The organism is Arenibacter troitsensis, from assembly GCF_900177645.1.
GTDB classification, from domain to species: Bacteria; Bacteroidota; Bacteroidia; order Flavobacteriales; family Flavobacteriaceae; genus Arenibacter; species Arenibacter troitsensis.
Window position 1 is genome coordinate 115,343 of sequence record NZ_FXAO01000002.1, and the last position, 57,671, is coordinate 173,013.

The window sequence follows — 57,671 nt, forward strand, 5'->3', positions numbered from 1 at the left end:
TAAATCCCTCGTTGTGGCCCACTTTTCCCTTTAGCTTTCTTGGGCTCTTCCCAAACTCCCTTTTAAAGCATTTTGAAAAATATTTGGGATCGTTAAAACCTACCAAAAAAGCCGCCTCGGATACGGAGTAATTACAATCACTAATTAAAACCGCTGCCTTCTTTAGGCGCATAGTCCTAACAAAATCAACTATTTTTTTCCCTGTTAAGCCTTGAAATTTTCTATAAATAGCCGAATAGCTCATGTTTAGATCCTGAGCGAGATCTTCGGTCTTAAAATCTGGATTACTAATCTGATTTTCCACAAGATTCACCAGATTTTCCAGAAAAACTTCATCTTGGGACCTATTTCCTCCATTTTTTGGCGCCGTGATTAGGTCGTTCTTATATTTCATGATCAACCTATCACTACGGGTAATGATATTATTCACCTTTAAAACCAATTCATTGATATTAAAGGGTTTGTTTATAAATTCCACAGCCCCAGCCCGTAGGCCCAGAATTTTATTCTTTGCTGCCTTTTTAGCGGTAAGTAGAATAATTGGAATATGGGTAGTGAGCTCATTTCTTTGAAGCATTTTGCTCATTTCTATACCGTCCAATTTTGGCATCATAATATCACTTATTATTAGGTCTGGGTTATGCTCTAGGGCAAGGGCATAGCCTTCTTCCCCATTTTCTGCCAAGAGAACATTATAGTAATCGGAAAAAATATCTTTCAAGGATATTTGCAGTTCATAATTGTCCTCGACCACCAAAATGGTCTTGGCCAATTTTGCGGTAGCCAAACCTAAATTTTCCTCCTTCAATTCAAATTCATCATCCTCAACTTCCATAATAGCCTCTTCCAAGGTTACTTCTTTAGGTTCATTTTCATTCCTGTTTTTATCAATAGGAAAGCTTACACTAAAGCAGGTTCCCTTCACCGGATCCGATTTTACATCGATCTTTCCATGGTGCAGGTCCACCAGTTCCTTAGTTAGGGCCAAGCCTATCCCAGTCCCTATTTTTTGCTTTCCTGAATCTGCCTGATAAAACAATTGGAAAATATTTTCGAGCTCGTCATGGGGGATTCCCGGTCCTGAATCGGTAACGGATATTTTTACGTTCCTATCCCAATCTTCCACAATTACGTCTAAGCTAATAGATCCCCCTTTAGGCGTAAATTTGAAGGCATTGGATAGAAGATTAAAGAAAATATGTTCCATTTTATCTTTATCGTACCACATTTTCAAATCATCACTCGGGTAACTACATTTAAAATTGATACCCTTGAACACGGCCTGCTCCTCAAAGGATCTGGTTATTTCCGTTAGATCTTCAACTATATTGTGTTCTGCTGCCCTTAATACTAGTTTCTCCAATTCCTTGTCCCGTAAGGAGGTCAATTCAAACACAATTCGGGACAATCTATTGGCATTGTTGGAAATTAACTTGAGTCGTTGTTGCAGCAGTACATTACCACTTTTTACCGCTCGTTGCAACATATTTTCCAAGGGAATCAAAATCAAGGTCAAGGGGGTTTGTATTTCGTGGGACATCTTGGCGAAGAAATCCATTTTTAAAGCATATAGCTCCCTTTCATGTTTGTGTTCCAGTTCATCCGCAATTACCCTATTCCTTAGTCTTATCCAGATGACCATTCCATAGAGCAAGCCAATTATCAAGATAAAATAAATCAGTTGTGCTATTTGTGACCTCCAAAAAGGTCTTAAAATACTGATGGCAACCGATTTTTCTTTTATGTCCCATTCCCCATTACCAGTACTGGCCTTAACTTCAAAAACATAATTCCCTGGTGGAATGTTGGTATAGGTTGCCAAACGTTCCTTTTCTGAATCTATCCAGTTATCATTAAACCCTTTAAGTCTATATGCATAAGTATAGTTGGAAAACAGCACATTATCTATCGCCAAAAAACGAATCGAAAAGGAGGATTGGTCATGGTCCAGTTTCAACACCTCCAACTTCTCCACCCCCTGTTCCACTTGTTCGGGAATGACGTTGATAGCGGGTTGATTTAAGATATCGATATCTTCAATAAATAATTTAGCTACCGTTTCTTCTTTTTTAATTTGATTGGGTTTAAAGTAGCTTACCCCATTTAACCCTCCAAAGTATATATTTCCGTCCCGACCCATATGGGCACTTCGCTGCATAAAGGAGTCATCTTGAAGTCCATCTATTTTTTGAAACACCCTCGATATGGAATCCCTAACATTTAAATGCCAGATTCCATTAGTTGAACCCAACCATAAATTATCCGGATTCTCCAATATTACGGACCTAAAAATGGTGTTGTCATAGGTTCCGTTTATCCCTATATTGTCCACTTGATGCCCCTCGATATTAAATCTAATCAATTCCCCATTTACCAACACCAACCAAATGACATTCGCATTGCTGGCAGCCATGGACCAGATATCATAATTCCTATTGGTCATGAGCGTATCAGATAGGTGTTGATACTGGGTAAAATTGGATTTGGCAACATCACTCCCATCTTCGTTGAACTTAAATAAACCACCTCCATTGTACGATAGCCAGACCGTGCCGGAAGCGTCTTCCACAACAGACTGGGAAATGGACCCCACCAATCCGGCTGTGCCATTTTCGAAGCGTGCCAACAATTTGTTTCTGTCCGAAAATAAATAAACTCCCATGTCGGTCGTTACCCATAATCTACCCTTGGAGTCTTTAAAAATAAAACGAACGTCCAATACCATGTTATTTTTGGAATTGATCAAAGGCAGCTTGGAGAATGAATTTCTTTGGGCATTATAAACCCACAGTCCGTTTTTATAGGTCCCCATCCATATATTACCACTATTATCCTCATTTATGGAGTGGATATAAAACCCTTTTGTCTGTGCCGAATTGTTAAAAAATTGCTCTTCCTTTCCGTTGGTGGCAACCTTGGTAATTCCGTCCCCGTCCGTCCCTATCCAAAGTGTTCCATCCTTTGCCCTATAGGAAGACAACACTCTGGCAGGGCTTCCCTGCACCGAACCGGAATGATAATTTATCTGATTACTCTTATTGCGAAGTATGTTTAGATCCCCATAATTGGTAAGTACCCATAAATTATTCTTTAGGTCTTCATTTATTCCTATAACAGTATTGGTGCTCAGGGAAAACCCATTTAGATGGTTGTGTTTGTAAATTTTTAATTCCCCAGACTCGGTATCCAACCTATACAGGCCATTGCCATCCGTTCCCAACCAAATAAAACCATTTACATCGCAGTACATTGCCGTAAACAATTCATTTAACTGACCACGCCACTGCTGATCTATGATCTCATCTTGCACAAAAGATTCCTTGTCAAAATCATAAACCATTATTCCATGTCCCACATAGGAGGAACCTATCCATAGTCTATTTTTTTTATCCAGCAGTAGTAGATTGTTATCGGCCAAGGTATAGTCATAGGGCACCTCCAATTTCTCCAGACGTTTGGTTCCCAAATAATATATATAAATAGGACCCTTCAAGGTGCTTACTATAAGTTGATCGGATTTTCTAACGACCAAGGAATTAATTTCTTTAATTCCAGAGGCATTCATTGGAATAGTGGCAATACTATCCACAATTCCCTTACTGTGGTCATAGGCATATACGGAACCATTATCCGTAGCCAACCAAATTATTCCCCTATCCTCGTTGACAATATTGACCTTGTGCTTTTTCTGAAAACCCTTTACAGACTTCTCTATAGATGAGAAAGTTCCATTTTTTTCCAAGTAGGATAGTTGCCCATTCATGGACAAGACCCAAATTATCCCTTTCGAATCCCCAAATATTTGTTTTACTTCATCCGAAGCGGCATCCTCCTTAAAAATTGATCCTTTGGGCGTAAATTCAAAATTGTAACCATCGTATTTGGAAATTCCTTCCGAGTGGGCCAACCAAACAAAGCCCAAGCTGTCCTGAACGGTATGGGTAACCTTAATATTTTGATTGTCCAGTTTACTGGAAAGGTGGATAAAATTAGCTGAATGCTGCCCAGATAAATAAGAATAACAAAACAGCCCCAGCGCATATAGAGTGTACATTTTATTCCTATTCAATTTCTTTCTCAAGGCACTTAATTTATTATTAATCCTTCCTTTTTCTGTTCGAAACAAATGTACCCATAATTGGTGTCAACTTAAAGGAGGTGTTTTTTGCAAAAAGGTGGAAAAAAACTTCAAATATCGATATTATCCGAAATTTTACCCCTAGAACGCAAAAAAAGGACACCTAAATAATTAACACAATATTAATATTTGCGAAACATTAACAAGAAGTAGCCATTTAAGCAAAATATGAATCAGAGAAGAAATTTTATTAAAAAGACTACCATTACTGGAGCTGGTATAGCATTATTGCCCAATCTTAGTTTAGGACATAGTTTCATAAAGGACTCCCAAAAAATAAGAGTTGGGGTAATTGGTGTTGGACTAAGGGGAACCAATCACTTGGACAACCTACTAAAAAGAACAGATGTTTTGGTCACTGCTATATGTGACATAGATCAAAACAGAATAGATATTGCGCAGGATCATATACTAAAGGCAGGTCAAAAGAAGGCCAAAGTGTTTGGAAAAAATGAAGAGGATTATAAAAACCTTTTGTCACTGGCAGAAGTAGACGCTGTGGTCATTGCCACACCTTGGCTATGGCATACCAAAATGGCCGTAGATTCCATGAAAGCCGGTAAATATACCGGTCTTGAAGTATCGGCCGCCAATACCCTTGAGGAATGTTGGGACTTGGTCAACACCCATGAAGAAACCGGTTCCCATCTAATGATCTTGGAAAATGTTAATTATAGAAGGGATGTACTTGCCGTATTAAATATGGTAAAACAGAATGTCTTTGGAGAATTATTACACTTCAGATGTGGATATCAGCATGATCTACGCGGAGTAAAATTCAATGACGGAAAAACTGCCTACGGAAAAGGTGTCGAATTTGGCGACAAGGGTATCTCCGAATCAGCTTGGAGGACGCAACACTCATTATTGAGAAATGCGGACGTCTATCCAACCCACGGTCTTGGACCTATCGCTGTTATGGCAGATATAAATAGGGGCAACAGATTTTTATCATTGACCTCACATGCTACCAAAGGTGTTGGTCTGCACAAATACATTGTGGATACAGCTGGTGAAAATCATCCCAATGCCAAACTAAAATTTAAGCAGGGAGATATCATTACCTCTACTATAGAAACCTCCAATGGGGAGACCATTATCGTTACCCACAATGTTAATAATCCCCACCCCTACTCCTTAGGATTTAAAGTTCAAGGGGCACAAGGACTTACAGATTTTGACTACCACACACAACGTATCCATATTGAGGGTACCACAGAAGGACATGGATGGGAAAATATGGATTCGTGGTTCGAAAAATACGATCATCCCCTTTGGAAAAAATTCGGAAGCAGTGCTACCGAAGCTGGGCATGGAGGAATAGATTTTTATGTAATAAACGCCTTTATTGAGTCGGCCAAGGAAAATAGTGCTCCACCAATGGATGCCTATGACGCTGCGGCTTGGAGTGCGGTTACGCCACTCTCCGAACTATCCATAGAGAATAATGGGGAACCACAGGATTTTCCGGATTTCACAAGGGGGACTTGGATAAAAAGAAAACCCTATAACTGGATAAAGGACACCTATTAAGTTGTGAATATTGAATTACCTATTAAGTTGTTTGAGTTAGTTGTTTTTCAAAGCCCATTTCATGAAAATGGAATGGGTTTAAAAAAGTTGCCAACTCTAGATCAACACTAAAGCCAAAAAAATATGGATAGAAGCACTAAAAAAAAATTAGCTCGAAAAGAATTTTTCTAACATTAACATCAACCGATTAATAATTTAAACTAAATCAATGAAAAAACTAATTACAAAAGGATTCTTCCTACTCATGTTGTTCCTCAGTTGTGCTATACAAGCTCAGGAAATGGAAGTTAAAGGAATGGTGACAGATATGGCAGAAGTTCCCTTATCAGGGGCTTCAATTACGATAAAAGGTACTTCCAAGGGAGTCGTAGCGGATTTTGACGGTAACTACAGTATTAATACGTCCAAAGGGGATGTATTGATATTTTCCTATCTAGGGTACCTATCACAAGAAATCCAGGTAAATGACAATAGTACCATTAATGCTAAACTAGAAGAAGATGCCGCTTTATTGGAAGAAGTCGTCGTTGTAGGTTTTGGGATTCAAAAAAAGGCTAATGTAACTGGAGCCACAGGTTCCGTAGATATGGAGGATATTTTAGCGAACCGTCCTATAACAAACCCAATTGAGGCCATACAGGGAACTATTCCTGGATTACAGATAACCACTAATTCAGGACAACCTGGAGCCTCTGGTTTGGGCATCAATATTAGGGGAACAACTTCCATTAACGGAGGTAGTCCATTAATTCTTATGAACAATGTACCAGTATCCGTAGATGATATCAACCCTCAGGATGTACAATCCATTACCGTCTTAAAAGATGCCTCAGCAACTTCTATTTATGGAGCTAGGGCCGCATTTGGTGTAATTTTAATTACTACTAAAACTCCGGCTACCGACCAGCCCATTAAATTCAATTATTCTTCTACCTTTAGTTTCTTATATCCAGAGGATATCCCTGACAAAGCCTCCACCTATTCATTTATAAATGCTATCAACGACTGGGGTACCAATCCATTTTGGACAGGTCAAGATATCCCTGCCTGGGTGGGCTTTTTGGATGAGTACCAGGAAAATCCATCTTCATATCCCCTTGGATATGCGGAATTTAATGGGTTGCGTTATCCGTTGGCGGATACCGATTTGATCGGGGAATGGATAAACGATCTTGGATTTACCCAAATACATAATTTTGATTTTAGCGGGGGAGGCGAAAAAACAAGCTATAGAATTTCTGCTGGTTTCAGTGACGAGGATGGCATTATTATAACAAGGAATGATAGCTTTAAAAAATATAATGTTAACGCTTCCTTAACAAGTAAACTAACCTCCAAATTAACGTCCACGACCAATATCATTTACAGGAATAGTACTAGGAAAACACCGCTGGGAAGCTACAGTAATTCAATAAGTTTCAACCCTTATACCCCTGCCAGGGGCAACCACATCTTCGAAGATGGCACAGAAGTACCATATGACACCCCGGCCAATCGAGAACTACTAAAAGTTGCTCCTAAAATTCTCAACGACAATATTAGGTTCTTCCAAAAACTGGATTTCAATTTGGCCAAAGGTCTTAACCTGATCGGAGAATATACTTTTGAGAAAAAAAACCTAACCAGAACAACTAGTGACAATCAAATCTTGACCGTTAATCCAGAAAGGTTTGTTTTAAACGCTGTAGATCCTGTGAACACTTTTTTCCGAAAAGAAAATACCCAGACCAATTACAATGCGTTAAATTTTTACGGTAAATATGATAAGAGTATAGGAAAGCACAACTTTGGTATCCTAGCCGGAGTAAACAGTGAAGAAAATAGCTTTGAATCATTTGATGCCCAAAGAAACAATCTTATCAATGTTGACCTCCCCTCCCTGTCAGGTGCAACAGGTGCTCAAACAACGGATGACTCCTATGGAGAATGGTCGGTATTGGGTTATTTCGGAAGGCTCAACTATAACTTCGCTGAGAAGTACTTTTTGGAAGTGAGCGGCAGATATGATGGCTCCTCCCGTTTTCCTGAGGGTAACAGATTTGGCTTCTTTCCTTCCTTTTCCGGAGGTTGGCACTTGGGCCGGGAATCTTTTATGAAGTCTATTGGATTTTTATCCAGCCTAAAACTGAGAGGCTCTTGGGGAGAAATAGGAAACCAAAACACCCCCTCACTATATCCTGCAGTTCCTGGGCTTGGTATAACCGACTATGGGGATACAGGGACAATAAACTGGCTGAACGAAGAAACGGGTACTCGTTATTCAACTTTACTACTTCCCAATTTGGTTAGTTCTACTTTTACTTGGGAAACGGTTCAAACTCTAAATCTTGGGTTCGATGCTGCATTTTTTATGAACAGACTTTCTACCTCCTTTGATTGGTTCAACAGAAAAACTTTGGATATGTTGGCTCCTGGCTCAGAACTTCCAGGAATTTTAGGAGCCGCGGCACCCTTGGAAAACGTGGCGGATCTGGAGTCCCAAGGATGGGAATTAGGTATTTCATGGAACGATAAAATAGGAGAGTTTAGCTATAATATAGGGGCTACTCTTTATGATTATAATTCCAAAATTACCAAATTTGACAATCCTGCGGGCCTTTTGAGCCAATATTATGTTGGCCAAGAGTTGGGTGAAATTTGGGGCTATACCACGGATGGTTACTACACCGTTGACGATTTTGAGCCTGGTACACTTAACGAAGACCCCAATAGTCCAAATTATTTGACCGGTGGCACCTTAAAAGCTGGAATCCCATATTGGGAAGGACGCACACAAAATCCCGGGGATATCAAATATATCGATCAAGATGGAGATGGAATAATCACTGATGGTAATAACACCCTAGAAGATTCAGGGGATAGAACCATTATTGGCAATTCTACCCGAAATTATCAATATGGGTTTTTTGGTAATTTTAAATATAAAAATTTCGACTTTTCGTTTCTGGCCAACGGCGTTGGAAAACGGGACGTTTATGTTAACAATAGGGTCCGCTTTCCTTATTTGGACGAATTTTCGGTGGTTTATAAATCTCAGTTGGACTATTGGACCCCGGACAATAGGGATGCATTTTTCCCTAGAAACTACCCCTTGGGTGGCGTTAATTACGGGATTAGTAGAAGTACACAGACCAAGTATATGATAAATGGCGCCTATTTAAGGATAAAGAATTTAACGTTTGGTTATTCCCTACCGACGGACATTTTGAAGAAAAATGGTATAGACAAACTAAGACTTTATATTGCGGGAGAGAACCTTTTTAGTTTTAATGATTACCCAGACGGAATTAATACGGAACTGGCCACACAGGGAAGTGGGGGAATCTATCCCTTCATCAAAAGCTATTCCATAGGTCTTAACTTAACTTTTTAATTTCAGAGAGATGAAAAAAATATATACAAGAGTAATAATTCTTTTAACCTTTATCGGAAGTTCCTGTTCAGATGAAATATTGGAAAAACTTCCAAAAGATCAATTAACTGTATCAACCACCTTTACAACCAATAGCAATTTCGAAACCTATGCCTGGTCCATGTATGCCAATTCCTTTCCTGGGTATTGGGACTTAACTCCAATCAATAGGGAAATGGGAAGTGACCTTTTGGTCAATAATGCGGGAACCCAAGGGGATGAACTTTTATGGCAAAGAAAGACCGTGCCCTCTTCCTCCAGTCTCTGGAGTAACTCTTATATTAATATACGGCGCGCTAACCTAATGTTAGACAACATAGACAATAGTGAATTAACGGACGGTGAAAAACAACACTGGAAAGGTGTCGGACTTTTTTTCCGAGCCTATGAATACGTGCAGTTGATCGCCAATTATGGTGAAGTGCCATGGGTAGACAAATCACTTACCGAAGTGGACGAAGATATCCTGTACGGTCCTAAAACCAGTAGAAATGAATTGTCCCAATTTGTATTGAATGATCTATTGGAGGCTGAAAACATAATTAATCCTGAAGGCAGTGGCCCCAATACTATAAATACGGATGTTGTTCGTGCCCTAATTTCAAGATTTGGTCTTTATGAAGGTACTTGGAGGAAATATCATGGTCTTGGTGATGAAACTCGATATCTACAAGCTAGCGTTGACGCCAGCACTCAACTAATTGCCGATCATCCCAATCTACATTCCAGTTATGACGAGGTATTTAATAGTGAGACCCTAAATGGGGTAGAAGGAATTTTGTTGTACAAAGCCTATGAGTTTGGAGTCCAGAACGGAAGATGGTCCCATTACAACAGAAGTTCCATAGGTCACCGGGACCTTACCAAAAAAGCCGTGGACCAATACCTGTGCTTGGACGGTGAGACGATCCATACAAGTGATTTATTTGATGGGGAACAAGATGCCTATGACGAATTTAGAAATCGTGACCACAGATTATACTTCAATACCCCTCCACCATTTAGGGTATACACTGGTGGTCAAAACCAATTAACCTGGGAATATGATTCCGACCCAAAGAGTAGGGAATATATTGATTTAATGGCCACACTGAGTGATGATACCCATAAAACACTACCAACAATAAATTGGCGGGGCCTTGTGGTAAGAACCTCGCCTCACTTTAGAAAATTTAATGAAGGACATGGGTATAATGTAACTTATACCGGATACGCCTTCTATAAATTCTCGAATAAAATAAGTAGGCTACAAAATAGGGATTCCCACGATGCCCCAATATTTAGAATGGGAGAGGTATTTTTAAATCATGCGGAGGCCATGTATGAATTAGGTCAATTTACCCAAGAAGTAGCGGATGCTACCATCAATAAATTAAGGACCAGAGGAGCCGTGGCACCCTTGAACTTGGCAAGTATCCCCAATGACCCTACCAGGGATGCAGACGTAGCGCCTGCGCTGTGGGAAATAAGGCGCGAACGAGGTATAGAATTCCTAGGAGAGGGCTTGGGAAGGGTATTCGATATTAAGCGTTGGAAAAAGCTCGTAGAATATGGTGCCGAGGAAAAGCTGGGAAGATGGGTTGTTAATTCCGATTATGGCAACAATTTACCTGTCCAAGGAGGAGCTGCAGAAGGTTATGTGTCTCCTTTTGGAATGCCGCCAGGGGTTCCGGAACATTATTATTTGGAACCCATACCTTCCGACCAAATAGTGTTAAATCCCCAGCTGGAACAGAACCCAGGATGGGAATAGGGATAACTATTTGAGTTACTATAATTAGTTTAAATTTGGGATGCCCTGTTGTAAAAACGGGCATCCCATTTTTAATTATACTGAATGTTTACTATTTAGTTTTGTCACTTAATCTTATAAATAGGTTCTATTTATGAAAACAGCTCATACGTGCCCAACTATTTTGACTTTAATATTAACTTCCAAATAAGCTATTCTCAATCCATGAAACCCAATTTCCATATTTTAATCTATCTATTCTCATTTGCATTATTCTCACAAAAAAGCCATGATAAGACCAACGCAACAGATGACAGGCCCAATTTTGTGTTTATTGTTGCCGATGACCTTGGCTATGGGGATTTAAGTTTTACCGGAAGTACACAGATAAAGACCCCTAACATAGATAAATTGGCCCAAACAGGGATATTTTGTACGCAGGGCTACGTTTCCTCTGCAGTTTGTAGCCCATCTAGAGCCGGTTTTTTAACTGGCATCAATCAAGTGGAATTTGGTTACGACAACAATCTAGCAAACACCCAACCTGGATTCGACCCCCAATTCCTTGGTTTGCCCATAGGACAAAAGACCATAGCCGATCATCTAAAGCCCTTAGGCTATGTAAGCGGTATTATCGGAAAATGGCATTTAGGTTATGAGAATCAATTCCACCCTTTAAAAAGAGGCTTCGACGAATTTTGGGGCTATCGCGGGGGCGGACATGATTACTTCAAATCCAACCCAGAAGGAAAGGGATACATGGCCCCCCTTGAATGCAATTATAAGACCCCACATCCCATCACCTATATTACTGACGACAAGGGTGATGAATGTGTCGATTTTATAAAAAGACATAAAAATGAGCCGTTCTTTCTGTTTGCCTCCTTTAATGCACCCCACACCCCTATGCAGGCTATCGAAGCTGATTTGGCATTATACGGACATATACAGGATAAAAAAAGACAGACGTACGCGGCAATGGTACATAGGCTAGACGTAAATGTGGGTAGGATTATAGATGCCATAGCGGAACATGATTTGGACAAGAACACCCTTGTCGTTTTTATAAGTGACAATGGTGGACCCATAGATAACGGTTCCATCAACTCCCCATACAACGGCAAAAAAGGCACCTTGTTGGAAGGAGGGGTACATGTACCCTTTATATTAAATTGGCCCAAAACCTTGCCCTCTGGAGAAACCTACTCCCATATGGTCTCATCACTGGACTTTGCCCCTACCTTCTTGTCTTTGGCAGGTGGAAATGTAAAAGAGCACCCTTTTAGCGGTACCGATTTAATGCCTCACCTTATGGAAGATAGCAACCAAATACCCCATGACAATCTCATGTGGCGCTTTACCATTAGTGCGGCCATAAGGGAAGGTGACTATAAATTGATCCGACTTCCAGATCGATTGCCCCTATTGTTCCATCTTCCTTCAGACATTGCTGAACAGCATAACATAGCCCTCGACAATTTGGAAATTACCAGAGACCTCTTGGAAAAATTAGGAAATTGGGATGTATCCCTCCCCCACCCCTTATTTTTGGAAGGGGCAGAATGGAAAAAACGACAGCTTTACCAATACGACGATAGTTATCCTTTAATACAACCATAGTATAAATCACGATAAATGAACAGAAGAAAATACATCAAGACTATAGCGCTCGGAACCCTATTGCCCAGCTTTTCCGCCTCGGCATTCCCTTTTGGATTAGTCGGCCACAATAAAATACTTGAAACAATACAATTTAAGAGCAATTGGCACAACTGGCCAGATATGAAATGGGTAGGTCCGGAATATTGGGGAAACCGATTGCAGGATTGGCGACTTAAAAATGGGACGGTCGTTTGCAGCATTAGTGCTGAAAATAGAAACCTTCAATTATTGACCGTTCAAAAAACAGATTACCTGTCACCATTAAAGGCAAGCGTGGAAATTAACGTACTAAATAATAATATATCACCTACCGATAAAGGTTGTTTGGGAATACGACTGGGATGTAAAGGTCCCTTTGAAGATTACCGATCCGCGGCAGTTTTTGGCAAAGGGCTCGATATAGGACTAAATCCTAGTGGTACCCTACAGGTAGGAGATGCAACCTTTGCTACCAAACTTTCACAAATTCCAGACAATTACAGCTTAGTGGTGGAGCTTTCCCCTTCCCAAAACCAATACCTTTTAAAGGTTTTGATACTGGATTCCATAACCGATCAACCAATCCATACACAAGAAAATATAGCGGTTGATAGCAGCAGTGTTATTGGCAATTTTGCCCTACTCGCCGATGTAAAAACGGCTAAGATCCACGCATCCCAACCTTCTGCCTCGTTTTCCCATTGGAACATATCTGCAGATAATCTTATTTCAAACAAAGACCAACTATACGGCCCCATTTGCTTTGCCCAATACACCCTTCATGACCAAAAGTTAAAACTAACAGCACAATTAGCTCCTATTGAAGAAATTGAAGGTCATACCATTATGCTACAATTCAAGGAGCAAGGAATTTGGAAAACCGCCAATTATACCAAGTTGGAACATATAGGAAGAGCAATGAACTTCGTTGTTGAAAACTGGACTTCCAACACGGATGTCCCATACCGTATTCTGGTAGAGATTCCTTTAAAAAATGAAACCCACCAGTACACCTATGACGGCACCATAGCCCAAGAACCAATGGATAAGGAATCGGTTTCCGCCGCTGTATTTAGCTGTAACTTCCACTATGGTTTTCCTGATAACGACGTTTATGAAAATGTGTCCAAATTAAATCCTGATATTGTTCTCTTCCTGGGTGATCAATTTTACGAGGGTACCGGTGGATATGGTGCAGAACGAAGTGGCGATCTGGACAATCTATGTCTGGATTACCTTAGAAAATGGATGATGTTCGGTTGGTCTTACCGAGAATTGTTTAGACACAAACCCTGCGCCATAATCCCAGATGATCATGATGTCTATCATGGCAATGTATGGGGCGAGGGCGGAAAAAAGGCCGATACCAGTGAAGGCTATGGAATGCTGGCACAGGATTCGGGCGGATATAAAATGCCTGCCGAATGGGTCAACATGGTACAATTTACCCAAACCAGTCATTTACCAGATCCCTACGACCCTACCCCCGTACAACAGAATATCGACGTATATTATACAACTTGGAACTATGCCGGACTTAGTTTTGCCATCTTGGAGGACCGAAAATTTAAATCGGCCCCCAAGCATGTTTTACCTCCCGAGGCCCAAGTAAGGAACGGATGGATACAGAACAAGGAATTTGATATAAAAAAACACAAGGATATTGATGCAGTGCTTTTGGGGCAGCGGCAACACGATTTCATTGATCATTGGACCCAAGACTGGAACAATGGAGTAGAGATGAAAGTAGTGTTATCCCAGACCAATTTTGCCACGGTGGCCACCTTACCAAAAACCGCACTTAACGATGATGTGGTACCCTCCTTACCTATTCCTAAAAAGGGAGAATACGTACTTGGGGATGTCCCTACCGTAGATATGGATTCCAACGGTTGGCCGGCAAATAAAAGGGATAAGGCCGTAGCGTCCATTCGAAAATGTTTTGCCTTTCACATAGCCGGTGATCAACATTTGGGTAGTTTTATCCAATATGGTACGGATGAACATGGAGACAGTGGTTATGCTTTTGCCGGACCAGCCTTGAACAATATTTGGCCCAGAAGATTCTGGCCAGAAGTAAACAGTGATTCCCATACCTTTGAAAACCCAGCCTATGTTGGAGACCATGAAGACGGATTCGGAAATAAAATATCCGTGCATGCAGTGGGCAATCCGTTCAACACCGGGATTGAGCCTGCCATTATACATAATAGAGCAACGGGTTTTGGATTGGTGACCTTCAACAAGAAAGAAAGAACCATAACCACGGCCTGTTGGCCCAGATATGCCGACCCTGGTAGTACAAAAAATGAACAATTTCCCGGGTGGCCCATCACTATTAAACAAGAGGACAATTTTGGTAAAAAGGCTGTAGCCTGGTTGCCCACCATAAAGGTTATGGATGCAAGAAAACCGGTTATTTCAATTTATGACAACAAGGATCAGCTAGTATATTCCATTCGTATGGCAACGAACACCTTTGCTCCCAAAGTATTCGATCACGAGAAATATACCGTAAAAGTCCTAGATGTGGAAAACAATCGGAAAAAGACACTTAAGAATATCAGGGCCAAAACAGTTAATAAAAAAGTATTGGAGATTAGCTTCATTTAAATTAGATCGTTTCTTCAATTAAAGCCAAAGAAACCAATAAAAAATCCCAAACTTTCTTAGTTTATAGAAAGTTTGGGATTAATTATTACTGAATTTAGATCTTAAATCACAACCGTCTTTCCTGGAATAGGAATATTATAGGTACCATCGGCATTAGGCTGTACCGGTGCTGGTGAATCCCAAGTTAAATTGTCCGGAGCCAAGTCAATGTTGGAAGTCATTGCTTCTTCCCATTTAATTACCTTACCTGAATAAGTTGCCATCCTACCAATAATGGCACTCATTGTACTCATAGCACCATTTTCCGCATCCGTTATAACTCCCTTATTTCTTATAGATTCGAAAAGCTTAATATGCTCTACTTGGTAAGGGTTTGGATCGTCCTTTCCACGATGGGTAAAAATTTCTCCCCCGTCATAATCCTTTATAAAGGTATTATCCCCATAGGTTTCAATGGTGCCCTTGGTTCCTTGGAATGATTCCGCTACCCTACTCATGGTTTCCGGCATATGGCGACACTGACTGGCGATTACCGCACCACTTGGATAGGTATATTCTACAAAGTGATGATCAAAAATTTCACCGTGGTCCTTTCCTGTCCTTACTTGTCTTCCTCCAAAGCCTTGTGCCGATACTGGGTATTCCCCAATAAACCAGTTAGCAACGTCTATATTGTGGATGTGCTGTTCCAAAATATGATCTCCACATAACCAGTTAAAATAATACCAATTACGCATTTGGTATTCCAGCTCGGACTGTCCGGGCTGTCTTTCCCTTACCCATACACCACCACTGTTCCAATACACCTGCCCGGAAACAATCTTTCCTATCTTATTATCCTTTATATGCTTTATTCCCGCCAAATAGTTGTCCTGATAATGCCTTTGAAGACCAACCACTACATTTAATTTCTTTTCCTTTGCCACTTGCGCTGCAGCCAAAACCTTTCTTACACCCGGTACGTCTGTAGCCACTGGCTTTTCCATAAATACATGCTTTCCTTCATTAACGGCATATTCAAAATGCTGTGGTCTAAACCCTGGAGGAGTTGCCAAAATTACTACATCGGCCATGTTTATGGCCTTTTCAGCACCATCAAAGCCAACAAACTGATTGGCCTTGGGAACATTTACCTTCTTGGTATCCTTAAACTCCTTCTGCAAATTCATTAGACTTCCCTGCAACCTATCCTCGAAAGCATCGGCCATAGCCACCAATTCAACATTGGGATCCGCTTTTAAGGCCTGTTGTGCCGCACCTGTACCACGACCACCACAACCAATTAAGGCTATCTTCAACTTCTTGTCGTTAGCTACATTTACCATAGCATCCATTTGCATGGTAGGCAAAATCATTGCTCCTGTTACCAGGGCACTGCTCTTAACAAAATCCCTTCTACTGTTTTTAATATTGGTCATGGTGTTACTTGTTTGTTTAGTTATTTTTGATTTAATTTTAAATTGATTGTCAATTGCCTCCTAACAAAAATTTAAAGGGCAAATTGGTTGGTCAAGATATAGATTTATTTGGAAACGTACAATGTACATTTTTGTGCCATAGCACAAATTATGTTAAAAATTCAGTAATTTCCCCTATCGCGTAAGCTCTACCTTATTTATGATATTTCTGCAAAAGTTTTATCTGCATCTATTTTATTCAATTCCTCAAATATCCATTAACTGCCTCAAATTTTGGTCATTCATATAAGAGAATAAATTTTCATACGATGACAACTTCATGGACTCCTTATGACTATCCAAATCCATGACTTTTGGCAAGATCTTGTATTTGTTGAGAGTATAGCCAATTCCTATAACATTTCCTGCCACATCATATTTCTTATTGACCTTACAGTTCATTGTGGCTATGGCCACATAAACACTGTCCTTATTTTTTTCTCCAAATCTAACTTGGTTTTAAGGTGGCCATCCTGAATATGGGATACAGCTAGAAACAAATCTTACAGGAAGTTTAACGCCATTTTTTTTGATCATTAGCCTCAAAAAAAATGCCATCCAAGTTATCATTTAAACTATAGACGGGATAAATATGTGTTAAACATATCCTATCTTTAATTATAGAATTCAAAGGTGCCGGATGCAAACGACGCTAATCAACCGCATGACCTTTTTTTGATATTACAGAATGACTAAAGAAAGAACAGCTCAAGAACAAAAACGATTGGACGATTCCCGATCGAAAACGAAGGATTGGCATAAATGGGGTCCCTATTTGAGTGAGCGGCAATGGGGTACGGTTAGGGAAGATTACAGTCCGGATGGAGATGCGTGGAACTACTTTTCCCATGAAGATTCCCGTAGTAGGGCCTACAGATGGGGAGAAGATGGAATTGCGGGTATATCCGACCGATATTGCAATATATGCTTTGGAATAGCCTTATGGAACGGCAAGGACCCTATTCTGAAGGAGCGACTTTTTGGCCTTACAGGGCCACAAGGGAATCATGGGGAAGATGTTAAGGAGCTTTATTATTATTTGGAGAATACCCCTACGCATTCCTATATGAAGCATCTGTACAAATATCCTCAGAATGAATTTCCCTATGTACAATTAGTAGAAGAAAACAGGAGGCGGGGAAAACACGAATATGAATATGAGCTTTTGGATACCGGTATTCTAGATAACAATGAATATTTTGATGTCATAACGGAATATGCCAAGGCGGATAATGAAGATATTCTCATAAAGGTTTCCATTGTCAACAGAAGTTCAAAGTCTGCCCCCCTACATCTTCTACCTACCCTTTGGACCAGAAATTTGTGGAGTTTCGTAGGCATGCCAGAAAAACCCATCATAAAAAAACAGACCCAAAAAGACCAGACCTTTGTCTCCATAGACCATATTTATGTTGGCAAATACAACCTATATTTTGAAGCGCCAAGCCGACTGCTGTTTACTGAGAACGAAACCAATATGGAAAAGGTCTACGCACAGCCCAACGACCATCCCAATAAGAAAGATCTCTTTCACAAATCTGTGGTGAACAACGATTATTCCATAATTTCCAAAAATACCCAGGGCACCAAATTCGCACCTTTATATGAGATGCACCTTAAGGGAGGGGAAACAAAAACCATTAAATTGAGATTGACCGCCTCGTCCTTGGAATCCCCCTTCGATAAGCGTTACGAAACTGCTTTTACTAACAGAATCCAAGAATCCCAGGATTTTCTGGATACCACGTTTAAATCGGCTTCTATAGAAGCCAAAGAAATACAGAAACAGGCTATTGCAGGTCTATTATGGTCCAAGCAATATTACAATTACGAAGTGGAAAGGTGGCTGAAAGGCGATCATAACGAGATGCCCCCGCCAAAGAGTAGATTTAACGGCAGAAACAAGCAATGGAAAACACTGAGGAACCACGATATCCTTGCCATGCCCGACAAATGGGAATATCCCTGGTTCGCAGCCTGGGATACCGCATTCCATTGTGTTAGTTTGGCTTTGGTAGATTCCAGTTTCGCCAAGGATCAACTGTTGTTGTTTACCAAAGAATGGTATATGGCACCAAACGGGCAGATACCGGCATATGAGTGGAATTTCAGCGATGTTAATCCACCTGTGCAGGCCTGGGCCTCCCTACAGGTTTATCAAATAGAGAAAAATAAGACCGGTAAAGGGGACCTTGTATTTTTAAAACGGATGTTCAATAAACTGGCCCTTAATTTTACCTGGTGGGTAAACAGGGAAGATAGCCTTGAAAACAACGTTTTTGAAGGCGGGTTTTTAGGCCTGGACAATATTGGGGTCTTTGATCGTAGTCGGGATATTCCGGGAGGCGGTGTCTTGGAACAAGTGGACGGTACCTCATGGATGGCATTGTATTGCCTAAACATGTTGGAAATGGCTTTGGAAATAGCCCTTGATGACCAATCTTTTGAGGATATGTGCATGAAATATTTTGGACATTTTGTTTTTATTGCAGAAGCTTTGAACAATATAAGTCAGGATTATAATGGTTCTTGGGATGAGAATGACGGGTTTTTCTATGACAAGTTGGTATTTCCGAATGGCGATTCCACGCCTATCAAAGTGCGGTCCATTTCAGGATTGTTATCCCTTACAGCTGTATTAAACATCAAAAAAGAATACTTGGACAAACTTCCGCGGTTTAGAAAAAGTATGGAATGGTTTCGTAGACACCGCATAGAGAACGCAAAATATCAGGTCATGGAGGAGTATTTTGAAGATCAGGATGTGTTATTATCATTGGTGCCAAAAGATCGCTTGCAAAAGTTGATAGGAAGCATTTTAGATGAAAAGGAGTTTCTCTCCCAATATGGCATAAGATCCCTGTCCAAGGTTCACATAAACCCTTACACCATTCAGATAGATGGAAAATCCTATGGGATAAATTATGAACCAGCGGAGTCCACCACTGGACTTTTTGGAGGAAACTCCAACTGGAGAGGCCCTATTTGGATGCCCATGAACTATTTGTTCATCAATTCCTTAAGGGAATACCATAGCTACTACGGCAATAAGTTGAAATTTTCCTATCCAACAGCTAATGGCAATATGATGAATTTAAAGGACATTAGTGATGAGATTGGGAAAAGACTGATTCAACTTTTTGAAAGGGATACGAACGGCAACAGACCCGTTCACCAATTACACAAAGAAAAATACCAAGACCCTCATTTTAAGGACCTGATCCTATTTTATGAGTATTTTCACGGGGACAGTGGTAGAGGTGTAGGAGCTTCACATCAAACCGGATGGACTGCTTTGGTCGTAAATTTAATGGAAGAAATATAATTGTAATTTGAAAAATTTATTTAAAAAAGAATGGTTGGCTACTAACGGATTGGGAGGTTATGCCTCAGGTGCTGTCAACGGTTGCAATACAAGACAGTACCACGGTCTATTAGTCGCTGCCCTTGAGCCACCTACAGATCGTACCGTGGTCGTGGCAAAGATTGAAGAACGCGTTCTAATAGATGGCCATTATCATAATCTTTCCACTAATCAATATCCCAAAGTGATATTTCCGGAAGGAGGAAAATATATAAAGAATTTTGATGTTGACCCCTCTCCTACTTGGAGATTTGCCGATAGTGATTGGGAATTGCGCAAAAACGTACAAATGATAACCGGATCCAACACCTCTGTACTAACCTATACCAACACTGGAAAAAAACCACTGGTCCTAGAATTGCATCCTCTGTATGCCTACAACGATTTTCATACCACTTTTCACGAGGCTGCATGCTATGATTTTTTTACCGAGTTCAATAATGACCACTTAAGAACCTACCCGAAATATGGGAGTAATCCAGTTTTTACCGGGTGGACAGCCGGACATTATTTTGAGGCACGATGCTGGTTCAAGAATATCATCCTTGCCAAGGGTAAAGCCCGCGGCCTAGGTTCGGTCTGCGATTATTACAGAATAGGATATCTAGTACATGAACTGCCGCCAGGGGAAGATATTATGCTATATTTTACCATAGAGGAGGAAATGGTAGGGAAAGGAATTAAAGAAATCCTATCCTTAGAAGGTAAAAAAAATGACTTTGACAAAGAAAAACTCCCATCTGGATTCTTTAAGGATCTTATGATATCTGGTGATCAATTTATGGTCCAAAGAAATTCTACCAATAGCTTGTCCATCATTGCCGGCTATCATTGGTTTACGGATTGGGGAAGGGATACGATGATCGCAATGCGCGGACTAACCATAGCCACAGGCAAAAAAGAGCTATCCAAATCCATTTTGAATACTTTTTTTAAAAGTGTGGATCAGGGGATGATCCCGGACCGATTTCCGGATAACGCCAAAGACCCTGTTCATTACAATACTATGGACGCCACGCTCTGGCTTTTTGTGGCCAGCTATGACTACCAAAAAAAGTTCAAGGATATTGCATTCCTAAAAGATCATATTGAAATATTAAAGAATATATTGGACCAGCATATTACGGGCGCCCGCTACAATATTCACATTACGCAAGAAGGATTTATCTACGGTGGGGAATGCAAGGTACAGCTTACTTGGATGGACGCCATTGTAGGTGGTAAAGTTATTACCCCAAGAATAGGCTGCCCTGTGGAGGTCAATGCGCTTTGGTATAATGCTCTAAAGATTTACGAAAATTTCTGTGAAATTCTTGATATTGAAATAGAATCCCGTTACCTCGAATTAATTGCCAAATTTGAATCCAATTTCACCAAGTTTTTCACCAATCCACAAGGAACCTTATTCGATGTGATCATCCCCGGGGTATCACAGGACAATGCCCTGCGACCCAATCAAATATACTGTCTTAGTCTGCCTTTTGGGGTTTTGGACAACGACCAGCAGAAGACCATTTTTGAGGCCGTGGAGAATAAACTTTATACCCCCTTTGGACTGCGTACTTTGGATCCGGATAGTCCTGACTATAAACCGAACTATGAAGGTAATCAATGGTCACGGGACCATGCCTACCATCAAGGAACGGTATGGCCTTTTCTTCTTTATGAATATTATCAGGCCTATTTCAAAATCTATGGTCCTTCCCCAGAAAATAAGAAAAAAGTAATGCTGGAATTGGAGCCTTTACGCGAACATTTTTATCAAGATAATGGCATTCATTGCATTTCCGAGATTTTTAACGGCAGTGATCCCCAGGAGGGAAAAGGTTGTATTCATCAAGCCTGGTCGGTAGCGGCAATTATAAAATTATATATAGATTTTGGGCTGGACAAAATTGAACAGCTAACAGTGCCCATCAAGAAACATACCCATATAAAACTATAACTGGAATTACGGACATCACAATAGATCACAATTCAAAATTTTATACAGAATTATCGTTTAGAATTGGAGTTATTTCGTATTTTTTGAAAACCAAAAAACCAAAATCGACCATGGATACCAAGATTTTCAACATCAACAGAAGACATTTTTTAAAAGGAGCTGCGGCATCTCTGGCACTCTCCTCTTTTGGATCCTATGGTATGGAACTTATTTATAGGGATAAACCGCTTCGTGTTGGACTAATTGGTACGGGTTGGTATGGAAAAAGCGATCTTTTTCGGCTTATGCAGGTCACCAAAGTGGATGTGGTATCGATCTGTGACGTGGACGACAATTTACTAAAAGAAGCAGCGAACCTCATCAGTCTTAGGCAGCCGTCAGGAAAAACCCCTAGAACTTATAGAGACTACAGAAAAATGCTTGCAGAAAAGGATTTGGATATTGTGCTTATTGGTACCCCAGATCATTGGCATGCCCTACAGGCCATAGAAGCCTTAAAATCCGGTGCCCATGTTTATGTACAGAAGCCAATCAGTGTTGATGTCATTGAAGGCGAGGCCATGGTAGCTGCCGCCAGAAAATATAACAGGGTAGTTCAGGTTGGAACCCAGCGTAAGAGTACTCCGCATCTAATAGATGCAAAAAAAAATATTGTTGACGCCGGCTTATTGGGAAAAATTTCCCATGTGGAAATGTGTTGCTATTACCATATGAGGGCCAATGGCAATCCTCCCATAGAAAAGGTTCCCGATTTTTTGGATTATGAAATGTGGACCGGACCCGCTCCCCTGCGTCCTTATGATGGAATCCCTCACAGACGATGGTGGCGAACCTTTATGGAATACGGCAATGGCATTATGGGCGATATGTGTGTGCACATGTTGGATACCGTAAGGTGGATGCTAGAGTTGGATTGGCCAAAAAGAATAAGTTCTACTGGGGGAATCTATGTACAAAAAGACGGGAAATCCAACATAGCGGATACCCAAACAGCTATCTTTGAATATGAGGAACTCAACTGCGTATGGCAGCATAGAAGTTGGGGAACCCCTGCAGACCCTGATTACCCATGGTCGTTTAAACTTTATGGGGAAAAAGGAACATTGTCTGGTAGCACTATGAGATACGACTTTGTGCCCCATGGAAATGGGGAAAACATCCATATGGACGTAATTTATGAAAAGGAGAAATATCCAGAGGACCTTACCGAAAAGGATATAGAACTAAATGCTGCCCCTGCGACCAGATTGCATATGTTGGACTTCCTCGCCGCCATTGATAATAACACATTGCCTATTGCCGATATCCGTGAAGGACATGTATCTACAGCCAGCTGCATTTTGGCCAATATGGCCATGGCTACTGGAAGACCGTTGATCTATGATCCCAAAAATATTGTAGTGGTAAATGATGCGGAGGCAACGGCGCTTTTGAAAAGGGATTATCGTGCCCCTTGGAAACATCCACATCCCAAGGATTTTGAATAGAGCTGTACTGGTGCAATACAAGCGTTAACGAGAAACAATTTAATCCAAAATACGTCCATCCTCCATCTGGATGATGCGATCGGTACGTTTGGCAAAGTCTTCGTCATGTGTCACTACCAAAAGGGAAAGACCTTCCTCCTCTTTAAGACGTTTAAAAATACTGAAGACATTTTCGGAATTGTGACTGTCCAAATTCCCTGTAGGTTCGTCCCCCATTAGAATCGAAGGATTATTTATCAAAGCCCTGGCGATGGCAACCCGTTGTTTTTCTCCACCGGATATCCGCGAGGCACGTTGGTGGGCCAACTTTTCTATGTCCAACATTCTTAATTTTTCCATGGCGTCGTGCTCTATTTCCGCAAGGGACTTCTCTGCCAATTTTTTGGCCGGGAGCATCACATTTTCCAGTACACTAAACTCTGACAGCAAATAATGAAACTGGAAAACGAATCCTATATTTTTATTTCGGATCCGGGACAGTTTATGATGATTTTGCCCTGTAATCAATTTGTTGTTCAAATATAGTTCACCGGTATAATCCGTATCCATGGTAGACAGAATATAAAGCAGCGTAGACTTCCCTGATCCCGATTTACCCATGATGGAGGCAAATTCGCCCTTTTTTATGCCGAAAGAAATATCCTTGAGCACATGAAATTCCACGGGCTTTTCAAAGTATTTATTGATGTTTTTAGTTTCTAAAACGAAGTCCATTTTTCCAGGTTAAGTTCCCCTAATAATCCGCACAGGGTCTATGCGCTTTGCCTTATTGGAAGGCAACCAACCGGCAACGAAGGTCGAAATAAGGGCAAAGGAAATGCCGATAATATAATACCAAATATTATAGTTTATGGGATAAGTGGTAATGGTTGGCAGCGCCTCGGTTTCAAAAGCCACATTATCTATTAGTTTGGAAAGAACAAACCCAACCAATAACCCAAGAATACCTCCTACTGCCCCAATGATCATGGCCTGACTCATAAAAATAAGTTGTACATCGGTACCCGAAAACCCTGTAGCCTTTAATATGGCAATATCCTTCATTTTTTCATAAATAAGCATGTTAAGGATATTGTAGATTCCAAAACCGGCAACGATCAATAAGGTAATGGACACGGCATAGGTAATCAGGTTACGGATATTGGATCCGGTCTCAAATTGGGCATTGGCCTCATTGATACTGGTTGCCTTTACTTGAAACTTTTTACCCAAACTACTTGCCATGGCCGTGGCTTTTTCAATATCGTACAATTTTACATTGATATCGGTGACGTAGTTCTGGGCCTCCCCCAAAATACGTTGTACCGTCTTTAGATTGGCATAACTTTGAATATTATCTATATCGGCAATACCACTTTGGTATATGCCCACAATTTTTAGTGGAAAAACATCTCCCTTTATGGTGCTGACCTGGACACGATCCCCTCTTCTTAGCGACATTTTTTTGGCAAGACCAGCTCCTAAAAGTATGCCATTTTCACTATTTTTTAATTCTTGGGCCGTTCCCTCTATTATATAATCACCAATATTGGAGAGTCTTGCCTCTTCCATAATATCCACTCCTACCAGGTTACCCCCTAATTCTATAGATCCCGAAAGGTAAAAGATCTGTGCCCTTAATTGGGGGGTGGCACCAAAAACCTTTTTGTCCATCTTTAGATAATTCAGGATAGGCAGACCATTATGAATTTTCTTCTGACTTTGTTTTGGCTTAACGGAATTCACCACATTAAAGGCATCTTCAAATTCCTGGTAAAGGGCAACAGGCTGTTTATCCGAGGGCTCTATCTCATTATAGATATGGATATGGGGCGTTTGGTTCAAAATAAGGCTATCCAGCATTTCATTGAGCCCAGTCATAAAACTTACCAAAGTAATATAAGCCCCGATACCAAAGGTAACCCCTAGGGAGGCGGTGACCGTAGATTTCATCTTGGTGAGCAGATGGGTTTTGGCGATGTTCAATATGACCTTCCAGTTGATCATTCTTCCGGTTTTAAAATTTCCGTGGTCTCATTGATGCCATTTATAATTTCTACGCGGTCCAAATTCTGCAGTCCGGGAATAACATCAACAAGTCCGTCCGGGGTCTTTACCTTGTTCCCCTCCAACAAATATTCCTTGGGAATGGTCAGGACACCTTCCTTTTCAGAAATAATTATATTTCCCTCCCCTGCCAAACCAGGGTAAAGGGCTTTGGGTAGATTGATAAAAATGGCCTCTGCCTTAAACGTCTGTGAGCGTTCATCCTTTTTGGGATATATTTTGCTCACTTTGGCATCAAAGACCTTATCCCCATAAGCATCCAAAGTAACAAGGGCCTTTTGGCCCACCTGAAGTTTTACGATATCCACTTCGTCTATCAACAATTCAATTATAAAATCCGTAGCACTGCCCACTGATGCCAATGGCTCCATTGTATTTACTATTTCCCCAGGATTTTTGTACAAGGCATATACCTTCCCGTTGATCTTACTACTAACGGTAAAATCTTTGGTGGAAATCTGTGAAGTATTATAATTGTTACGCGCTTGCTGCACTTGGGTAGAAAGTTCGTTCTTAGTCTGGACATACTTATTTTTAAGTTGCTTTAAATTATTTCCTGAAATTTCATAAGCCAACTTACGGTTCTCGAACTCCACTTTTGAACCAATATTTTGATCCCAGAGCCTCTTTTGCCTTAAATAATTCATGGAATCGTTTTTAAAGGACAAGGTTGCTGATTGGATCTCATCTTTCAACGAACCTAAAACCGCCGAACTTCCGTTGTAATTTTCCTGTGCCAATTGAAGGGCCAATCGGGCATTTTCCGCGTTGAGTTTTGGGGTACTGTTCACAATTTGCATAATTGGCGTTCCCCGACTCACCAAATCCCCCTCCTCCAACAAATTACGGTCCAAAATACCCGCTACAGGGGCATACGCCTGATACAGACTGTCTGGCTGCACGGTTACGGAAGCATATACAGATTCCGTTAAATGGATTTTAGTGGGAAAAATCTTTTCTTGTTTGTTTCCGCAGGATAACAACAGAAAAAGACAATAGATCAATAATAAATTCCTCATGGATTATATAAAATATGATAACTCAAAATAAAAGGAAATATACGTTATAGAATATGAGAAAAATCATATCTGTTTTTAGGCTTAGGGTATTCCTTATTAATCAAACCAGCTTGGAACAAGAGTTTCATATTTGTACGAAGGCGAATATTGGAGCAACAATCTATCGTTCTGGATCCCATTTCTCCGAAAAACTCCAAATTACCAATAATCCCATACCAATATACCCAATTTCTTCCGCTCTAGGAATTCTATAAATCTATAATGAAAGGACATCACATAGGCGTCCCAATATTTCCTACGCCATAGAAATGTCCTTGAACCAAATTTAGGATTAGATACTGTGAATTGATATGCAAAAGCTAACACCCCAAAAAATTCTTAAAGAAATTTTCCTGTTTCATCCAATTTTACCCTCAACATTTTATCCCTGTTCTCCAATTTAACCTTATAAGTTTTCTTAGCTCCTGTGGCATCGGTAAAGGAGACCAAATAAATATCTTTTGTAATAACCCATTCAGGAAAACGATCTGCAATAGCCTTCCTTACCGCTGTTGGCAGATTAATATCTTTAAACTTTTCAGCAGTACGCAATAACTTTCCATCGGCATCATACGCGGCTAGAATTTTACCTTCGGGAATAAAAAAGATAATATTATAAAGATCATAATCGTCTTGGTAATATTCGGAACTTTTAATATCATAGGTCGCGACCTTTTGCTGCAATAGCTTCACTGGTATGGAGGCCAACTCCCCAGTGTCCATATCGTTAAGATACTTGTAATTGGTAGCATAGACCGAAACCTCCGATAGCTCCACTGTAGGAATAATTTGAGCATAGGATTGGATGAAAAATCCAAAAACTAATAAACCAAATAGAATATTTTTCATGAACATTTAAGTTTAAAATAATTAATTAGAGTAAACATGGGTTGCGTTACCTATTGGCAGCAAATTATTCCATCCTTAAGACCTCTACAATGACCCAAGTCATTCCACTACCTCTAATTACTAAACCCTCCGCACCCAGACGTTGAAACTGACCAATATCATATTTTACCAAGATATTAGGAACTAGATTTGATCCTATCACGCATTTATATGAAATGCCTTTTAAGGGATTCCATAATAGTACCACAGAATAGTTTAAAGATTATAAAGCGGAATATGACAAATTTGACCACTAGCGAAAGTATTCGTTTACTAAAAGGCAACTACACCGGACACTTGGGATATATATTTCAGGATAAGCCTTATGTCCTCCCAATTACCTATTATTATGACAAGGATGATCATTCCCTAATAAGTTATTCAGCAGACGGACATAAGATAGATGCCATGCGCGAGAATACTGCGGTAACATTACTAGTAGAGGAAGTAAGGTCATCCAATAATTGGCAATCGGTTATGGCCCATGGTACCTATGAAGAACTTCAAGGAACCGATGCCAAATTTAAGTTGCATCAATTTACAGAAGGGGTAAAAGGTCTTATTCTAGAGAAAGAGCAACGGGAAACCGAATTTATAAGTGAATTTTCAAGCAAATTGTACTCTCGTGGAACTCCAACGGTCTATCGCATCAAAATAGTAGAGATTACTGGAAAAAGAAAAGAGACCTAGAAAAGTAATCGTCAAGGTTAGTTCCCCCAATTTTCCAGGTAGTAGAAATAAAACCAACATCTCTATAAATAATGTCAACAACCCATATCATATATTGGAGATGAAAAACTACATAAAGCACTTTAACGAAATAGATATAAACGATGTACCCGAAGTAGGAGGCAAAAATGCTTCATTAGGTGAAATGTACCAGAAACTAACCTTAAAGGGAATACAGGTACCTGACGGATTTGCCACCACCTCGGACGCCTACTGGCTCTTCCTAAAAGAAGCGGAATTAAAGGATTCCATATTCGCCGAGATTGAAAAATTGGATAAGAAAGAATTTTCCAATTTACGTGAAGTAGGGAGTGCTATAAGAGCAAGTATTGCCAATGCGGATTTTCCACAAGCCATTAAATCTTCCCTTGAAAAAGGATATTATGCACTGGTCAAGAAATACGGTCCGCAAATTTCCTTGGCGGTCCGCAGTAGTGCTACGGCAGAGGACCTTCCCAATGCCAGTTTCGCTGGGCAACAGGAAACCTATCTTAATGTAAAGGGCTTTGATGAATTGATAGCTGCCTGTCATAAATGTTATGCCTCCCTGTTTACCGATAGGGCCATAAAATACCGCGAAGACAATCATTTCGATCAGACCAAGGTAGCGCTATCCATAGGCGTTCAGTTAATGGTGCGCTCGGATTTGGCCAGTTCCGGAGTAAATTTCACCTTAGATCCGGACACTGGTTTTGATAAGGTAGTTCTAGTTTCCAGTATTTGGGGCCTAGGCGAAAATATAGTTCAGGGTAGTGTAAATCCGGACGAATACTTCGTTTATAAAACTAGTCTAAAAAACAGTATTCGCCAACCCATAATTTCAAGAAAGTTGGGCAGCAAGGAAAAAACCATGATTTATGATAGCTCAGGCAGTGGTACCCTTAACCTAGACACCAAAATAGAAAAACAGAAAAAATTTGTACTTACCGATGCAGAGGTAATAAAACTTGCCAAATGGTCTATAATCATTGAAGAACATTACGGACGTCCAATGGATATAGAATGGGCTAAGGACGGACTGACCGATGAATTGTTCATAGTGCAGGCTAGACCGGAAACAGTGCAAAGTACAAAAAAAGATAAACTTAGAATATCTACGTATACCTTACTGGAAAAAGGTAAGGAAATTACGAGGGGAATGGGCCTGGGTAACAAAATATCGGCTGGGAAAGCACGGATTATCCATAGCCCACTAGAATCCGACAAACTACAACCAGGGGAAATTCTTATCACGGAAAAGACCGATCCCGATTGGGATCCCATCCTTAAAAAAGCTGCCGGTATTATTACGGACCAAGGGGGACGCACAAGTCATGCGGCCATTGTTGCCCGTGAGGTAGGTGCAGCAGCCATTGTTGGCACCCTTAATGCCACAAAAACAATCAAGGACGGCCAGGACATTACCATTTCCTGTGCAGATGGGGACACTGGGGTGGTCTATGAGGGAATACTCAAATGGGATGAAAAGGTGGTGGATACCAAATCACTTAAGAAACCCACAACCCAGCCCATGCTTATTTTAGCAGATCCTGAACAGGCCTTCAAACTATCATTTTACCCCACCGCCGGCGTTGGACTCATGCGATTGGAATTTGTCATCAATAATTCTATACAAATCCATCCAATGGCCTTAAAACATTTTGACCATCTAAAAGATGCTTCGGCCAAAACGCTTATTGAAAAACTCACCCACCACTACCCTGACAAGGCTGATTATTTTGTGCATAAACTGGCAGAGGGCATTGCTACCATAGCAGCCGCTTTTTATCCCAAAGATGTTATAGTGCGCACCAGTGATTTTAAATCCAATGAATATGCCAATTTAATAGGCGGCAAGGAATTTGAACCGTTGGAGTCCAACCCCATGATCGGTTTTAGGGGAGCATCACGCTATTATCATCCCAAATATAAGGAAGCCTTTGAATTGGAGTGCAAGGCCATGAAAATGGTCAGGGAGGATATGGGTTTTAATAATATTAAGATTATGATTCCCTTCTGCCGCACCCTTAAGGAAGCAGAAAGAGTAGTTGACCTAATGGCTGATTATGGATTGAAAAGGGCTGAAAACGGCCTACAGCTCTACATGATGACCGAAATTCCCAACAACGTAATTCTGGCCGAAGAATTCGCACATTTTTTTGATGGCTTCTCCATCGGTTCCAACGACCTTACCCAATTGACCTTGGGTGTGGATCGCGATTCAGAACTCTTAAGTGATATTTTTGATGCCACTGATCCTGGAGTGAAAAAAATGATCGCTATGGTGATTGCTTCCGCCCATAAAACCAATACAAAAATTGGACTCTGCGGACAGGCACCAAGTGATTATCCGGAGTTTGCCCAATTTCTTGTGGAACAAGGTATCAACTCCATATCTTTTAACCCCGATGCACTGATTGACGGAATTAAAAACATTAATTTGGCAGAAGAAAGTGAAGTCAGTTTCGGAATGGCGGAAAGCAGTAATTAATGTACTGAAACGCTTTAAGACCTAGATCACCAATATAGGTTCTAAACCAGTTTTTTTTGAAATAAATCACAATATAAGGACTTATCGCGCTAAGCAGAAATTTATTTTTATGATTGCATAATTTACTCATGTTCAATCTACATTTTCCGTAACTTAGGTATAGGAACAACAGAGTATGTTCTTACTTCCCCTTTTAACCTTAATTCTTTAGAAAATGCAAAGAAACAGCTTTATTGCAGCACTAACCGCGCTGACTACAGTGCCTTTAATCTCATTTTCATCCCTAGAAAATAATACTAGAAGAAAGGTTAAAGGCTTTAAGGTTGAGGCCGGGGAAGGCAGAATACATGGGCACATAACCCTAAAAGGAGTGAACTCCAATATTTTGGATGTCAAAGTATCCGGTAGTGATACCCATAGGAATCTGGCCATATTTGAGCAAACATCACTTACACCGGGCAAAGGGACACCTTTGCATGTACACTACTTTCAAGATGAAATATTTTATGTATCCGAGGGGACTTACTTTTTTAAAGTTGGCGAAGAAACTTATGACCTAACTGTAGGTGATAGTATTTTTTTGCCCAGGAAAGTGCCTCATGCTTGGACCCAAATCTCGGAAAGAGGTAAAATGCTAGTCATTTTTCAACCCGCCGGTAAAATGGAAAAATTTTTTATAGCCGTGTCCCAATTAGACCACGAACCCAGTTCCAAAGAAATAGCAATGCTGTTTGAGGCCAATGAAATGAAAATAGTTGGACCTCCCCTTAAAATCCAATAACCAATTTGCCAACCAGCATCTATACATATGAGCGCAACTATAGTGAATGATGACCAATATCATTTTTCTTCATCATAGTAAATACTTCCTTTGTGGTAAAAATTAGGCTACCCTAATCTGCCGATAAACCAATCCGTTAAGTTAGGCATCTATCTATCTAATGTAAACCTATGATCACAACGATTGATTGTGCCCAGATCTGGTATCGTTGGACTGTGAACTATCATAAATCATAACCAAGATGCACAAAAAAATAGTAACACTTACCTTAAATCCTGTAATAGATAAGAGCGTCTCCGTAGCAGGCATCAGCCCCAATACCAAACTACGCTGTACCTCACCCACTTACGATGCCGGAGGTGGCGGTATCAATGTATCACGCGCCCTTAAAAAATTGGGAGAAGAATCACTCTGTATGTATCTCGCAGGAGGGCCCACAGGGGAACATTTACATCAAATATTGGACAAGGCAGGTATTGATCAAATAACAGTGCCCATTAAGGGATGGACAAGGGATAATCTTGCGGTTACCGATACTACCACCAACCTACAATACCGCTTTGGAGTACCTGGGCCAGTGGTTGAAAAAGAAGAATGGGAAACCCTACTGAAAGTACTGGAAGAGAATTTGGAAGAAGGAGATTACTTGGTGGCCAGTGGTAAATTACCTCCAGGCATACCTGATGATTTCTATGTTTTGGTGGCCGAAATAGCCAAAAGTAAAAAGGTGCGCTTTATTTTGGACACTTCCGGGGAGGCTCTGATCAAAGCTACCAAATCCAAAGTATTTATGCTTAAGCCCAACCTAGGGGAATTGAGTACTCTATGTGGCGTTACGTCAATTTCAGCAATGCAATTGGAACCCCTTGCCAAAAAGTTCTTGAAAGAACATGATTGTGAGGTACTAGTTGTATCCTTGGGTCCGAAAGGAGCCCTATTGGCGACCAAGAATCTCATAGAACATATACCGGCACCTACCGTGCTCCAAAAAAGCACCATTGGGGCGGGTGATAGCATGGTGGCTGGTATGGTCGTTAGTTTGCTTAAAGGCAAAACCTATAGCGAAATGGTCCAATACGGTGTAGCCTGCGGTACTGCGGCCACCATGCATGAGGGCACCCAATTGTGCAACAAGGATGACGCGGATAAGTTGTACCAATGGATACTAGGACAAAAAAACGCTTAATATAAAATCTGTGTTTAATCAATTTGATTCAGATTAATCTACTGGAATAGAACCTAACCATGTTATAAAAGATAGATTTTATGGACAACATTCAAAAATTCTCCTTACCCGCCATCCATGAAGGAGAGATTCCCTTAGCTTTCATGAATTCCAGCATACCCCGGAATAAAGGGGTAATTCTAGCCGGCGATGTTGGAGGCACCAAAACAAATTTGGCCCTTTTTCAAATCCGGGATGGGGATCTGGTTCCTTTGAAGGATAAATCATATCCCACTAAAAAATATAAATCCTTTTTGGAGATGGTATCCATATTTCATACAGCGGACATGCCCAAAATAGATGGAACATGTGTGGGTGTAGCCGGACCTGTTACCCAAGGCAAGGTATTAGGCACTAATTTTCCTTGGGCAATTGACAGTGAAGAAATTGGCAGGAAACTTCATATTCGTTCCGTTTCATTGATCAACGATATGGAAGCCAATGCCTACGGTCTGGCCGCGTTACAAGAAAAAGACTTCGAAACGCTTAAACATGGATCAAAAATACCGGGCAACGCCGCACTTATATCCCCGGGAACGGGACTTGGGGAAGCAGGAATGTTCTGGGACGGATCACATTACCACCCTTTCGCCTGTGAAGGCGGCCATTGCGATTTTAGTCCGCGCAGTGAATTGGACATAAGAATTCTACAACACTTCCAAAAAAAATATGGCCATGTCAGCTGGGAAAGGTTGTTATCAGGTCCCGGAATCTTGGATCTATATGTATTCTTGAGGCAAATAAGTGGCATAAAGGAACCTCAATGGCTAGGCGATCAAATGTCCAAAGGCAATCCTTCTGCGATAATTACAGGGACAGCAATGGAAGGAAAAGATTCGGTTTGTGTTGAAACCTTGGATATGTTTATTCGGTTCTTGGCTATAGAAGCGGCTCAGCTTGCCCTAAAATTCAAGGCTACTGGGGGTATTTTTATAGGCGGGGGTATCTTGCCAAAAATCATTACAGGTATTAAAAGCGACGTTTTTTACAACAATTTTGTGCAATCAGGGCGTCTTAACGCTCTTTTGGAAATGGTCCCGGTAAAGGTAATCCTTAACGAAAAAACAGCACTCCTTGGGGCTGCTTATTATGGTGCTATGTCATTGCAATGGAACTAAGATCTTATGCTTTTTGGGCATTGATATAATATTAACGGATAAGTGTAAGGCATCAAAAAAAATTGTTTGCCAAATCCCTTTAGTTAACAAGTGATATCCCTAGAAAAATAGGGTTTTATGGTTATGTTCATTAAAGCTCATCAAAATTATTTCGCCATAATCCTCCATTTTTTTTACCAGATCCCTATGGAACCATTTTTTTAGAAATCCTTTCTTTTCCTTTTCCAGCATCACTACCATATCGGCATTTACTACTCCAAGATAAATTCTCAGGGTCTCAAACACATCTTCGGAAAACAGTAATTCGAATTCGATATCTGGATAGTCTACTTTGGAATTTAGCATATCTTTAAACCACTCCATTGACAAATCTCCAGCATATTCCTGGCTGCTAGAAATATGTACAATCTTAATCTTTGCTTTTAAAGGCTTAGCAATTTCGGAAAGTTTTTGAATGGCATGTATATCTTCCTCTTCAAAATCCGTGGCATAGACCATGGTATCCAAATTTCTGGGCAGTACATCTCTAGAAATTGTAATTACGGGACAAGGTGCTTTTTCTATAAGTTTCTTGGTGGTACTCCCCAAAATCATTTCCTCAAGACCACTTGCTCCTTTGGTACCTACCACAATAAGTTGGGCATGGTATTCTTCTGCCTTCGATATAATTCCCTTTATTACCGAACTGTTTTGTACAGGCTCCAATTGTATTTTTGGATCATCCCACTTATTTCCAAGATGTTCCGTGCAGAATTTTTCCAGCTGGGCACGGTGAATTTTAAACGGATTTCCTTCAAGGATAGGCCGGTCATCCTGTCCCTCCACACCCAATACGGTAGGAAAATTAAACGTATGGGTAATAACCAGTCGAGTTCCAAGGGCCTGGCTCAGATTAAAGGCCAACTGCAAGGCAGAGACCGAGTTTTTAGAATAATCCGTGGCATAAAGCAATGTTTTCATTTTATGATGTTTTGTAATTTATCAGCAAAACTTGCAAGCAGCCAACAGATCCGATTGGAGTACATTCCAAGATTCTTGCTATTTTAAGAAAGTAAATCGTTCATGGAATAAAATTGATTGCTTAAAATTAGAACCTAATGTTGTATCCATAAATGACTTCTATCATATATGGTAATCTTTCTATACCCGAACTTCGCAACTAAAAAAAAATCGTTTGTATATTAATCCAAAGAATATTATTAATTCATGAGCAAAGCCATATACCTTGCCACTACAGAACCCAATAGTGGAAAATCTATCGTATCCTTGGGCATGATGCAGTTATTGTTGGGAAAGACCGCCAAGGTTGGTTATTTCCGTCCCATTATTGATGACTTTGAAAAGGGCAAGATCGATGACCATATAGATACCGTACTACAACATTTTGAAGTGGATCAGACATTTGAGGATTCCTTTGCCTATACCCGTAGCCAAGTGGTTCAACTTAAAAATATGGACAAGGATGATGAAATTATAGGTAATATCATCAATAAGTACAAAGCCATTGAGGATAGGTTCGATATTGTAGTAGTGGAAGGAACGGATTTTTCTGGGGAGGGCGCCATCATAGAATGGGACATTAATGTACTTATTGCCAAAAATTTGGGGATTCCGGCAATTATAATAGCCAACGGAATGGGCAAATCCCTTCAAGAATTGTTCGGAAATATCTATATGGCCTATGACTCCTTTAGGGAAAAGGGGGTTGAAGTTCTACTGACCGTCGCCAATAAGGTACAACCAGAAAATTTGGAACAGGCAGTATCGGGTCTCAAGACAAAACTGCCCCAAAAAGTATTGATAGCCGCAATCCCCGTGAACCCTGTTTTGGGAAATCCGACCGTAAAGGAAATTGCGCAGGCCCTATCGGCCAAGGTTTTGTTTGGAGAGGATTTTATAAACAATCAGGCCGGTGAATTTAGCGTGGGCGCCATGCAGCTCCGCAATTACATTACCCATTTAAAAAAGGATAGCTTGGTCATCACCCCTGGTGATAGGGCAGATATTATTTTAGGCGCTTTACAAGCCAACATCTCCAGTAATTACCCTAATCTATCCGGTATTGTCCTAACAGGCGGTCTATTACCAGAGGATTCCATTATTAAACTTATTGAGGGCCTTTCCGACATTATACCTATCATCTCGGTTGCGGATGGCACCTTTTCGGTAACCAACCGCATTGGAACTATTAAACCCAGGATCTATCCCGAGAACAAGGAAAAAATAACTACCTCCATACAGGAATTTGAAAAATATGTCCCCACAAATGAATTGGCCGAGCGACTAATTACCTTTAATGCTGAGGGAATTACCCCTAGAATGTTCCAATACAATCTTCTTAAACGGGCAAAATCGGCCAAGAAGCATATTGTCCTCCCGGAAGGCACTGACGAACGCATTCTAAAGGCCACCAAAAAACTTCTGGATACCAATGCTGTTACCATTACATTGTTGGGAGACAAGGAGCAAATAATGGCAAAAATATCAGAATTGGATATCAGTTTGGATTCCAGTGACTTCGATATTATAGATCCCACATCATCCCCCAATTTCATGGATTATGCCACCACCTTATACGAACTGAGAAAAGAAAAAAACGTTAATCTCGCCATGGCGAAAGATCTTATGGAGGATGTTTCCTACTTTGGAACCATGATGGTGTATAAAGGTCATGCCGATGGAATGGTTTCCGGAGCGGTACATACCACACAACATACCATAAGACCGGCTTTACAGTTCATCAAGACCAAACCGGAGGTCTCCATTGTGTCCTCCGTGTTCTTTATGTGCCTCCCCAACCGTGTCACCATATTTGGGGACTGCGCTATCAATCCAAATCCCACCGCTGAACAATTGGCGGAAATTGCCATTTCTTCTGCGGCCACCAGCCAAGCGTTCGGTATTGAACCAAAAATTGCCATGTTATCCTATTCATCAGGGGCTTCCGGAGTGGGCGAAGACGTGGATAGAGTGCGTAAAGCCACAGAAATCATAAAAAGAAAACGGCCCGATTTAAAAGTAGAAGGCCCCATTCAGTACGATGCTGCCGTAGACATAAATGTAGGCAGGAGCAAATTGCCGGATTCGGAAGTGGCTGGACAGGCCAGTGTATTCATTTTTCCAGATCTGAATACCGGAAACAATACTTATAAGGCCGTACAACGAGAAACAGGTGCCTTGGCCATTGGCCCCATGCTACAAGGTCTGAACAAACCTGTCAACGACCTTAGCCGTGGCTGTACCGTGGAGGATATCTACAACACTGTAGTCATCACCGCCATACAGGCACAAGGACTATAATTTTAATCTTAAAGACCCAATAGTATGAACATACTGATCATAAACGCAGGTAGTTCTTCCATTAAATATCAATTGATTCAAATGCCTTCGGAACTTATAATCGGTAAGGGATTGATAGAACGCATCGGCTCAGAAAATGCCACGGTGAAATATAAAACCAAATCAGTGGATACCGAAGAGGTGATGCTGATTCCAAACCATAGTGCCGGATTCAAGAAAATGGCCACACTCCTTATGGATCCGGACCAAGGTGTTATAGCAAATGTCAACGATATCTCTATTGTAGCCCATAGGGTAGTACATGGTGGAAACACCTTTTCCGATACTACCGAGATTACACAAGAGGTTAAAGATAAAATAAAGGAACTTTCTATCTTGGCCCCTTTGCACAACCCCCATAATTTGGAAGGCATCTTGTTGGCGGAGGAAGCTTTTCCTACTGCCAGACAAATTGCAGTCTTTGATACCGCTTTCCACCAGAGCATGCCCGTGAAGGCCAAGAAATATGCCTTGCCCAATGAGTTGTATACAGATCACCGTATCCAAGCCTTTGGTTTTCATGGTACCAGTCACAAATATGTATCCGAGAAGGCAATTTCCTTATTAAAATTAAAATCTTCCAAGATAATTACCATTCATCTGGGCCATGGGTGCAGTATTACTGCCGTAAGGGATGGAAAAAGTGTTGATCATTCCATGGGTTTTACCCCTGCCAACGGACTTATCATGGGCTCTAGAAGTGGGGACATAGATCACTCCCTTATCTTTTATTTGGTAAATAATTTGGGCTATGGTATGGAAGAAGTCAATGCGTTACTCTCCAAAAAAAGTGGTATGCTAGGGCTTACAGGCCTTAGGGATTTAAGGGACATTGAAGCCAAAGCCAAAACGGGAAACAAAGAATGTATCTTGGCCTTGGAAATGAATGCCTACCGCATAAAAAAATATATAGGCGCCTATACAGCAGCCATGAACGGCTTGGATGCCATAGTTTTTACTGCCGGCATTGGAGAAAATTCCAGTACCCTTAGGAGCCTGGTATGCACGGATATGGATTATCTGGGCATAACACTGGACCCTGCCAAAAATGAATCAAAATCTTCCAACATAAGGGAAGTTGGCAGTACAGAGGCCAAAGTTAAAATCTTGGTAGTACCTACCAACGAAGAACTGGAAATTGCGAAACAGGCCTTCGGTCTATCCTAGAACCAATAATTATGGTATAGATTTTTAGTCCACGTTGGGAGAAATCAAATTTTCCATGATGACCAATGACTAGTATAGCCAAACGAAATTACCGTTTATCATCATCCAGGTTTACTCCTTTTTTGCCTTACATGTTTTTATTCCAAAAGGAAGGTACAGCGGACAAAAGCCCATAAAGCTGGTAAGGAAAAAGATAATGGCCAAAACCACCAATACAATACCCAACACCCCGGAAATAGTACCGTTATAATACAGAGCGATCAATGCCGCCGCTATCACAAAACGCAAGGTTCTGTCCAAATTACCCATATTTTTCTTCATGATTATAAATTTAAGTTATAGAACTTTTAATAACCACACAAGGAACTTTCCGTTCCATGGTTGATAAATACTTTTTTTTATGTAAAAGTCAAATTATGAAAGGCATCCTTTGACACTTCATTCATAAGAATCCAGACAACAATCCATTTTTTTTTAACTTGATAGATCAAAGTAAATGGAAATGTATACCTATTCAAATGATATATGTCATTTCTGGGACCAATACCTTTAAATAATTTTGCAGTACGCCGAGTTTATAATACATAAAGCAAATTATCATGGAAAAACAAATTATATATAACTCAAATCTTCATTTTGAACACGAAATTTGGAGGCGGGAACTCTTCTTTTGGCAGGATGAACTCATCATTTTCAATAACAGGCTTAGTGAGCTGGTTACAAGATGGACCAAAAAAGAGATATTAAAACAATTGGACCACTTTCAGAACGAATTTATCCTACATGGTGGAGTAATCGAGGATTTATTGGAAGAAATGCAAATCCATGAAGCCCGCATGGCCGATCAAGATTTGTTGTCACATGATGCCATGGATACCACAATGGTAAAAAAACATATGGAGTTCCGAAAAAAAATGGAAATACAGGAAGAGATCTATACAGGTCTTAAAAGGGAATTCTTTCGTTTTTTGACCAAGCACCTATAAATCATATGTTGGGTATAAAATTTCCACAAAAAGAAAATCTTAAAAGATACAATGCCCTATTTGTAGTACTTACCAAATATGGGTTTGAGGATGTAATGGCCAGTAGCAAGGCAAGAAAATTTATCCCTAGAAATTACCTTTTAAAACACCCTGATAAGGCAAAGAAATTATCAGAATCCACTTTTGAACGAATCCGCATGGTGCTAGAAGAATTGGGCCCTTCCTATGTGAAGATGGGGCAAATTATGAGCAACCGTGACGATATGTTGCCCCCAGACCTGGTGAAAGAGCTAGAGAAACTACAGGACCATGCTCCTTCCCTACGGAATTTTGACGTAGAAAAAGTTTTATCACAAGAACTGGATATTGACTGTTCCCAACATTTCCTTTCCATAGACCCCAAACCTTTGGCGGCAGCCTCTTTGGCCCAAGTTCATAAGGCTCAGCTCCTTAATGGGGATTGGGTAGTATTAAAAATACAGCGTCCCAATATAACCGAAGTCATTGCGTCTGACATTTCCATTATGAAGGAAGTTGCGGAAGCTATGGAAAAATATAGTTCACAGGTAAAAGCCTTTCAACCTGTAAAGTTGGTGGAATCCTTTGAAAAAAGCATTAACGAAGAACTTAGTTTTCATAGGGAAATGGACAATATGGAACATTTCGCCAAAAATTTCAAGGGCAACGAGGCTATCTATGTCCCCCATCTATATCGCGAGCTTAGTAACGACCATATTATATGTATGGAGTGGATAGACGGAATTAAGGTTTCGGAGCTGCATAAATTAAAAGAAAGCCATATTGATTCCAGCGCCGTAGCCAAAGTTGGGGTAGACCTATATCTGGAACAGGTATTGGAACACGGCTTTTTTCACGCTGACCCACACCCAGGAAATCTTTTTGTGTTACCCGAGATCCAAAAAATCTGCTTCATAGATTTTGGCATGATGGGTACCATTATGCCCAATGACAAGGAGGCACTCATAGAACTTCTACTTTGTTTTTTAAAAAAGGATGTAAGGAAAATCATCTCCGTCTTAAAAAAAATAGCCCTAAAAACCGACATTCCGGACGAAAAAAAACTGGAGTATGATTTGTACGAATTAATTGAAGGCTTAAGCAATACTTCTATCCGTAACATTAAATTGGGGACCACCTTAAAACAATTCAAAAATGTGCTTTATGAAAATAAGATTACCATACCGCATTACTTGTATATTCTAATACGCGCTTTGGTCATAATTGAAGGTGTAGGACTAAAATTGGATCCAGAATTCAACATTACGGATAATCTAGAACCCTATATGGCCAAGATAACCCGTAAAAGATTTGGCCTAAAGCGACTTTTTCAAAAGAACCTAAATAGATTTCAAGATTACAATGCGCTGTTGGATAAATTGCCTACAGACATTAATGAAATAGTAGATAAGATCAAGGATGGAAAATTGGTCATTGTGCATGAGCACAAAGGCTTGAACGAGTTTAGAAAGTCCCTAAAAACTGCCTTTAACCGTTTGGTCTATGCCGTTATTATTGCAGCCCTCTCCATTGGCTCTGCCCTTTTGGTAATGGCCGATATGCCTCCAAAGATTAGCGGAATACCCGTATTGGGTGCAATAGGTTTTAGTCTTTCCGCCATTATTGGATTGGTTATTCTAATTTCAATTTATAGGAGCAAGGAAGATTAAATCTTAGTCTATTGCTATGAATAGTTGATAACAGATTGGGTAAAACTTTAAGTGATGGTTTTATAAAAACAGTTCGAAATCATTATCTTTATTTCGAATTGTATTTTTCATAACATTGTCCAAAATAAGATCCAAACAATGAGAATAATTTCATGGAATGTCAACGGCATTAGGGCCGTTGCCAAAAAAGATTTTTTCGAATCCATAAATAAAATGGCACCTGACATTCTTTGTCTTCAAGAGACCAAGGCCCAAGACCATGAGGTTGAGGAGACCCTCTCGGCAATGGAACATTGTACCATGCATTACAATTCGGCCGATAAGAAAGGGTATTCCGGTACTGCACTTATCAGCAAAATAGAACCTATTGCCGTAACCAAAGATATGCAAGTATCGGAACACGATAGCGAAGGTAGAATACAGTGTGCGGAATATAATGATTTTTACTTGGTAAATGTCTACGTGCCCAATTCCGGACAGCAATTGGATCGTCTGGACTACCGTAAGCAATGGGATGCCGATTTTTTAGAGTACCTAAAAAACCTTGAAAAAACAAAACCTGTAATTGCTTGTGGGGATTTTAACGTGGCCCATAGGGCAATAGACCTTAAGAACGATAAGAGCAACTATAACAAGACTGCAGGATACACCCAAATTGAAATTGATGGCATGGACAATTTTATGGAAGCCGGTTTTGTGGATTCGTTCAGGCATTTTCATCCAGACACAGTCGCATATACCTATTGGAGCTATCGTTTCAAGTCCAGGGAAAGAAACACGGGCTGGCGAATAGATTATTTCTTGGTAAGCAAGTCTTTGGTAGATCGCATAAAGTCTGTAGATATCCTATCGGATTATTTTGGTTCCGACCACTGCCCTATCTCCTTGGAAATAGAATTCTAGAAAGATCCGTAGTGTTCTATATATTCCTGTAGGACACTGATTTGAAAATCCCCAACCACCCTAAGTTCGGCATCCGCGTTCATAAGTACCAATCCATATGCCAAATGCGATAGCTTACAGTCGCTTACAACCTGTTTTTGGATCCCCGTAAAAACCGGCCTAAAATGTTGGTCTATATCCAGACCGGCAGATTTACCAACCGTCATGGCCTTGATGACAGCCTCGGTAATTTGTTTTGGTGATAATCCTTGATCCAACAAATCGCTGGCTAGATGCTTTAATCGAAGACTGTAGTAGAAATCCATAAAATGGGCTATACTATCCACAGTCTTATTATCCGTGTTATAAATAGAGATTTCCATAAATTTTGTTCCTAACAGATTAGACAGTGATATTGGGCAAGCTATTGGTCATAATTTCTTGGCATACCCAAAAACCATTTTTTTAAATTCCATAAAGTCTTTGGTAAACAAATCCATTTGGTCCCTAATATTTGCATGTTTTTCCCTGAAATCCTGATCGGATAGTCCTTTCTCCCCCTTTATTAAACGGGTCAATAGACTTTCATGGGCTACAATATCTTCGGCCAAATAATCAAATAAGGTTTCGTGAATCTTATCCAGATATTGTAGCATCTGTCCGTATTCAGAAGCTTTTACCTGTTCCTTATCCAGCAAATCCGTAAAGAATCTGGCTTCGTCCTTCCAAAAGGCAATGATGTTCAACCATTCCCTACTTTCCTTATGTAACGCATCAAGCCCTTCACCCGACAATATTTCTTTTTTTGACTTTGGTCCAGTGCTCATAGTGCAATAAATTAAAATTCCTTGTTATTAGTCCAAATATCTTTGGGTGAAGCTGGCCCTTAGACTTTTTCTTGCAGCCTTCAAAAGCGATTCTATTTCCTGAACGGTAGTATTGTGTATTTTGGCAATTTCCGCAATATCGAATTGATGTTCCGTAAATAGTTCAAATACCCTTCGCATTTGCCCGGGCATATGATATAAGACCATTGCCGAGTGTTTTCTAATATTCTCCGCTCCCAATTCCTTATCCAATTGGAGTATCACTTTTTGATCGTCATCCCCAACAAAAATATGGTTTAGCACATAGTCGTCCTTGGCATAGGAAATATCGTCCAATTCTTCGTTCATGATTAAATCCCCGTCTCCATCCGTAGTAAATTTTTCCTGCATACTCTCCCATTCAGGTTTGGAGTAGGTATCTATATTTTCAAGGAACAAGGCATCATACTCTTCATCCACAAAGATCGTCTCCAGCAATTCATCCACTTTCCTGAACATCCATGGATGCAGCTCATTTTTGTTATTTATCTCATCCAAATGGTCATATACCTCTATAAAAAGCTGATCAATAATATCATCCGCCTTATACCTGTTCCTATCAATCTTACCCTTTACCACGGCACGATTGAGATTTTTTTGCACATATCGCCTTACTTCGGGCATGGCCTTTAACAATAACTCATTGAACGCCTTAAGGTCTCCCTCCTTTTTTAACCTTAGTAAATCGGAAAAGGAATTGGCTACAAACACATGAAATTCCCTTTGACTTTGAAATATATTGACTGACTCTTTCATACCTTATATAATTATATTTTAAATAGTTGTACTTCAAAAATGCCAACTTCATTGTTCTAAAAAAATGATTTAAATCAACTATCCCGAATCGATCTAGAGAAATAAATTTTGATAGTAATCCTAGACCTTCACTAGTGCTTAACTTAATTTGTCCAACTTTTCTTCTATCAGCTGAATTTGCGGAAAAGTGTGGCGCACCAAAAGAATTAAGTGTCCTTTTTTTAATGCTTTAAGATAAAAGTTAACCTTATCCTCCGTTATACCCAATCCCCGTAAAATCCCATACGGTCCGGCCGACATAGATCCCAGTGGTCTTCCCGAAATATCAAATAGGAAATGGGAGGCCAAGGCACCTGCAATAAAGAGTGTTCCAAATTCTGTGTGGGGAAATATCCCAAAATTTAGCTTTTCTTTTAAAACCTTATTCCAATACGCTTTTAATTCCGATTCTTGATCATATTCGCTTTTACTAATGGCAACCAAATTGTTTCCAAGTTGTCCCAGAATAGATATTTGAGGCCTTTCCATATCTTCCTCAAGAATAATTTCAATGGCCTTACGCAACATCTTTAAATGCTCATAATCCCTCAAAATAAAATTATACGCTGCATTATTGACCCTAGTATTCATATTACACAGTAAATGAGGAAATGGCTAGGTTGGTATATTCGTCCTTCCCCAATTTAAAAACTAATGACGGTAAATGATATGATTTATATCATTTCCAATGCATTTTAATAGACTTATTTTTAAGTATCATTAAAAAACAGGTAATAATCATAAAAATCAGTAATCATGACAAACAATGACGGAAATATTCTTTTAGCTTTATTGACAGGTGCTGCCATAGGTGCAGGAATTGGAATCTTGTATGCGCCGGATAAGGGCATAGAGACTAGGCACAAAATAAAGCAAAAGGTGGGCGAGACCACGCACGACTTATCAGAAAGAATCTCCCATGCCAAGGAAGAACTTACCAAAACTGCCAATGAGAAAAAAGATGCCTTTGACCGTAAATTGGATGAAGCTATCTCCACTATGAGCTACAAGGCAGATGACATCATTGCTACCTTGGAGCGCAAATTGGAAGACTTAAAAAAGAAAAACGCCCAATTTCAAAAATAAGGTAATATGGCCTTGGAAGAACTTAAGAGAGACCTTACAGAGGCAGAAGCCGATGTAAGGTCTTATCTAGAAAATAGCGAGGAATATGCCAAGCTTAAAATATTTAAGGTCCTTATGGAACTTGTAACCGTATTTGCCCAAACCCTTTTAATTGGGGCCTTGGCCCTACTTGCCTTGGTTTTGATATCTTGGGCCGCATCCAATGCCCTGAACGAAACTTTGAAAAGCGCCTACCTTGGTTATTTGCTTATAGGTATAGGCTATGTACTAATAGCCATCATTTGTTATTTTCTAAGGAATAGGCTCAATAGGCCATTACTGCGTACATTTTCCAAACATTATTTTGATTAAGACCATGGGGAAACAATACAACTCTTTTAAAGAAATTGATGAAAGACTAATGGTCTTAAAGTTACAGCGTAAAATTGAAATTGAAAGTCTTAAACTCAATATCAATCAGGCAAAGGCAAATCTAAGACCTCTGCAATTGGCGGGGAGCCTTAAAGGTAGCATTCAACAAATGCTGTTGATCTATGCCATAAGGAAACTAAAGGCCGTATTTAGCAGAAGGTAACATCAAAGATTTTGAGTTTTATGTCTTAAAGACAACCTTAAAAATCAGCTACCTCCCTAAGTCCCTTTTCATTTAAAATAATGATCCTTCTCCCATGGTCGGTGGCAATAAAGCCTTCGTCCTTAAAATCCGATAAGGTACGGATAGCGGTTTCAGTAGCGGTACCGATCATTCCGGCGAAATCCTCCCTAGGTATACCTATTCCACCCATGGGTTTGTCCTGTATAACATGTTTATCATAAAGTTCCAAAAGCGCCTTTGCCGCCCTTTGCCTTACCGAGGCAAAAGCCATATCCACCAATTGCTCCTGTAGGTGCATTAAATTATTGGATATCATGCCAATGAATTTTTGTGAAACTGCAGCGTTGCCATAGATTAATTTGGTAAAATCCTTCCTAGGTATGGCACACATTTCGGCATCCTCCAGCACAGTGGCATTTTCCACATAAACGTTATCGGAATTCAACAAGGAAAGTTGCCCAACAAAATCTCCCGGACCATATATTCCTGTTACAAATTCCTTTCCGGATTCCGTACTTTTGTAGGTCTTTACACTACCCTTTTCTATGAAATACAAAGATTTTGCGTTATCACCTTCCCAAAAAACAATATCCCTTTTATGATAGGTTTTAAGGGGATAGTCCTTGGAAAGACTTATCAAATCGCCATATTGGGAAGCCTCGTCCAGGAATTTATTGAGGCCTTCCATGTTTTTGGCAATCTCCTTTTTAAGAAAGTCGCTCTTACGCAAACGGGAGGATATGGCTTCCAATAATTCCTTTTCCTCAAAAGGTTTGGTCAGATAATCGTCTGCCCCCAAATTCATTCCCAACCTCACCTCTGCCCTATCGGTTTTTGCTGTTAAAAATATAAAGGGTATGCTAGAGGTGGCACTGTTTTTACCCATCAGTTCCAAAACTCCATACCCATCCAGTTCTGGCATCATGATATCACATATAATTACGTCTGGCTTAAATTTGCCTGCAAGTTCTACCCCTATTTTTCCATTCTCGGCAGTAGCTACATCGTAATTGGCCAATTCCAATATGTCCGCGGTATTTTCCCTTACGTCCTTGTTATCCTCAATTAATAGAATTTTTTTCATTTTCGTATATATTTACCGGAAGCATTACCTTGAAGGTGCTACCCACTCCTAATTCACTGTTAAAGCTAACACCACCGCCCAAAAGCTCCGTATACTGTTTCACAATATGAAGTCCAAGACCTGTGCCCTGAAAGTTGGTAGCATTCTCTGCGCGAAAAAAGCGGTTAAAGAGATTTTTTTGCTCCTCTTTGGGTATACCAATGCCTTTATCCTTAATATTTATGGATAAGTCTTTACCAGTAACCTTTATTTCGATGATGATCTCCTTGTGCTCCTCCGAATATTTTATGGCATTGGAGAGAAGATTTATAAGGATATGGTTCAATAGTTTCGGATCCAGATAAACCGATATTGAGGGTTGGGAATACTTTAATAGAATGTCCTGGCCTTCTTTTTTGTTCGGCTCCAATTCATCGATCAACATTTTTATAAACGGTATTAACTCAAAAGACTTCGGTTTAACCTGTACTTTACCCTCTTCCAACTTGCTCAATGACAGAAAATCGTTAAGAATAACAACAAGATCCTTTACATTATTTCTTATTCTGGAAACGTGCTTCAACCTCCTATCTTCCTTACCAGGCTCATTTTGTTTCCCTATTAGGATTGCTGAAGATAGAATGGCACTTAGTGGGGTGCGGAATTCATGGGAGGCCATCGAAATAAAACGGGATTTCAGCTCATTTAGTTCCTTTTCCACCTTGAGTGTCTTTTCCAATTTATGCTGAACCATTTTCTGCTCGGTAACATTGTTGTAAACAAACAAGGCCCACTTTATTTTCTTTTCATCGGAATAGAGCGGTGTGGAATTTACCGCATAACACTGATTTTGAAAATCCACTTCAAAAGAAATATTGCTGCCTCGTAATGTTTTTCGAATATCGGATTTAATTTTTTTGATCTGCCATTTTGAAAAAACCGGGATATCATCAATGGGTATTCCTTCAAAATCCGACTTATTAATATTGACACGGTCCATTTCCTCCCCTTCCACATAAACCAGTTCATAATGTGAATTAAAGACCATAATAACCCCATTGGGAAAATTGTGCGCTATAGCAGTAAATAATGCCCTGTTCAATTTGGCCTTCCTTTCCGCTCTTTGTGTTTCTACCAATTGATCTTCAAGGCTTATACTGGTAGACACCAATTTTTGCACTGTAGATTGTACCTCCCTTGTACGTTCTTCCACGGTATTCTCTAAATGAAGGGCATATTCCTCCAATTTTTTCTTGGCATCCTGAATTTCTGTTACATCGTTCAGAACCCCTATAAAATGGGTTAATTTTTCGTTTTTATCATATAGAGGGGTAATGAACAGATCGTTCCAAAAGAGGGCGCCATCCTTTCTGTAATTTCTTACCAACACCCTACAAGGCATTCCCTCCTTTACGGCTTTGGCCAGTTGTACAATTCCAAGCTGATCGCGATCGTCATTCTGTAAAAATCTACAGTTTTTGCCGGTCACTTCTTCGACCCCATATCCGGTAATATCCGTAAAAGACTTGTTGCCATAAATTATAGGTTGTAAAGGATGTTGGGCATCCACAATAATGATACCGTTCCCAACAGCTTCCAATGCCCTATTTCTAATATTTAGGGTATCCTGTAACACTGTGGTTTCGGTAATATCCAAGCCCGAGCTTACCACGCCAATAATTTCATTATTTGCATTCCTCAATGTAGCATTGCTCCATTGAATTAGTCGCTCTTCCCCTCCTTTGGCAATTACAAGGTTTTCATACATATTGGGCACTTCCAACCTCTCTTGGATAATGTCTTCAAAGAGTTCCATTAATCGCTTTTTATCCCTGGTCGGAATAAAATTCTTAAACCAGTTTTTCTTTAAAATAGCTACTTCTTCAACACCCAATATTTCACAAGTTCTTTTATTGACAAGTTCAACGGTATGTTCCCTGTTGATTACTAGAAACATTGTAGGAGAAGAATCCAAATATTGGCGGAGCAATTTTTCTTCCTTGTCCAGAGCCATTTCTATTTCCTTCCCCTTTGTGATATCCTGCATAAAACCCTCCAAACTACATATGTTTCCCTGCTCATCAATTACACAGGAAACCTGCTCCCATATCCATTTTATTTCCTTCTTTGCCGTAATGATCCTATAGGTAAGCTGATACTGTACCTTGTCCGAAATTGCCTTCTTTATCTCCTGTAGGACCCTAAATAGATCTTCCGGGTGAATTAAGGACTCCCATTTTATATTAGAGTTGTCATAAAATTGTGCCGGAGAATATCCGGTTATCTCCAAGCAAGCCTCACTGATAAATTCAATGTTCCAAGGGCTATCCGTTTTAGAGCGATATACAATTCCGGACACATTGGAAATCAACGTTCTAAACTTTCTATCACTTTCAAATACTGAAATATCGGCTGGTTTACAATAAATGACTTTTACGTTCTGAGATTTTATTACAGTTGGGACGATCCTAATATCGATTGGAAATTTAGCTCCATTCTTGTCCCTACCATAAAATTGATTGGGGCCCACGACAATCCTATTCATCTCTGCAGCAACAGCATTTAGCTTCCAATCCGGAATAATCAAATGAATATCCTGATGCAACAACTCCCCTTCCACATATCCGAACATTCTATGCGCAGACAAGTTGGCAATGAGCATAGATCCATATTGGTCTACCACAATTAGTCCAGCTAAGGAAGATTCAAAAATGGATTGAAAGAGATCACTATTCGCTATTTGTTCATTCATTGTGCCTTTTCTGATTTTCACTAATTGGTCCTGACAAAACCAAAAGGAAGCGCTATTATGTTTTTTCGTTACCTATTTACTGTCAAATGAAGCCTTTTTACAGGTATTTTGGCAATCTGTTACACAAATGTATTATGTACTTCATCTGAAAGAAATGATATCGGTCATAACCCCTGCCTAGATTGTAAAAAACCTGATAAAGGTCATATGTGTATTTCTTTAGATGGAATAATTTTGATTCAAATTCTAAATAAAAGATATGACAATAGGGTTGGTCCTTTCTGGTGGTGGTATACGGGGTGTTGCCCACGTTGGGGCCATAAAGGCTTTGGAGGAATACGGCATTTATCCTTCCCATATTGCCGGCACCAGTGCAGGTGCCATTGTTGGTGCATTGTACGCTTCGGGCTGTAACTGGGAGCAAATGTTGGATTTTTTTAAGACTACAGAGATTTTTAGTTTTAATAAATATGCCGTAGGAAAACCTGGTTTCCTGGATACGGAAAAATTCCATGATCAATTTAAGGCCTACACACCCCATGACACCTTCGAATCCTTGGAAAAGCAACTTTATGTAACGGCTACCAATTTGCTTGATGGCACGCTAAATGTCTTTAGTGAGGGCGAACTCATAAAGCCCGTATTGGCGTCGGCAGCGGTTCCCGGACTATTTGCGCCAGTAGAGATGAACAAAGGTTATTTCGTAGACGGGGGGACCTTGAACAATTTTCCGGTTGACCTAATAAAAAAATACTGTGACCGGATTGTGGGTGTCTATGTAAACCCGTTCAATCATGTAAGCATCAAAGACCTTAATCATGTAAACAAAGTTTTGGAAAGGGCCTATCATGTAATGGTGGCCAATGAAACCACTAAAAAATTTATAGACTGTGATCTATTGATCCGACCGGACAAAATGGATCAGTATAGCATGTTCAGCATGAAAAATTTGGACATCATTTTTGATTTGGGCTATAATGCCACCATCAAAGCACTTCGCAACAGTCCACTGGCCTCAGAATTGTTATCTGCGGCAGAATTAGAGGCTATGAACGGATTTTCATTGGATCCTGCCGTTGTTGGGAAACCACAGAAATAGACTTTCCTAAATGCCTTTATTATCGAGAACTTGCTTTAATTATACGTATACCAGGGTATGTACTATGGGATCCACAGTAAAACTAAATTCTATAAACAACCCAAACCAATGGCACGCATTTAAAATGCAAAAGCCTTCCCGTTTAGGCCACCCACATGGACATATTTTGGGTTCTGACGGGAAGGAATTGCTTCTAACAAATAACCAACCAATAATTATCCGATCTGTACTTTTTTAGGAGGTGTTTTTTTAGCTTCCTCTTTCTTGGCAAGATTAAAGCTAAGAATACCATCCTTGTAGGCAGCCTTAATTTCTTCATGCTTCACATTATCAGGCAGTTGCAATGATCGCTCAAAGGAATTATAGCTAAATTCCCTTCGTGTAAATTTGTCCTCCTTTTCCTCCTTGGATTGCGACTTCTCGGCAGCAATATTTAAGCATCCGTCATCAATGGTTACTTCAAAATCCTTTTTTTGAAAACCTGGAGCAGCAAGCTCAATCTCAAAATGGTCGTCGGTTTCCTTAATGTTCAAGGCTGGCTCCGACCTTTTCCCATTCCAAAAACTATCGGGCAACATGTCCCTAACCCAAGCACGATTATCGAAAAAATCGTCCATATCAAAAAAATCTTGGGTTATAAGGTTTCTAAATGGTCTTCTCTTAAATTTTACAAGTGTCATAATATTTTATTTTTAAGGGTTATATATTTATTGTAATTCTAAAATACATCCAAACAGCCTTGTACAAAATGATTTAGGTCAGTCGCACATAAATTCCTTACATTTATTTTTACCATATCAAATCATGGTATCAAAACTGTGCTAACCATATCCGAATTATAGAAATTGCTAAAGTTGGATTCCAATGCTTGGTTAACTACAATTTTGTTAAATTAGATAGTATGATCAATCCAATCGATTTTGGCATTAAAGGGCTAACGAATGAAGCGGTAAAAAGCTCTAGAAAAAAGTACGGGGAAAATAGCCTTAACTACAAGAAGGAAAATGGTTTTTTCGACGCTTTAAAAAGTATCGCCCAAGAGCCAATGGTCATTTTATTAATGGTGGCCTCTTCTATCTATTTTATCACTGGAAATAACGGGGATGGTATATTTATGGTTGCAGCCATTATCCTGGTAGCCTCCATATCCCTTTATCAGGACTCCAAAAGTAGGATGGCACTGGAAAAATTAAAAAGTCTAACCCAACCCAATAGTCAGGTCATTAGGAACGGAGAAGTAGTAGAGATACCCAGTGAGGAGTTGGTAGTTGGCGATAGCCTAATGGTTGAGGAAGGCAACACCATTCCTGCCGATGGCATCATTGTTCATTCCAACGATTTCTCCGTAAACGAATCCATTCTTACAGGAGAATCGCTTTCCGTTTTTAAGGATGCATCAAAATTGGACAATAAGATATTTGGAGGCACTACCGTTGCTAGTGGACTGGCAATCGCCACCATTACTGAAATTGGCAACAACACCCAGTTGGGTAAAATTGGAAAAAGTATCGAAGGAATCCAGGAAGAAAAAACGCCCTTGGAGAAACAGATTTCCAATTTCGTAAAAAATATGTCCATTTGGGGCGGTATCATTTTTCTACTGGTGTGGGGTATCAATTACCTTCAATCACGGGAGGTTTTGGAGAGTTTGCTACAAGCCCTGACCTTGGCCATGAGTGTCCTGCCAGAAGAAATACCGGTGGCCTTCACCACTTTCATGGCCTTAGGTGCCTATAGATTGATGAAAATGGGCATTGTGGTAAAACAAATGAAAACCGTTGAATCCTTAGGAAGTGCTACCGTTATTTGTACGGACAAAACCGGCACCATAACCCAAAATAAGATGGAGCTTGCAAAACTCTTCACCCTGGATACGGGAGAGGTAATTTCTGTAGAAAGCACCTTAAATAATTTTGAAAAAGAATTGGTCACCATAGCGATGTGGGCCAGCGAACCAATACCTTTCGACCCTATGGAAAAAGCCTTGCATGAGGCCTATACCAGAATTGCCCCTGTAGACCAACGGCCGCATTATAAAATGGTACACGAGTATCCGTTAAACGGAAAACCTCCGATGATGACCCATCTGTTCGAAAATAGTGAAGGTCACCGTATCGTTGCCGCCAAAGGGGCCCCCGAAGCTCTTTTGGCAACCTCCACACTTACCGATACTCAAAAAGAACAGATTACGGCTATCTTGACCAATTTAGGGCGGCAAGGATACCGAATGTTAGGAGTGGGGCAAGCTATTTTTCAAGGGTCTGAGTTTCCGGAAAAACAACAGGATTTTCAATTTGTCTTCAAGGGATTGGTGGCCTTTTATGACCCCCCAAAAGATAACATTCGCCAGGTATTGAAAGATTTTGACAAGGCCGGAATACAGGTAAAACTGGTTACAGGTGATAATCCAGCCACTTCCATGGCCATTGCCAAACAGATTAATTTTCCCGGCTATGAAAAAAACATGACCGGGGAAGAACTAATGCAATTAGGGGATACTGAATTACAGCAAAAGGTAAAAAGTACACAGGTCTTTACCCGTATGTTCCCAGAAGCCAAACTACGAATTGTAAACGCCATAAAGGCCAATAACGAAGTAGTGGCCATGACCGGTGATGGAGTCAACGACGGTCCAGCGCTCAAGGCAGCGCATATCGGGATTGCCATGGGCCAAAAAGGAACTGAGATTGCCAAGCAAGCCGCCTCCTTGATCTTGGTGGACGATGACCTTTCCAAAATGATAGATGCCATTGCCATGGGCAGAAAAATATATAGCAATCTAAAAAAGGCCATCCAGTATATCATATCCATTCATATCCCAATCATATTAACGGTATTTATTCCCTTGGCATTGGGGTGGGTCTATCCCGCTATATTTTCACCCTCCCATGTTATTTTATTGGAATTGATTATGGGCCCCACCTGCTCCATTATTTATGAAAACGAGCCGATGGAGAAAAATACCATGATTAAAAAACCAAGGCCATTTACTACCACTTTTTTTAAGTTCAAGGAATTGATAACCAGTATCATTCAAGGACTAGTGATTACCCTGGGATCGTTATCGGTATACCAATACGCCATTTTTGAAGGATATAACGAATCAGTAACCAGAACCATGGTGTTTATGGTCTTGATATCTTCCAATATTTTTCTGACCTTGGTAAACCGCTCTTTCTATTATTCCATTTGGACCACTTTAAAATATAAGAACAACCTAGTGCCTTTAATTATAGGGATTACTTTGATCTTATCGGCATTGTTACTCTTTGTGCCCCCATTAACAAGGTTTTTTCAATTTGAAACCTTATCCTTCAAACAGCTGGCAATTGCTGTCCTGGTAGGCATAATATCCGTACTATGGTACGAAATTGTGAAAGGGATTAAACGAGCCAGGTTAAAATTAAAATAGTGCAATAAATGTCCGGATGGTAAGAAGGCTAAAGTTTCACTCCAAATGCCAAATCCCCAGCATCCCCTATTCCTGGAACAATATAGCCTTTGCTATTTAATTGGGTATCAATGGCCGCTATCCACAATTGGGTATTCTTTGGAAAAACTGTCTTAATATGGTCTATCCCGGATTGGGAACCTATTACCGAAATAATATGGATCTGCTTGGGTTTGCCATGATTCTTAAGTGCATTTAAAACATTTTCCAAGGTTTTTCCTGTGGCCAACATAGGATCTGTAAGTAGTAAGGTTTTATTTTCCAGAGATGGGGCAGCAAAGTATTTTACGATGACTTCAAAAGCATCCTCATCTCCACGGTGATGCCTATAGGCCGAAATAAAAGCGTTCTCCGCGTTGTCAAAATAATTTAACAGGCCTTGATGTAGAGGGAGTCCGGCACGTAAAACGGAACACAGCACCAGATCATCCACTGGCATGGCCATTTCTTTGGTTCCCAAAGGAGTTTCAACCGCTTGGTTCCTATAGTTAAGGGTCTTGCTAAGTTCATAGCCCAAAATTTCCCCAATACGTTCAATATTGCGCCTAAAGCGCATGCTATCTCGTTGAATATGCGTATCCCTAATTTCGGCTACAAATTTATTTAACAGTGAATTTTCTTCCCCTAGACTATGTATAACCATCAATTACCTATTTTATTCCAATATACCGCTTTCAACAATATAAATTCACTGATATTTGCCATATCTATAGCTCCGATTAATTTTGAATTCTTTGTAACGGGAAAAAAACTTTTCTTTTCCTTTCCTACCAATTCCATTACCCTAAGGATTTCTGTAGATTCATCTATTGGAGTGAAGTTCCTATCCATAATATCCCTGACAAGTGTGGATGGGGTCTTGGCATACTTAATAACATCCTTTTGGGTTACAATTCCTATTACATCCTCGTCCTGTGCAACCACAAAATCTTTTTCCGTACCGGCCAAAAGGATTTCTATTACCTCTTGTACATTATTATCCGGACGCAATACCGATATTTTGGTCAAGGTGGCCTCCTTTACCAAATGCCCCTGCAACAGTGAGTTTTGCTTAACCATTTGATTCTCGCCATACGCCCCGAAGAAAATAAAAAAGGCAATAAGAATCAAAAAGGGATTTACGAAAAATCCTAGGATAAAAAATACTACGGCCAATGCCTGACCAATACTGGCTGCAATGTTCGTTGCCTGCACCCGACTCAATCTAAAGGCCAACAAGGCCCTAAGCACCCGCCCGCCATCCATAGGAAATGCAGGAATAAGATTAAACACCACCAACATTATATTGGCGATGAAGAGATAAAAAAGAAAATTCTGTAAGTTGGGTGCATAAAGCATCTCTTCTACCATGATATTATCGAAATTAAAATAGCTATTAATAGGTATTATAAGAGACAAAATAATGGCGATCACAACGTTAACGGCCGGACCGGCCAAGGCTACCAAAAGTTCCTGCCCAGGTTTTTCCGGCATTTTATCCAAAGTGGCCACACCGCCAATGGGTAGAAGTATGATTCTTTGGGTTTTGATACCAAATTTTCTAGCGGTCAGGGCATGACCCAATTCGTGCAACACCACACAGGCCATCAATACCAATATAAATCCCTGATTAACGGCTACCCTTTCAAAGTTTCCACTATTCTGAAATTCAATAAAACCGGCCCAAATCAATAATAGCGCAAAAGTCCAATGCACCTCCAATTGAATACCAGCAATCTTTCCCAACCTTAAAAAACCTTTCATAAATAATATTTTGTTGAAGATATTTCCACAGCAGGACATTGCCAATGACAAATGTCATAAGTGCTAACATTGCCCCGTGCAAATACCTAGGAAAGCAAACCCATAATCTTGAAACCTGAAATATTATAGCACGGTAAAAACAAATTAGGAAAGGCCTGGCGGTAATATCCGGTAATATTGGAAGAATGAAGGGCCAATATCAGCTTATTTTTAATTTTCGTATCCTGGCATTTATCGAAGCTATTTCCTCCTTTTGCAATTTTCGGATAAGACTCCTAAAGTCCTTTTCCAATCCTGGATCTTGGTCTTTAATTTCACATAGGGCCTGTAAAGCGTTCACCCTTACGATCCTACTTTCGGCAGGATCGTTTGCCCACTCCTTTAGTTTGGCCAAGACTAATTTCAGCTCATGATCATTAAGGAGCAACCTGGACACCAACAAGGACAGATGCCACTTCAATTCCTTATCATCTGAACTTTGGGTCAATCCCAATAAGGTACTTTTGTGACTTTCCAGATATTCCGGGTGCCGTAGCGTAATTTTTTCCACGGCATCCGCAGCCCTCATTACTATATGCCTATCCTTAGCGCGGAAATAATGGAATAAACGGTCGAAGTCCTTTTGATTTCGTATTAAAGGAACAAGAAAATTTACCCCTCCTATGGTCCTTAGGTCTCCACCCTCCAAATATTTTCTTATATCTTCCTTATCCATATCTCAAGAACTTAACATACCGCCATCTACCACATGGGTTGTTCCGGTAATATACTTACTCTCGTCCGAGGCCAAGAAAAGCGCCATCTCCGCAATCTCCTTGGATTCTGCATATCTACCCAAAGGTACAGCGGCCTCAAAGCCTTTCATAACCTCATCAGGACTGCTGGGCGACATTTCCACTTCTATACGCCGCATCATATTATTGTTAACGGGACCTGGATGAATGGTATTCACACGAATTTTACGCTCGGCATTTTCTTGGGCAGCGACCCTCATTAAACCAACCACCGCATGTTTGCTGGCCACATAAGCTCCCAATCCGGCAAAACCCTTTAAACCGGCTACAGAGGAAGTAATAATTACACTTCCACCGCGCTGCATTTTCGGAATTACATGCTTGCAACCCAACCAAACTCCTTTTAGGTTTACCCCAATTACCTTATCGAAAATCTCGTCCGGATATTCCGTAATTGGTTTGGAAACACCTTCAATTCCCGCATTAGCGAAAAATATATCGATCTTTCCATGAACCTCTAGCGTTGTCTCGACAAACTTTTCGGTATCCGTGGCCTTTGAAACATCGGCAACACAAATGGACAGATTCTCGTGATCTATGGCCAAAATCGCCCTTTCCAAAACTTCCCTATCAATATCCACGATAACCACCTTGGCACCTTCCTGTAAAAACAGTTTTGCCGTGGCCAATCCTATGCCCCCAGCACCGCCCGTTATAACGGCTACTTTACCCTTTAGTCGCAACATCTTAATTGTTTAAAGTTATCTTTCTTACTTCCCAACCTTGATCTTGAGTATGTACCCCAACCAAGCCTTTTGATAATTGTTTCACCCCTACCGAAGGTCTTTGGTACCTTTTTTTGGTCATTTGGATATTATACCTTCTATTGAAAAACTCCACAATTTCCCCAGAGATATCCAACATAACATCGTGAAATTTAAATTCGTAAATATCTAGATTGAATTCGTTTTTCCCCTTCATGGATTTCTCAAAAAGAACAGCCGTGGTAAAACCATTCTTAAAGGGATAAACATTTAGTAGCTGGGGTTCAAGAACTACATTACCCTTGGTATCCATAAATCCGAAAACGGGAACACCATCCTCAACAATTTTGGTGATCAGGCACCTTCCTTCATTGAACATAGGATATTGAACGCCTGAAATATCCTTTTTTGAGGTATCGGCATCCTGGTTCCAATAAATATCGTTGCGAAAATTAATGACCAATTGACCCTCCTCATTAATAAATCCCCATTGGTTGCCCTGGCGAACAGCTGCCAAACCTTCGTTGAAAGGAGCTATCTCTTCAATATTTTTAACCGTTTGGGAATGAAATACGTTTGGAAACATGAACATTGCGAATGCTGTGATAATAATATTTTTCATGACTTTGATTTTTATTTCTACTAAAGTAATGTTTGGATATGCTGTACAAAATGACCAAAGTCAGTAGTTCACAAATAGTAAATTCCCTCTTCATAATATCATAAATATTCAGGGTTTAGAAGCTTTTGAAGATTTTATATTGGACTTATTTTCACCCAAAGCACAGGGGATCCCAAAACGGTAATTAAGTAATGCTGGCTATTGTGACCAATATCATTTTAAATGGCACAGCAACTGTATATTTTTGTTTCAGAACATTCTGGCGTTAAACGGGATCCTTGGCACCGCCCAAACAGATATGAAAATTTTGTATTGGCGACCTTTTCTCCGAACTGGCGAATTGAAACCGCTGCCAAAAGTAGACCCAAGATGATCACAACCATAAAAAAAATAAAATGAAAC

General features: G+C 40.2%; 44 protein-coding genes (2 of these 44 running past the window's edge). 24 read left to right on the forward strand and 20 right to left on the reverse strand.

Annotated elements, in window-relative coordinates; translation table 11 throughout:
• Nucleotides 1-4,081 carry the 5' portion of an ATP-binding protein gene (locus B9Y87_RS05170; RefSeq protein ID WP_139827167.1) on the reverse strand. The gene continues 35 nt to the left of window position 1, outside the view, so 4,081 of the gene's 4,116 nt are visible here — the first part of the coding sequence; it begins with the start codon at nucleotides 4,079-4,081; the stop codon falls past the left edge of the window.
• A 225-nt stretch (nucleotides 4,082-4,306) separates the two neighbouring features.
• Between B9Y87_RS05170 and B9Y87_RS05175 the strand changes: the two genes are divergently transcribed.
• The 5 genes from B9Y87_RS05175 (at nucleotide 4,307) to B9Y87_RS05195 (ending at nucleotide 15,069) form a co-directional block, all read left to right on the forward strand.
• Nucleotides 4,307-5,671, forward strand: a complete 1,365-nt coding sequence (locus B9Y87_RS05175) for a Gfo/Idh/MocA family protein (RefSeq protein WP_085496876.1) — start codon at nucleotides 4,307-4,309, stop codon at nucleotides 5,669-5,671.
• A gap of 208 nt (nucleotides 5,672-5,879) precedes the next feature.
• Complete coding sequence (locus B9Y87_RS05180; protein ID WP_085496877.1) at nucleotides 5,880-9,044, forward strand: SusC/RagA family TonB-linked outer membrane protein; 3,165 nt, start codon at nucleotides 5,880-5,882, stop codon at nucleotides 9,042-9,044.
• 10 nt (nucleotides 9,045-9,054) lie between these two features.
• Nucleotides 9,055-10,836 (forward strand): RagB/SusD family nutrient uptake outer membrane protein, encoded by a 1,782-nt coding sequence (locus B9Y87_RS05185; protein ID WP_085496879.1) that lies wholly within the window; start codon nucleotides 9,055-9,057, stop codon nucleotides 10,834-10,836.
• A 204-nt stretch (nucleotides 10,837-11,040) separates the two neighbouring features.
• Entirely contained in the window at nucleotides 11,041-12,435 is a 1,395-nt protein-coding gene (locus B9Y87_RS05190; RefSeq protein ID WP_085496881.1) for a sulfatase-like hydrolase/transferase, read from the forward strand.
• Between the two features lie 15 nt (nucleotides 12,436-12,450).
• Nucleotides 12,451-15,069, forward strand: a complete 2,619-nt coding sequence (locus tag B9Y87_RS05195) for an alkaline phosphatase D family protein (RefSeq protein WP_085496883.1) — start codon at nucleotides 12,451-12,453, stop codon at nucleotides 15,067-15,069.
• A 101-nt stretch (nucleotides 15,070-15,170) separates the two neighbouring features.
• Here B9Y87_RS05195 and B9Y87_RS05200 read toward each other — a convergent pair whose 3' ends face one another.
• Nucleotides 15,171-16,487, reverse strand: coding sequence for a Gfo/Idh/MocA family protein (locus B9Y87_RS05200; protein ID WP_085496885.1), 1,317 nt, complete (start codon nucleotides 16,485-16,487; stop codon nucleotides 15,171-15,173).
• Between the two features lie 727 nt (nucleotides 16,488-17,214).
• Between B9Y87_RS05200 and B9Y87_RS05210 the strand changes: the two genes are divergently transcribed.
• The 3 genes from B9Y87_RS05210 to B9Y87_RS05220 all read left to right on the forward strand — a co-directional run bounded on the left by B9Y87_RS05210 (nucleotide 17,215) and on the right by B9Y87_RS05220 (nucleotide 23,322).
• A complete protein-coding gene (locus tag B9Y87_RS05210) occupies nucleotides 17,215-19,851 on the forward strand; it encodes an MGH1-like glycoside hydrolase domain-containing protein (protein WP_085496888.1) in 2,637 nt (878 codons plus the stop codon).
• 7 nt (nucleotides 19,852-19,858) lie between these two features.
• Nucleotides 19,859-21,835, forward strand: a complete 1,977-nt coding sequence (locus B9Y87_RS05215; protein ID WP_085496889.1) for an amylo-alpha-1,6-glucosidase — start codon at nucleotides 19,859-19,861, stop codon at nucleotides 21,833-21,835.
• 83 nt (nucleotides 21,836-21,918) lie between these two features.
• Complete coding sequence (locus B9Y87_RS05220) at nucleotides 21,919-23,322, forward strand: Gfo/Idh/MocA family oxidoreductase (protein ID WP_245808654.1); 1,404 nt, start codon at nucleotides 21,919-21,921, stop codon at nucleotides 23,320-23,322.
• Nucleotides 23,323-23,361: 39 nt separating this feature from the next.
• On the opposite strand, the gene B9Y87_RS05225 is transcribed toward B9Y87_RS05220, so the two are convergent.
• From B9Y87_RS05225 to B9Y87_RS05240, 4 genes are all read right to left on the reverse strand, one after another.
• Nucleotides 23,362-24,036 carry an ABC transporter ATP-binding protein gene (locus tag B9Y87_RS05225; RefSeq protein WP_085496891.1) on the reverse strand — a complete coding sequence of 225 codons (675 nt, stop codon included), beginning with the start codon at nucleotides 24,034-24,036 and terminating at the stop codon, nucleotides 23,362-23,364.
• Nucleotides 24,037-24,045: 9 nt separating this feature from the next.
• A complete protein-coding gene (locus B9Y87_RS05230; protein WP_085496894.1) occupies nucleotides 24,046-25,308 on the reverse strand; it encodes an ABC transporter permease in 1,263 nt (420 codons plus the stop codon).
• Nucleotides 25,305-26,387: an efflux RND transporter periplasmic adaptor subunit gene (locus tag B9Y87_RS05235; protein WP_085496896.1), complete on the reverse strand. Its 1,083-nt coding sequence runs from the start codon at nucleotides 26,385-26,387 to the stop codon at nucleotides 25,305-25,307. The genes B9Y87_RS05230 and B9Y87_RS05235 overlap by 4 nt, the downstream gene beginning before the upstream one ends.
• Nucleotides 26,388-26,765: 378 nt before the next feature.
• Nucleotides 26,766-27,275 (reverse strand): nicotinate-nucleotide adenylyltransferase, encoded by a 510-nt coding sequence (locus B9Y87_RS05240; protein ID WP_085496898.1) that lies wholly within the window; start codon nucleotides 27,273-27,275, stop codon nucleotides 26,766-26,768.
• A 276-nt stretch (nucleotides 27,276-27,551) separates the two neighbouring features.
• Here B9Y87_RS05240 and B9Y87_RS05245 point away from each other — a divergent pair, with 276 nt between their 5' ends.
• From B9Y87_RS05245 to glk, 5 genes are all read left to right on the forward strand, one after another.
• Nucleotides 27,552-28,004, forward strand: coding sequence for a pyridoxamine 5'-phosphate oxidase family protein (locus B9Y87_RS05245; RefSeq protein ID WP_085497536.1), 453 nt, complete (start codon nucleotides 27,552-27,554; stop codon nucleotides 28,002-28,004).
• Nucleotides 28,005-28,104: 100 nt separating this feature from the next.
• Nucleotides 28,105-30,513, forward strand: coding sequence for a phosphoenolpyruvate synthase (gene ppsA, locus B9Y87_RS05250; RefSeq protein ID WP_085496900.1), 2,409 nt, complete (start codon nucleotides 28,105-28,107; stop codon nucleotides 30,511-30,513).
• A gap of 214 nt (nucleotides 30,514-30,727) precedes the next feature.
• Nucleotides 30,728-31,294 (forward strand): cupin domain-containing protein, encoded by a 567-nt coding sequence (locus tag B9Y87_RS05255; RefSeq protein ID WP_085496902.1) that lies wholly within the window; start codon nucleotides 30,728-30,730, stop codon nucleotides 31,292-31,294.
• A gap of 241 nt (nucleotides 31,295-31,535) precedes the next feature.
• Nucleotides 31,536-32,480, forward strand: coding sequence for a 1-phosphofructokinase family hexose kinase (locus tag B9Y87_RS05260; protein WP_085496904.1), 945 nt, complete (start codon nucleotides 31,536-31,538; stop codon nucleotides 32,478-32,480).
• Between the two features lie 80 nt (nucleotides 32,481-32,560).
• Nucleotides 32,561-33,637: a glucokinase gene (glk, locus tag B9Y87_RS05265; protein ID WP_085496905.1), complete on the forward strand. Its 1,077-nt coding sequence runs from the start codon at nucleotides 32,561-32,563 to the stop codon at nucleotides 33,635-33,637.
• A gap of 99 nt (nucleotides 33,638-33,736) precedes the next feature.
• On the opposite strand, the gene B9Y87_RS05270 is transcribed toward glk, so the two are convergent.
• Entirely contained in the window at nucleotides 33,737-34,597 is an 861-nt protein-coding gene (locus B9Y87_RS05270) for a universal stress protein (RefSeq protein ID WP_085496907.1), read from the reverse strand.
• Between the two features lie 246 nt (nucleotides 34,598-34,843).
• On the opposite strand from B9Y87_RS05270, the gene pta reads away from it, so the two are divergent.
• Nucleotides 34,844-36,937, forward strand: coding sequence for a phosphate acetyltransferase (gene pta, locus B9Y87_RS05275; RefSeq protein ID WP_085496908.1), 2,094 nt, complete (start codon nucleotides 34,844-34,846; stop codon nucleotides 36,935-36,937).
• A 24-nt stretch (nucleotides 36,938-36,961) separates the two neighbouring features.
• Entirely contained in the window at nucleotides 36,962-38,143 is a 1,182-nt protein-coding gene (locus B9Y87_RS05280) for an acetate/propionate family kinase (RefSeq protein ID WP_085496911.1), read from the forward strand.
• A 111-nt stretch (nucleotides 38,144-38,254) separates the two neighbouring features.
• Here the strand turns inward: B9Y87_RS05280 and B9Y87_RS05285 are convergent, their stop codons facing one another.
• Nucleotides 38,255-38,464: a YgaP family membrane protein gene (locus B9Y87_RS05285; RefSeq protein WP_031443584.1), complete on the reverse strand. Its 210-nt coding sequence runs from the start codon at nucleotides 38,462-38,464 to the stop codon at nucleotides 38,255-38,257.
• Nucleotides 38,465-38,742: 278 nt separating this feature from the next.
• Between B9Y87_RS05285 and B9Y87_RS05290 the strand changes: the two genes are divergently transcribed.
• From B9Y87_RS05290 to B9Y87_RS05300, 3 genes are all read left to right on the forward strand, one after another.
• On the forward strand, nucleotides 38,743-39,129 hold the full coding sequence (locus B9Y87_RS05290; RefSeq protein WP_085496913.1) for a hypothetical protein: 387 nt from the start codon (nucleotides 38,743-38,745) through the stop codon (nucleotides 39,127-39,129).
• 5 nt (nucleotides 39,130-39,134) lie between these two features.
• Nucleotides 39,135-40,817 (forward strand): ABC1 kinase family protein, encoded by a 1,683-nt coding sequence (locus tag B9Y87_RS05295; protein WP_085496915.1) that lies wholly within the window; start codon nucleotides 39,135-39,137, stop codon nucleotides 40,815-40,817.
• Between the two features lie 138 nt (nucleotides 40,818-40,955).
• Nucleotides 40,956-41,720: an exodeoxyribonuclease III gene (locus B9Y87_RS05300; protein ID WP_085496916.1), complete on the forward strand. Its 765-nt coding sequence runs from the start codon at nucleotides 40,956-40,958 to the stop codon at nucleotides 41,718-41,720.
• Here the strand turns inward: B9Y87_RS05300 and B9Y87_RS05305 are convergent.
• The 4 genes from B9Y87_RS05305 to B9Y87_RS05320 all read right to left on the reverse strand — a co-directional run bounded on the left by B9Y87_RS05305 (nucleotide 41,717) and on the right by B9Y87_RS05320 (nucleotide 43,951).
• A complete protein-coding gene (locus tag B9Y87_RS05305; protein ID WP_085496918.1) occupies nucleotides 41,717-42,082 on the reverse strand; it encodes a hypothetical protein in 366 nt (121 codons plus the stop codon). The genes B9Y87_RS05300 and B9Y87_RS05305 overlap by 4 nt on opposite strands.
• A 48-nt stretch (nucleotides 42,083-42,130) precedes the next feature.
• On the reverse strand, nucleotides 42,131-42,526 hold the full coding sequence (locus tag B9Y87_RS05310) for a hypothetical protein (RefSeq protein ID WP_085496920.1): 396 nt from the start codon (nucleotides 42,524-42,526) through the stop codon (nucleotides 42,131-42,133).
• A gap of 27 nt (nucleotides 42,527-42,553) precedes the next feature.
• Nucleotides 42,554-43,321 (reverse strand): RNA polymerase sigma factor, encoded by a 768-nt coding sequence (locus B9Y87_RS05315; RefSeq protein ID WP_085496921.1) that lies wholly within the window; start codon nucleotides 43,319-43,321, stop codon nucleotides 42,554-42,556.
• A gap of 138 nt (nucleotides 43,322-43,459) precedes the next feature.
• Complete coding sequence (locus B9Y87_RS05320) at nucleotides 43,460-43,951, reverse strand: hypothetical protein (protein WP_085496923.1); 492 nt, start codon at nucleotides 43,949-43,951, stop codon at nucleotides 43,460-43,462.
• 165 nt (nucleotides 43,952-44,116) lie between these two features.
• Here B9Y87_RS05320 and B9Y87_RS05325 point away from each other — a divergent pair, with 165 nt between their 5' ends.
• Genes B9Y87_RS05325 through B9Y87_RS05335 form a run of 3 tightly spaced genes read left to right on the forward strand, consistent with a single transcriptional unit; the run spans nucleotide 44,117 to nucleotide 45,020 of the window.
• Complete coding sequence (locus B9Y87_RS05325) at nucleotides 44,117-44,446, forward strand: YtxH domain-containing protein (RefSeq protein ID WP_085496926.1); 330 nt, start codon at nucleotides 44,117-44,119, stop codon at nucleotides 44,444-44,446.
• Between the two features lie 6 nt (nucleotides 44,447-44,452).
• Nucleotides 44,453-44,797, forward strand: a complete 345-nt coding sequence (locus tag B9Y87_RS05330; protein ID WP_085496928.1) for a hypothetical protein — start codon at nucleotides 44,453-44,455, stop codon at nucleotides 44,795-44,797.
• A 4-nt stretch (nucleotides 44,798-44,801) separates the two neighbouring features.
• Nucleotides 44,802-45,020, forward strand: a complete 219-nt coding sequence (locus tag B9Y87_RS05335) for a DUF6327 family protein (RefSeq protein WP_085496930.1) — start codon at nucleotides 44,802-44,804, stop codon at nucleotides 45,018-45,020.
• Nucleotides 45,021-45,057: 37 nt separating this feature from the next.
• Here B9Y87_RS05335 and B9Y87_RS05340 read toward each other — a convergent pair whose 3' ends face one another.
• Together B9Y87_RS05340 and B9Y87_RS05345 are read right to left on the reverse strand one after the other, a co-directional pair.
• A complete protein-coding gene (locus tag B9Y87_RS05340; RefSeq protein ID WP_085496932.1) occupies nucleotides 45,058-46,125 on the reverse strand; it encodes a response regulator in 1,068 nt (355 codons plus the stop codon).
• On the reverse strand, nucleotides 46,103-48,856 hold the full coding sequence (locus tag B9Y87_RS05345) for a PAS domain S-box protein (protein ID WP_085496934.1): 2,754 nt from the start codon (nucleotides 48,854-48,856) through the stop codon (nucleotides 46,103-46,105). Before B9Y87_RS05345 ends, B9Y87_RS05340 begins: the two co-directional genes overlap by 23 nt.
• 259 nt (nucleotides 48,857-49,115) lie before the next feature.
• Here B9Y87_RS05345 and B9Y87_RS05350 point away from each other — a divergent pair, with 259 nt between their 5' ends.
• Nucleotides 49,116-49,955 (forward strand): patatin-like phospholipase family protein, encoded by an 840-nt coding sequence (locus B9Y87_RS05350; RefSeq protein ID WP_085496936.1) that lies wholly within the window; start codon nucleotides 49,116-49,118, stop codon nucleotides 49,953-49,955.
• Nucleotides 49,956-50,170: 215 nt separating this feature from the next.
• On the opposite strand, the gene B9Y87_RS05355 is transcribed toward B9Y87_RS05350, so the two are convergent.
• The gene (locus tag B9Y87_RS05355) at nucleotides 50,171-50,635 is read right to left on the reverse strand and encodes an Hsp20/alpha crystallin family protein (RefSeq protein WP_085496938.1); all 465 of its coding nucleotides are present in this window, start codon (nucleotides 50,633-50,635) and stop codon (nucleotides 50,171-50,173) included.
• 221 nt (nucleotides 50,636-50,856) lie between these two features.
• Between B9Y87_RS05355 and B9Y87_RS05360 the strand changes: the two genes are divergently transcribed.
• Nucleotides 50,857-53,367, forward strand: coding sequence for a cation-translocating P-type ATPase (locus B9Y87_RS05360; protein WP_085496940.1), 2,511 nt, complete (start codon nucleotides 50,857-50,859; stop codon nucleotides 53,365-53,367).
• A gap of 28 nt (nucleotides 53,368-53,395) precedes the next feature.
• On the opposite strand, the gene upp is transcribed toward B9Y87_RS05360, so the two are convergent.
• The 5 genes from upp to B9Y87_RS05385 all read right to left on the reverse strand — a co-directional run bounded on the left by upp (nucleotide 53,396) and on the right by B9Y87_RS05385 (nucleotide 57,269).
• On the reverse strand, nucleotides 53,396-54,049 hold the full coding sequence (upp, locus tag B9Y87_RS05365; protein ID WP_085496942.1) for a uracil phosphoribosyltransferase: 654 nt from the start codon (nucleotides 54,047-54,049) through the stop codon (nucleotides 53,396-53,398).
• Nucleotides 54,049-55,149 carry a site-2 protease family protein gene (locus B9Y87_RS05370; RefSeq protein WP_085497538.1) on the reverse strand — a complete coding sequence of 367 codons (1,101 nt, stop codon included), beginning with the start codon at nucleotides 55,147-55,149 and terminating at the stop codon, nucleotides 54,049-54,051. Before B9Y87_RS05370 ends, upp begins: the two co-directional genes overlap by 1 nt.
• A gap of 199 nt (nucleotides 55,150-55,348) precedes the next feature.
• Nucleotides 55,349-55,864, reverse strand: a complete 516-nt coding sequence (locus B9Y87_RS05375; RefSeq protein WP_085496944.1) for a hypothetical protein — start codon at nucleotides 55,862-55,864, stop codon at nucleotides 55,349-55,351.
• A gap of 3 nt (nucleotides 55,865-55,867) precedes the next feature.
• Complete coding sequence (locus B9Y87_RS05380) at nucleotides 55,868-56,629, reverse strand: SDR family NAD(P)-dependent oxidoreductase (RefSeq protein WP_176225594.1); 762 nt, start codon at nucleotides 56,627-56,629, stop codon at nucleotides 55,868-55,870.
• 1 nt (nucleotide 56,630) lies between these two features.
• Entirely contained in the window at nucleotides 56,631-57,269 is a 639-nt protein-coding gene (locus B9Y87_RS05385; protein WP_085496946.1) for a WG repeat-containing protein, read from the reverse strand.
• A 395-nt stretch (nucleotides 57,270-57,664) separates the two neighbouring features.
• Between B9Y87_RS05385 and B9Y87_RS05390 the strand changes: the two genes are divergently transcribed.
• Nucleotides 57,665-57,671 carry the 5' end (the start) of a universal stress protein gene (locus B9Y87_RS05390; protein WP_085496949.1) on the forward strand. It continues 818 nt past the right edge of the window, so the window shows 7 of its 825 coding nt (coding positions 1-7); the start codon lies at nucleotides 57,665-57,667; its stop codon lies beyond the right edge, outside the window.

Bases quoted from the DNA above. Each gene is read 5' to 3' on its own strand.
- B9Y87_RS05235 (WP_085496896.1), bottom strand. From the start codon at position 26,387: ATGAGGAATTTATTATTGATCTATTGTCTTTTTCTGTTGTTATCCTGC.
- pta (WP_085496908.1), top strand. From the start codon at position 34,844: ATGAGCAAAGCCATATACCTTGCCACTACAGAACCCAATAGTGGAAAA.
- B9Y87_RS05195 (WP_085496883.1), top strand. From the start codon at position 12,451: ATGAACAGAAGAAAATACATCAAGACTATAGCGCTCGGAACCCTATTG.
- B9Y87_RS05245 (WP_085497536.1), top strand. From the start codon at position 27,552: ATGACAAATTTGACCACTAGCGAAAGTATTCGTTTACTAAAAGGCAAC.
- B9Y87_RS05300 (WP_085496916.1), top strand. From the start codon at position 40,956: ATGAGAATAATTTCATGGAATGTCAACGGCATTAGGGCCGTTGCCAAA.
- ppsA (WP_085496900.1), top strand. From the start codon at position 28,105: ATGAAAAACTACATAAAGCACTTTAACGAAATAGATATAAACGATGTA.
- B9Y87_RS05295 (WP_085496915.1), top strand. From the start codon at position 39,135: ATGTTGGGTATAAAATTTCCACAAAAAGAAAATCTTAAAAGATACAAT.
- B9Y87_RS05320 (WP_085496923.1), bottom strand. From the start codon at position 43,951: ATGAATACTAGGGTCAATAATGCAGCGTATAATTTTATTTTGAGGGAT.
- B9Y87_RS05375 (WP_085496944.1), bottom strand. From the start codon at position 55,864: ATGGATAAGGAAGATATAAGAAAATATTTGGAGGGTGGAGACCTAAGG.
- B9Y87_RS05240 (WP_085496898.1), bottom strand. From the start codon at position 27,275: ATGAAAAATATTCTATTTGGTTTATTAGTTTTTGGATTTTTCATCCAA.
- B9Y87_RS05340 (WP_085496932.1), bottom strand. From the start codon at position 46,125: ATGAAAAAAATTCTATTAATTGAGGATAACAAGGACGTAAGGGAAAAT.
- B9Y87_RS05310 (WP_085496920.1), bottom strand. From the start codon at position 42,526: ATGAGCACTGGACCAAAGTCAAAAAAAGAAATATTGTCGGGTGAAGGG.
- B9Y87_RS05190 (WP_085496881.1), top strand. From the start codon at position 11,041: ATGAAACCCAATTTCCATATTTTAATCTATCTATTCTCATTTGCATTA.
- B9Y87_RS05360 (WP_085496940.1), top strand. From the start codon at position 50,857: ATGATCAATCCAATCGATTTTGGCATTAAAGGGCTAACGAATGAAGCG.
- B9Y87_RS05330 (WP_085496928.1), top strand. From the start codon at position 44,453: ATGGCCTTGGAAGAACTTAAGAGAGACCTTACAGAGGCAGAAGCCGAT.
- B9Y87_RS05315 (WP_085496921.1), bottom strand. From the start codon at position 43,321: ATGAAAGAGTCAGTCAATATATTTCAAAGTCAAAGGGAATTTCATGTG.
- B9Y87_RS05325 (WP_085496926.1), top strand. From the start codon at position 44,117: ATGACAAACAATGACGGAAATATTCTTTTAGCTTTATTGACAGGTGCT.
- B9Y87_RS05180 (WP_085496877.1), top strand. From the start codon at position 5,880: ATGAAAAAACTAATTACAAAAGGATTCTTCCTACTCATGTTGTTCCTC.
- B9Y87_RS05370 (WP_085497538.1), bottom strand. From the start codon at position 55,149: ATGAAAGGTTTTTTAAGGTTGGGAAAGATTGCTGGTATTCAATTGGAG.
- B9Y87_RS05350 (WP_085496936.1), top strand. From the start codon at position 49,116: ATGACAATAGGGTTGGTCCTTTCTGGTGGTGGTATACGGGGTGTTGCC.
- B9Y87_RS05385 (WP_085496946.1), bottom strand. From the start codon at position 57,269: ATGAAAAATATTATTATCACAGCATTCGCAATGTTCATGTTTCCAAAC.
- B9Y87_RS05225 (WP_085496891.1), bottom strand. From the start codon at position 24,036: ATGGACTTCGTTTTAGAAACTAAAAACATCAATAAATACTTTGAAAAG.
- B9Y87_RS05210 (WP_085496888.1), top strand. From the start codon at position 17,215: ATGACTAAAGAAAGAACAGCTCAAGAACAAAAACGATTGGACGATTCC.
- B9Y87_RS05290 (WP_085496913.1), top strand. From the start codon at position 38,743: ATGGAAAAACAAATTATATATAACTCAAATCTTCATTTTGAACACGAA.
- B9Y87_RS05255 (WP_085496902.1), top strand. From the start codon at position 30,728: ATGCAAAGAAACAGCTTTATTGCAGCACTAACCGCGCTGACTACAGTG.
- B9Y87_RS05380 (WP_176225594.1), bottom strand. From the start codon at position 56,629: ATGTTGCGACTAAAGGGTAAAGTAGCCGTTATAACGGGCGGTGCTGGG.
- B9Y87_RS05285 (WP_031443584.1), bottom strand. From the start codon at position 38,464: ATGAAGAAAAATATGGGTAATTTGGACAGAACCTTGCGTTTTGTGATA.
- glk (WP_085496905.1), top strand. From the start codon at position 32,561: ATGGACAACATTCAAAAATTCTCCTTACCCGCCATCCATGAAGGAGAG.
- B9Y87_RS05175 (WP_085496876.1), top strand. From the start codon at position 4,307: ATGAATCAGAGAAGAAATTTTATTAAAAAGACTACCATTACTGGAGCT.
- B9Y87_RS05260 (WP_085496904.1), top strand. From the start codon at position 31,536: ATGCACAAAAAAATAGTAACACTTACCTTAAATCCTGTAATAGATAAG.
- B9Y87_RS05305 (WP_085496918.1), bottom strand. From the start codon at position 42,082: ATGGAAATCTCTATTTATAACACGGATAATAAGACTGTGGATAGTATA.
- B9Y87_RS05200 (WP_085496885.1), bottom strand. From the start codon at position 16,487: ATGACCAATATTAAAAACAGTAGAAGGGATTTTGTTAAGAGCAGTGCC.
- B9Y87_RS05345 (WP_085496934.1), bottom strand. From the start codon at position 48,856: ATGAATGAACAAATAGCGAATAGTGATCTCTTTCAATCCATTTTTGAA.
- B9Y87_RS05355 (WP_085496938.1), bottom strand. From the start codon at position 50,635: ATGACACTTGTAAAATTTAAGAGAAGACCATTTAGAAACCTTATAACC.
- upp (WP_085496942.1), bottom strand. From the start codon at position 54,049: ATGGTTATACATAGTCTAGGGGAAGAAAATTCACTGTTAAATAAATTT.
- B9Y87_RS05230 (WP_085496894.1), bottom strand. From the start codon at position 25,308: ATGATCAACTGGAAGGTCATATTGAACATCGCCAAAACCCATCTGCTC.
- B9Y87_RS05270 (WP_085496907.1), bottom strand. From the start codon at position 34,597: ATGAAAACATTGCTTTATGCCACGGATTATTCTAAAAACTCGGTCTCT.
- B9Y87_RS05335 (WP_085496930.1), top strand. From the start codon at position 44,802: ATGGGGAAACAATACAACTCTTTTAAAGAAATTGATGAAAGACTAATG.
- B9Y87_RS05185 (WP_085496879.1), top strand. From the start codon at position 9,055: ATGAAAAAAATATATACAAGAGTAATAATTCTTTTAACCTTTATCGGA.
- B9Y87_RS05280 (WP_085496911.1), top strand. From the start codon at position 36,962: ATGAACATACTGATCATAAACGCAGGTAGTTCTTCCATTAAATATCAA.